This window comes from Pedobacter zeaxanthinifaciens (genome assembly GCF_003313335.1).
GTDB classification, from domain to species: domain Bacteria; phylum Bacteroidota; class Bacteroidia; order Sphingobacteriales; family Sphingobacteriaceae; genus Pedobacter; species Pedobacter zeaxanthinifaciens.
In genome coordinates this window covers 117,497-175,167 of sequence record NZ_QMHP01000004.1, presented here as the reverse complement: position 1 = coordinate 175,167, position 57,671 = coordinate 117,497, and the positions used below count along the sequence as shown (strand labels likewise).

Here is a 57,671-nt window from a genome sequence, read left to right as displayed (position 1 = left end):
TCTTTTTCCCTCACACTTAATTTAGTATTAAGGTATTCGTTAAACGAAATCACAACATCCCTAGCTTGCTTTCTTTTTTCTACCCCAAATGGCGTTAAAAACACCTTAACGGAACGTTTGTCGCCCTCCGAGGTTTCTCTATAAATCAACCCCGTTTCCTCCATATTGTTTAGCATCCGCGACAAACTCGTAGCCTTAACACCCAACAGTGCGGCCAGGGCCGAAACCGCCGTGCCATCAGCTTCAATATTGATTAGCACATAACCTATAGCTTGTGTAATACCAAAGCCTGACGCAATTTGATTGTAAGTGTTGGAAACATTTTGCCAAACCACTTTCAAAAAATAATCTACCGTTTCTTTTTGTTTCATTAATTACTATGCTTGCATAACAAATTTATACAATTGATTTTTACTATGCAAGCAGAATATTAATTTTTATTTGAGATTTTTTTACTGGCCACTATTTCTTTGTTGCTTACTAAATCAGCGCTTTAGTTTTTTTGAAAAGCAATAGTAGTGGAGCTATTAGCTGAAAGTCCGGCTGTACGTTACAAGTCCGCACTCGTTGCTCTCGCTTGCGGGCTTTTCACTACCATCCGGTTTAGTTGGCAGTTGAGGTAGTTCTTTTGTTTTTTTTACACCCTCTCTGCCCTAAAGGGCATCTCTCCCGGAGGGAGAGAGTAGCATGAGGCCTAAGTAACTTTATAAGTTCTCTCCCCACGGGAGAGATCCCGATTTATCGGGAGAGAGGGAACTAACTAAAGAAAAAATCATTCGAACAACCGACCACCCTCAATATCGAATCTTAAAGCCGTCTATACATCACGCTACTCTCTCCCTACGGGAGAGATCCCGATTTATCGGGAGAGAGGGTGTTAACCAACTAAAGAAAAAATCGTTCGAACAACCGACCACCCTCAATATCGCAGCTTAAAGTCGTCTATACATCTCGCTATTCTCTCCCCGCGGGAGAGATCCCGATTTATCGGAAGAGAGGGTATTAACCAACTAAAGAAAAAATCGTTCAAACAACCGACCACCCTCACTATCGAATCTTAAAACCGTCTATACATCTCGCTATTCTCCCCAACGGCAGAGATCTCGATTTATCGGGAGAGAGGGTATTAACCAACTAAAGAAAAAATCGTTCGAACAACCGACCACCCTCAATATCGAAGCTTAAAGTCGTCTATACATCTCGCTATTCTCTCCCCACGGGAGAGATCCCGATTTATCGGGAGAGAGGGTGCTAACCAACTAAAGAAAAAATCGTTCGAACAACTGACTACGCTCAATATCGAATCTTAGAGCCTTCTATACATCTCGCTATTCTCTCCCCACGGCAGAGATCCCGATTTATCGGGAGAGAGGGTAATGGCTCGTTACTTTACATCACCTGCAAACTTCCAGTTAGCACTGTAATTTTCAGTAAGTGTTTGGTTTAGTAGCAAAGCCCTTACCATTTCTACTGGCATGCAATTTTCCTTTAAAATACGGTCGTGGAAATTGATGTTCGACATTTTGCCACTTTGTACCAATTCTTTATGCAAGGCTCTAAATTGTAGTCCACCTAACATATAAGCAATTTGATACAACGGGCCATAACTGCCGGTAAATGATCTACGCACTTCAGCTTCGGCATTGGCACGCTCAAAACCTACCCGTTGCACCAAAAAGTCAATACATTGTTTAGGAGTCCATTCGCCCAAATGATACTTGGTAGAGAAAATAATACGGGCACAACGGTGCATGCGCCAAAACAACATGCCTATTTTATCTTCGGGTGTTTTAGCAAAATTATTGTCCCACAGCAGCATCTCCCAATATAACGACCATCCTTCAGACCAAAATGGCGTGCTGAACACTTTACGGTAAGGCTTGTATCTGTTCTGCATAAAAAATTGAAGGTTATGCCCCGGAATCAGCTCGTGAAAAACCACCGCTCGGGAGAAATGTCGGTTATTGCCCCTTAAGGTCATCATCTTCTCTTCATCACTCATGTCTTCGGTGGGGTAGGCAATCAATACGGATTCTCCTCCCAAAAAGAAAGGTGCAAAACGCTGCTCTTGTGGCGTTAACATCCGCATGCGCCAACCTTCTTTAGCCAATGCTGGAACTGCAATTAGTTTTTGTCGTTCTACAAAATCAATCGCTTCGTTAGCCAATTCATAAACCAATTCTGGTTGTTTCCCCAGTGGCGGATAAGCATTTTTAACCTTCTCCAAGGCAGCTTTCCAATCGTTACCGAACCCCATTTCCCGAGTAGCCTTCGCCATTTCTGCATCACACCAAGCAAATTCCTTTTGCGCAATTGCCGCAATTTGCTCAGGAGTGTAGGCAATCATTTCATCTTTCAAACTATTTATAAAAGCTGCTTTTCCAATTGGTTTGCCCACAATTCCACTCCCATCATCAGCTGGCGGTGCTTGTTTCAGTACCTTTTCCAAACTCAATTTATATTGCTTAACCGCATCTAGTACTTTAGGGTACATCGTTTTTGTAGCTTTGGTAAACTGCGGGTCATAGCCGTCATAAAATTTAAAGGACTCAGAAAAAGCCATCGCATACTGATCTATAGTTTCCTTGGCCCAAGTTGCCTGGGTAAAGCTTATTTTCAATTTCCCGTTATCTATCGCTTTGGAAGCAGCATTAATTTCTTCAATCAGTTTTTCAAAATTACTCGCTGCTAGTGCTCCGTCTTGCTGTTTTCCAACTCTTCTTTTTTGTTCAAAATCTATAATAACCGAGGTAAAGGGAAGCAAGTATTTATTTGCATCAAATTCCTTTTTTGAAATTTCCAAGTTTCGTTGATCAGCACTGATATCTCTTTTCAAAAGCAGGTAATCTACACGTTCATTTGTACTAAGTTTGGCAAAAGGAACTGCTTTAAGTTGTGCTAGCCAATCGGTATAAAATCGCTGCATTCTCAAAAAATACTCATCGGCGCTTTTAATGATGTACTTTCTGGCAAACATACTTTTATCTGCCTGATACCTGTTAATATACGGCTGTAGCAAGCTGGCTTCACTGCTTATTGTAGCCACTTGTGCTTTCAAAACCAAACCAAAGCCGCAAAAAAGCAATAGGAAAAATATCTTTCTCATAACAAAAAATTGGAATCACAATATAGCAATTTACATCATGCAAGTAAGTAAAAGTAGCTTTACACAACGGGGTTGCTCAGCATTTTTGCCTTTGCGGAAACCTTGTTGTGAGCTCTACAATTTTAATCTTCTCATTTAATTTTATTTACTTTGCAGATAATGAAAAAACTCGTTTTACTTATACTGGGAATCTGTTTGGTCAGCACTAGTTTTGCGCAACTCAAATTCATCAAAAGAATTTTTTCAAACGAAAAAGACACTACACGCAGGGCGAGTTTTATGCCTATTCCGGTTTTTGGTTACGCACAAGAAACTGGCTTCGAATTTGGGTTAGGAAGCATTTACTCTTTTTATGTAGACAAACACGATGTAACAAACCGGAGTTCCAATTTCTTCGGAGCCGCATCCTATTCTACCACAGGCACCTATAATGTTACACTTCGAGGTGATGCATGGACTAAAAAAAACGGACTTCATTTTATAGGAGAAGTTAGGTTTAAGGATATGCCTTTTAACTTTTACGGGATTGGTAATGGAACCATTGAGGCAGACAAAGACAAGTTAGTACAACAAATGACCAAGGTACTTTTTGATGCCGAAAAAGCTATCGCAAAGAATACATATACCGGTATTTCGGTAGGTTTTGAAAACCATCGCTTTACCGACAAAGAAACTGGTGGCATTTACAGCACCGACCCTTTGGTTTATGACAAGGACGGTGGCAGCGTTTTGTTTTTGGGCATATCGCAAAGCTATGACACCCGCAACTCCAACAACTACCCCACAAAAGGCTTTTTTGGAAGGATCAGTTACCAATATGCACCTGATTTTTTTGGCCGAGAGAACTTTACTGGCAGTCAGATTAAACTTAATGTACGTAATTTTTGGAGCCTCAATAAAAAGATTGTACTAGGTGTGCAAGGCATTTATTACACTGTACAAGGCAAGGGCAACACCTCATTTTACATGCTACCTCAATTGGGTAATGATGAAATCATGAGAGGCTATTACGGTGGGCGCTACCGCGATGAAAATTTAGTTGCAGCCCAAGCCGAAATCCGGTACCGATTTATGGAACGTTTGGGCTTAGTAGTATTTGGCGGCGGCGGAAAAGTTTTTGCTAACAGCAGCGCTAACTTAAAAAACCTAAAGCCCAATTATGGCATTGGTGGCCGATATTTCTTTGACCCTGAAAAAGGGTTGAGCATACGATTAGATTATGGAGTAGGAGAAAAAAGACCGAATGAAGAGCGTCAGAGTGGTTTTTATATCAGTTTTGCAGAAGCGTTCTAACCTACTTTCATCAGTAATTTGGTTACAACTTATAATGTTTTCAAATAGTCGATTGATGTTGTAGCTGGGTATAAAACCGCTATCTTTAATATGTGATTAGAAAATTCCTTGTTTTAGCTGTATTACTAGCTTGCCGAAGCTTATTGTTTGCCCAAGCAACTTCGTCGCTGCCTGCCGATAGCAATAAAATTGAGCATAAAAACGACGTATACCGTTTTAAACCAAAAAAGCTAATTGTGCCTGCCGTTTTATTGGGCTATGGCACTTTAAGTTTAACCTACGAACCTTTAAAGGAACTCAACAGTTCAACCAGATACGAAATTAACGAGCACCAGCCTGAAAATTTCACCTTAGATAATTTTACACAGTACGTACCGGCCGCCGCAGTTTATGGCTTAAATGCTTTCGGAATTAAAGGAAAACACAACTTTACCGATAGAACTATTATTTACGCCACCTCTACCCTATTAGCTGCTGCCGTGGTTGTACCGTTAAAAAGGAGCATCCATGAGGTAAGACCAGACAATTCTAACAACCAATCTTTTCCCTCTGGACATACCACCACTGCATTTGCTTCTGCGCAATTTATGTTTAGGGAATATCAGGAGGAGAATTTTTGGCTCAGTTTATCCGGTTACCCATTTGCCATTTTTACGGGAGTTTATCGCACACTTAATGACCGGCATTGGGTTGGTGATGTAGTTGCTGGCGCAGGTTTTGGCATCTTATCTACCGAAGCTGCGTATTGGCTATTTCCGCACATCAAAAAATTGCTAACTCGCCAAAATATCAATAATTTGCAGTTATATCCCAGCTACCAAAGTAAAATTTATGGTTTAAATCTCATCAAAACTTTTTAGGTTATGGCACAACAATTCGAAAAGCATTTTGTTAACCGCGTAGGGTGGCTTAGGGCATCTGTTTTAGGAGCAAACGACGGCATTTTATCTACCACCAGTATAGCCATTGGTGTTGCTGCAGCCAGTACGGATAGAAATACTATTTTGCTAGCTGCCTTGGCCGGTTTGGTTTCAGGCGCTCTGTCAATGGCCGCGGGCGAATATGTATCCGTGAGTTCGCAGGCAGACACCGAAAACCACGATTTAGAAAGAGAAAAGAAAGAGCTAGCCACTATGCCTGAAGAAGAATTGATTGAGCTGGCAAAAATTTATGAGACAAGAGGGCTTACCCCTGAACTGGCTTTAGAGGTTGCGAAACAGCTGACAGACCACAATGCACTGGAAGCACATGCCAGGGATGAATTGGGTATTAATGAAATCACTGCAGCTAAACCGTTTCAAGCTTCTATGGCCTCCTTTGCCTCTTTTGCTGCTGGTGCATTACTGCCTTTTTTAGTGGCTTTGCTTGCGCCAGTAAAACAGATGATTTATTTCCAATACGGATTTGCGATTATCTTTTTGACAATTCTTGGCGCTGTTGCTGCCCAAGCAGGAGGAGCAAAAATTTCAGTAGCTATTGCCCGGATATGCTTTTGGGGAACGGTAGCTATGGCCGTTACAGCCGCAGTAGGCCATTTGTTTGGCGTTAATGTTAGCTAATTTATTAATGAAGAAACTACTATTATTGCTATTACTACCCTTGCAATTGTTTGCGCAGCAGCCCAGTTCAAAGGAAATTGGCGATTGGGTAAAACAGGCGCAACGTATCGAAATTATTAGAGATAAATGGGGCATAGCTCACGTGTATGGACAAACCGATGCAGATGCCGTTTTTGGAATGTTGTACGCTCAATGTGAAGATGATTTTAAACGCATTGAGCTAAATTACATCGAAAAACTAGGGCGCCTCTCGGAAATTGACGGTGAAAAAAGCTTGTACAACGACCTGCAGATTAGGTTATTGATTGATAGCGTACAAGCAATTAACGACTATAAAAATGCGGATCCACAGTTCAAAAAGATATTAGACGCCTATGCAGATGGCATCAATTTTTATCTGTATAAAAATCCAAAAGTAAAGCCGCAGCTGCTTACTAAATTTAAACCTTGGTATCCGTTTTTGTGGACCGATGGAAGTATTGGCGCTATCAGCACTGCCGATTTAACTTTATCCGAACTTAAAAGTTTTTACGCCAATGAACATTTGCCAACAGGCTATATTCCGCCACTGAAAGACCAGTTTAGTGGTTCAAATGGATTTGCCTTTGCGCCAAAAATGAGTAAAAGCGGCAATGCAATGCTGTACATCAATCCACATACTACGTTTTATTTCCGGCCCGAAATACACATGCAAAGTAATGAAGGACTGAACACTTACGGTGCTGTTACCTGGGGACAGTTCTTTATTTATCAAGGTTTTAATGAATTTTGTGGATGGATGCATACCTCCAACAATGTAGATGTAGCCGATGCCTATGCGGAAAAAATCACCCGATTTAAAGACACCTATTACTACACTTACGACAAGAAACTTTATCCCATTGGTAAAAGGAAAATAGAGATTAAGTATTTGCAGAACGGCACTTTAAAGACTAAAGTTTTTGATACCTTTTATACGCATAACGGCCCGGTGATGGCCAATAGAGATGGCAAATGGATTAGTTTAAAGCATCAAAACCAAAATCCGAAAAGTTTACTTCAAAGTTGGATACGCACTAAATCTAAAAGTTTTGAAGATTACCAAAGCGCAATGGATTTGATGGCCAATGCGTCAAATAACACTATTTATGCTGATGCAAAAGGAAATATCGCCTACTGGCATGGTAACTTTATCCCAAAAAGAGACACTGCATATAACTGGAGTTTACCTGTAGATGCAACTACCTCGGCTACAGCTTGGCAAGGCTTACACATAGTGAGCGAAAGTATTCACATCTACAATCCTTCCAATGGTTGGCTACAAAACTGCAATTCGACCCCATTTACCGCAGCTGGTGCAAATAGTCCTAAAAAAAGTAGCTACCCAGCGTACATGGCTCCCGATGGTGAAAATTTTAGAGGCGTTGCTGCATTAAGATTACTCAACAGGCCAAACAAATACGACTTGGATGACGTGGTTACCTTAGGCTACGATACTTATTTGCCCGCTTTTGAAATTTTAGTTCCTGCTTTGGTTAAAGCTTATGATCAACTTCCGGCAGATAACGTGCTTAAAACTGAATTGAAAGCGCCAATAACTGAACTAAAACAGTGGAACTACCATGCGGCAACCAACTCCGTTGCCACTACTTTAGCAATGGAGTGGGCTCCCCGTTTAAGCAGAGCAATACAAACTGTTTATATTGATCAGGGACAAAAAGACCAGGTAACCCAAACTATTGAATTTGCTAAAACTGCTAAGGCTGAAACGCTACTACAACCGTTAAAAACAACCATTGATGATTTAACCAAACGCTTCGGCAAATGGCAAATGCCTTGGGGAGACATCAATAGGTTTCAACGCTTAACTGGCGCCATCAACGAAAAATATGACGATGCTTTGCCAAGCTTTCCTGTCCCTTATGGATCCGCACTTTGGGGACAGCTGCCATCTTTTAGGAGCAACCAGTTTGGCACCAACAAACGATATGGTTACAGTGGTAACAGCTTTGTTTGTGTTGTAGAATTTGGGCCGAAAATCAGAGCCAAATCAATTTTAGCTGGCGGAAATAGTGGCGACCCAAATTCTAAACATTTTAACGACCAAGCTGAAATGTACAGCAAAGGACAATTTAAAGATGTGCTATTTTATAAAGAAGATGTACTCAATAATGTGGAGCGAAAATACAAAGCTGGAGAGTTGTAGCTACTTTAAATAATTTTTGGTTTTGTAAGTCTTGTTTGCCAAATCTACCTCAATCACTTCAGCGTCGATTTTGAACTTATCTGCTTCCTTCAAAGTGCCGTAGTAAACAGTTACTAAATTATTAGTGTGGTCAAGAAATATTACTTTGCCTTGCATGTCATATTTTTCTAGCTTAATCTTAGCCTTGCCACTAAGTAACACGTTATTAAGTATTTTATTGACTTTCACGGAATCTAGAGCATAATATGGAATTTTATATGTCAGTATTTCTGGGCTAAGTTCCAATTTCCCCTCATGGCCGGGACCGCATATCGCACTTTCCAATTTTCTTTCTTTTGCCACTGCGTATTCGTAACCACTAAACGTGTTTTGGGAAGTATTATACATCAGCAGCCTATATTTTTTTGTATTGCCATCTGGCAGATATACAGCTGCATCCGTTGCACTAATTCCTCCCTCTTTAAACAACCTGATTGACTTTGCCTCCATTTTCACACCGTTAACCATAATTACTGCATCCTCCAAATCAGTAATGCCTCTTTTAGGGAACAATTTCTTTTTTGCAAAGGAAACGATGCGCACTTTCGAAGCTAATTGATCAATCTTAGGTTCAAAATCTTTACCATTTTCTTTTTGAAAACCTTCACTTGAATAAAAGCGACTGTATAAGTTCTTATTAATCAACTCATGATTTTTTGGAACACTGTACATCGCAATAAGTTTGCTGCTTAAATAGGTATGATTTGAAATCAGTTTTTCTCCAATAAATTTTACCTCAGCTTCATCGCCAATTTTAAAATTAGCCGCTTTAGTTTTTAGCTCGCTGATATTGAAGATAAGCGTGAAAGTACCGTCGTTTAAATAAATCTTGTTTACGTAGCCGCTACTATTTTTTTCTATTTTACTGATTTTACTAATTGCATATCGTGCTTTATTACCTTCATACAAAAACGCATGTTTTTCCACTTTAGGTCTCATAATTAATGAATCACCTTTGGCATTATACGCTTGCGACATGGTGTACATTGGCGTTTCAAAAATCAAGTTCTTATCATCCTTAAACTTAATTGTATTTCTTTTACCATTGATAACGATGATTAACTTATCCCCCCTATTGACTTTAATGAACGGAAACTTCTCGATAATGAAAGTTTGTCCATTAGCTTTAAAATGAATAAGCTCTGCAAACTTTGATTTCACAGTAATGCTATCAACCACACCTTCCAATTTTTGACCGATAACAGGATCATTATTATCTTTTGATACTGCAGGTATTTCAACCACATTAACTGTGAAGCCCAAAACTAACACCAAAACTACTGGAAGTACCAGCAAGTAAATTACTTTCTTCATATTATTTGATTTTAAATTGAATAGCATTTTAATACGATCTTTAATTGGGCTTTTAACGAAATTATGGACCAATGCAGATTGAGCCTTATTTTCTACCGCCAAGTGGAGTAATAGAGATGCATAAGAATGTGTGCCAAACGTACTCGAAGTTAACTCGTCTGCTTCGTACTCATGTACCTGTTCCATTGACCGTTCCCATAAGTATACCACTGGATTAAACCACAATACTGATTTTGCAAGCATCATCAATAATTTATCTAAAGAATGTAGCCTGTTAGCATGCACACTTTCATGCGTTAGTAATACCTCTAGTTCTGCTGGCTTCAAATTGATTTGATCAACAAAAACATAGTTAAAGAAAGAACAATTGGTGAAGCCATTATCTTTAGCAACTAACCTTAAACCATTTGCTAGTTTAATGCCATGTTTAGTGTAGCGAATCAGTTCAGTTAAACGCCATAGCGCCAAACTCAAGGTAAAAATGGCTAGGGTAAAGTAAATGTAAGGCAGCGCAGTTAACCAATTAAAGCTACTTTGTGCGGGAATTAACTGAACATTTGAATCTACGGGTGCGACTGCAATCTCTTGGGCAGCGGGCACAATAAACTCATCTTGCTGAAAAGCGGGCTGTTCCACAATTACGGTTCTCTCAACAGTGAAATTAAATGTCGGGATAAGAAAACTCAAGAGCAGCGTGAGCAACAAATACATCCTGTTAAACCTAAAAAAGGTAAGCTTCCGCAGAAACAAAATATAGAAAGCAAAGAAAAGCACTAAACCTGCGCTTACCTTAAGCAAGTACATTAACATATCCATTTTAAGTATTTTTGTTGATTAGCGCTTTGAGTTCTTCTATATCCGCTTCGCTAAGTTTTTCTTGTTTAACCATAAAAGACAGCAAGCTTTTTGGTGAATTATCGAAGTAACCAGCAAATAATTTTGAAAAGCTAGTTTTAGCATAGTCCTCTTTGCTAATCGCGGGAAAATACTCATAGGTTTTTCCATAAGCCCTATAACTCACATAACCTTTTTTTTCCAGCAATCTCACGATAGATGAAATTGTATTGTACGGAGGTTTGGGCTCATCATCCAGCGCATCAATGATATCTTTAACAAATGCACGCTTCAACTTCCATAAAACCTGCATGATACGTTCTTCTGCTTTAGTTAATTCTTCCATAACACTAAAGTTATAACGTATTTTTCAGTTTATCAACTTATTTTTCAGTTATAAAACTTAAAATGCAGTTTTAAAATACAAATCGTTGATTTTCAATAATATAAATTTAACCTAACAACCCAGCTATGGCGCTAATGGTAAGCGCTACAATGCAAGTATTAAAAATAAAGGAAATAATGGAATGACCCAGGGTAAGCTTTCGCATTGCTTTTGAAGTGATATTGATATCGGAAACTTGGAAAGTCATGCCTATTACCAACGAGTGGTACGCAAAATCGATGAAGTTGGGTTCTTCATCATTAGGGAACTGTAGGCCTTTTGCTAGATGTCCATTTTGGTTGTCGTAATACAAATGAGCGTAGCGAGAAGTGTAAATGGTATGTAGTAAAAACCAGCTTAGAAACATCCCTCCCATGCTCAGCGAAGCATCAATCCAACTACTATTTGTTTCGGCACCTTTAGCTTTGGCCAAGAGGATGAAAACGGCAAGCAAACCGCCAAAAGCCGATAGTAAAACAATTAAAAACATAATGGGCCTACCGCCATCTTCAATTGCTGCATGCTGTTTGGTTTGATGCACAGAAGCACCAGCAAAAGTGAACCAACTAATGCCCATTTGTACCAAGCAAAATACAATCCATGCCAACATTAATTGACTAATGAAGCCTTGTAGAAAACTTTGAGCAATGAAAAAGCAGCAAACGGCCACCAAAACGCTAATACTTAAATGCTGTAGGGCTTTTAGTTGCTGAAATTTGCTCAAATCTTTCGATGCCATCAGTATTTTAATTTGAAATGCTCTTTGGCTTGGCCTTTTTTGAAATACACCAAACCTATCCAAAATAAGTCTACAGTTACCGTAACTTTTGGATGATCTTTAATTTGCTCCCAAGCTTGTTTCATCCCTTCGCTCCAGTAAATATCATCAAAAATTAGCAAAGTGTTTTCGGTTATTTTTGGCAAACACCATTCAAAATAATTTAATGTAGCTTCTTTGGTATGGTTGCCATCAATGTAAACAAAATCCAATTGTTGGCGCTCGTCAATTGCCTTTGGCAGCACATCGTTAAAATTGCCTACTTGCAGTTCAATGTTATCGAGGCCTAGTTCGTTAAAGTTTTGGTAAGCTACTTCAGCAGTTTGCGGGCAGCCCTCAATGGTTAAAATGTTGGCTTGTGGTGCCGCCTTTGACAAGTAAGCGGTTGTAATGCCCAAGCAAGTACCCAATTCTATTAAATCGTTAGCGTTATGATTAGCCGCTAGGCGATAGATTAACTGTGCCAAACGTGGCGATTTTAGGGCGTTTTTAGCAATTTGCGCCACCTTTTTAGTTCTGTTTTTATTAAGATGTGAACCAGCTCCTAAATCAGTAACGGTGATTTGCCTTTGGTCAGCCAAAAGTTTTTTTCGCTGCGCCTCTATGGCTTTGTAGCTATTTTTTTCAGAAAAGTCGTAAATTACCTCATCGGCCAGTTTATAGACAAACGGCGAGTGGGTTCCATGACGTGTTTTAGCGGTAAATTGATGTTTGAGGTAATCGGCGAAAAATTGTAGAACCATGTTGTAAAAGTAGAAAGTTTAAAGTACAAAGTGAAACACAATGAAATTAGTTGGTGTAGGAAGAAACCTTAATTGCGTTGATTTGTTTTTTGCATTTACTTTGTTAAATAAACCCGATTGAAGTGTAAATACTTTTTGTTGTGCAACTCCTTAAATAAGCTGTTATGCTGAGCTTGTCGAAGCATTTGTTGCGATGAAATAGGTTTTGACGATTTTTAGGATGAAACGAGTTTAACAAAAAGATTGAAACTGAAAGCGGGGCTGCTGTAAGCGATGAAATAGCGGCTTTGATTTTCAAAAAATATAGAACACAATAATTGTTAGAAAGGTGTAGCGCATGAATAATGTTGCAGAAATAGATGCTTTAGTGAAACTTTTGGATGATCCGGATGAGGAGATTTTTTTGCATGTGCAGGAAAAACTCTTGGAGTATGGAAATGATGCCATCGGTTCATTGGAGTCGGCGTGGGAAAAATCGTTGGATACGATGCTGCATGAACGGATTGAAAATATCATCCATCGGATACAATTTACCAACGTAAAACAAGATTTGAATTTATGGTACCAAAGCGGTGCTTTTGACTTGCTGCAGGGAGCGCTTATTGTGAATCGTTACCAATATCCGGATTTGGATGAGCAGGCCATTATTAATCAAATTGAGGATATTAAACGGGATATATGGGTTGGCTTGCAGTATGAAATGAGCTCGATAGAAAAAATTAAGCTGATTAACCATGTATTTTACAACCAATACGGTTTTAGCGGTAACACTAAAAACCACCACGACCCACAAAATTCGTATTTAAACCAAGTGATGGACAGTAAAAAGGGCAACCAAATTTCCTTGGCCATCATTTACTCCACCATTGCACAAAAATTGGATATTCCTGTATACGGCGTTAATTTGCCACAGCATTTTATTTTGGGCTATATTGACGAGAGTAATCCTGACCGCGAGCAAGCGGTACTTTTCTATATCAATGCGTTTAACAAAGGAGCTATTTTTGGAAAACACGATGTTGATCAGTTTTTAAGGCAGCTGAATTTGGAACCTCAACCTGGTTTTTACTCGCCTTGCAGCAATGCGGAAATCGTAAGGCGCATTATCAGAAATTTGGTATCGGCCTATGAAAATTTAGGCGCCGCCGAAAAAGTAGAGGAGCTAAAAGAACTGCAGGAAATATTAACAGACTAAACTTAATGAAGCATAACGCTTTTACAACTAAAAGTGCCATTTGCTATGGCGAGGTTTTGTGGGATAATTTACCTACTGGACGCCTGGCGGGCGGCGCACCTATGAATGTTGCCTATCACTTACGTAAGCTTGGGATTGATGCTTCGCTAATTAGCAGCGTTGGAGCCGATGTAGCGGGCGAAGAACTGCTGTCATTCGTTTCATCAATAGGTATCCCCACGGCTAACATACAAACCGACGCGAAACACGCTACCAGCGAAGTAATAGCCGAGGAAAAAGCAAACAACGAAATGTTTTACACCATCAGCTATCCTGTGGCTTGGGACTTTATAACAAGCGATAAAAATATAAAGCCAGCAGCTGCCGATGCTTTTATATTCGGGAGCTTATCGGCCAGGAATGAGGTAAGCAAAAATACCTTGTTAGGATTGTTGGAGGAATCGAATTTTAACGTTTTCGATGTTAACCTGAGGAAGCCGCATTATAAACAAGCTATCATTGAGCAGTTACTTGATAAAGCCAATTTGCTAAAGTTGAACGAAAATGAAATTGTGATTTTAGGAGAGTGGTTCACAACTCATGGTACCGAAAAAGATATCGTACTTTCGTTGATGGAACAATTTGATATTGCCGAAATTTTGATTACCAAAGGCGCTGAAGGGGGAACTTACTACGACCATACGCAAATGCTCAACTATGATGCTGAAAAGGTAAAAGTAGTAGATACGGTTGGCAGTGGAGATAGTTTCTTGGCTGCTTTTTTAAGTAGGAAATTAATGGGCGAGGAATTGGAGCGTTCTCTTCATTTTGCCTCAAAATTGGCCGGCTTTGTAACTTCGCAAAAAGGTGCCTGCCCTCAATACGATATTGATGAGGTGTGGGCTAAATCGTAATTCTAAAATCTAAACTCACAAATTAACATGAGAGCTGTAATACAACGTGTAACAGAGGCTAGCTGCAAAGTTGAAGGGGAAATTACTGGCCAAATTACTAATGGCTTTTTGGTTTTATTAGGTATTGAAGATGCCGACAACCAAGAGGATTTGGAATGGCTGGCACAAAAAATTGCTAACATGCGTGTATTTGGAGATGAAAACGGATTGATGAATAAATCACTCGCTGATATTGACGGCAATATTTTGCTCATTAGTCAGTTTACCTTATTTGCAGCAACTAAAAAAGGTAACCGACCAGGTTTTACTAGAGCAGCCCGACCAGAAAAGGCTATTCCGCTTTACGAGGAGATGAAAAAGCAACTGAGCAACCTGATAGGCAAAGAAGTGCAATGCGGAATTTTTGGAGCAGATATGAAAATTAGCTTGCTAAATGACGGACCGGTAACTATTTTAATGGATACCAAGAATAAGGAGTAAACTATTTTAAACCGCTTTGCATAAATAATTGAGCAGGAATTGTATCATACCACTTAAGACACCTTAGAACAGCCGATGACGCTTCTTCATTCAATTATCTTATCATCTCATCAGCCAATTATTTCATCATTCACTCATTTCATCATTCAAAAATGACCATTACCGAAGCACAACAAATTATAGATCGTTGGATCAATACTACTGGAATTCGTTATTTCAATGAACTCACCAACACCGCTATCTTAATGGAGGAAGTTGGCGAAGTAGCCCGCGTCATGGCCCGTCAATACGGCGAACAATCTTTCAAAAAAAGTGACGAAGAAGTAAATTTAGCAGATGAAATGGCTGATGTACTTTTTGTATTGATGTGTTTAGCCAATCAAACAGGAATCAACCTAGAAGAGGCTTTGGCGAAGAATTTGGAAAAAAAATCCATCCGCGATGCGGAAAGACATAAGAATAACGAGAAGCTGAAGTAAAAAGTATTGAAAACCAGCAAACAAAAATTTCAAAAAATAGAATAATATTCCGTTTAACAAAATATTTTATATATTTGTTCAATCTATCTGACATGAGAATAGTAACATTTGCGAGGATAAGCGAATTTATAAAAGTGCACCCAGACGCTGATATAGCATTGAGAGATTGGTATAAAAAAACTGAAAAAAGTAACTGGACTTGTTTCGCTGACATGAAAAATACCTTTGGAAGTGTCGATGGCGTTGGGAATAGTCGATTTGTATTTAACATCAGAGGGAATGAATACAGACTGATTGCTATTATAATTTTCGCTTCAAGAAAAGTTTACATCAGATTTATTGGGACACATTCGCAATACGATAAAATAAAAGATTGTTCAATTATTTGAGATATGGGAAAAGGAATTCAAACAGAAAAGCAATATTCAGCTACTTGTCAAAGAATAGAAGAGCTATTAAAAGTAGTAGGTAATGACACTCCTGAGGATGATAAAAACTTCATTGAGCTTGACTTACTATCTGATTTGGTTTATGAATATGAGCAAATCCATCACGAAGTTAAGCAACCCACACTTGCTGAAGTAATTAACTTAAGAATGTTTGAAATGGGTTTAACGCAAGAAAAACTATCAAAGCTTTTGAATATAAGCCCTTCCAGAGTTAGTGAATATTTATCTGGCAAAAGTGAACCAACATTAAAGAAAGCCAGAGAGATAAGCAAAAAGCTAAATATTGACGCTAATATTGTGTTAGGAGTTTAAAGTTCCTTTTATTTTAGCAGCCACCTCCGCTAACTCTTCCTGGCTCAGTTTTAGCTTTGGATTAGCGAAGTTCATATCGTTCATCGTATTAATTGGAATCAGGTGTACATGAGCATGTGGAACCTCCAATCCAATTACAGCAACTCCTACTCTATCGCAAGGAAATGCTTTTTTAATTCCTTCGGCAACCTTTTTGGCAAACAACATTAAGCCTTGGTATAAATCATCATCCAAATCAAAAATGTAATCCACTTCTTTTTTAGGGATTACTAAAACATGTCCATAAACCAGCGGACTAATATCCAGAAAAGCTAAATAATCTGCTGTTTCAGCAACTTTGTGCGCAGGAATATCACCCGCTACTATTTTTGAGAAAATGCTTGCCATAAAATGGTTTTTAGTTTTAAGTAATACGTTATACGTAGACCATGCAAACGTAAAACGTATTACTTATTACATATAACGTAATTATCTAGAGATTTCCAGAATTTCGAACTCAATTTTGCCAGCCGGCACTTGAATTTCCGTTTTATCACCAACAGATTTACCCAACAAACCTTGAGCAATCGGTGATTTAACAGAGATTTTTCCTGACTTTAAATCAGCTTCACTTTCTGCTACCAACTGGTAAGTCATCGTAGCACCGTTTTTAACGTTTTTTATTTTAACAATCGAAAGTGCCAAAACCTTCGACAAGTCTAATTTCGATTCATCTAACAGTCTAGAATTAGCCAAAACTGTTTCCAATTTTGCAATTTTCGCTTCATGCAATCCTTGAGCTTCCTTAGCTGCATCATACTCTGCATTTTCCGATAAATCGCCCTTATCCCTGGCCTCAGCTATCGCTTTTGCAATTGCCGCCCTACCTTCAGTCTTTAACTGATGTAATTCTTCTTTAAGTTTATCTAACCCTTCTTTAGTGTAATAGGTAATTTCTGCCATAGCGCTATTTCTTTTCTTTAATCCTATAAAAAACAAACAAGACTACACGGGTTGTTAAACCTACATAGTCTTGCGCTGTTAAAAACGAAGATATAAGCCTTAAATCAAAAAAGCAAATAAAGCGGTTAAATTTTAGTTCTATTTAGAGGTATATCACCGAAACTTGAAATCATATTTTTTGGGAAAGCAAGCGCTGTGTTTATAGCTTCTCCAATTAAAAAATGTATTTGCTCCCAGTATAGCTTTGCGAACTTTGCGTAATTCTCGCTACCCTCTGCGGTTAATCTCACTTTTAACGCAAAGTTTTTTGAAGTATTCGCAAAGTACGCCAAGAAGTCACACTTTCTATATATGAAAATTAGAAAGGCCCAATTAGTGAAATTTGGATATTTGCGGGTTAAAATCCGCTGATAGGAATTCGCCATTTCAAATTGCGAAGAGCATATCGTTTTTAGCTTCTCCAATTAACAAATATATTTGATCCCAGTATAGCTTTGCGAACCTTGCGTAATTTTCGCTACCTCTGCGGTTAATCCTATTTTAACGCAAAGTTTTGTGAAGTATTCGCAAAGTACGCTAAGAAGTCACACTTTCTATACATGAAAAATTAGAAAGGCCCAATTAGTGAAATTTGGATATTTGCGGGTTAAAAATCCGCTGATAGGACTTCGCAATTTCAAATTGCGAAGAGCGTTAATAAGTCCATCAGGAGCTGACCGTTAACTTTCGCACTTAAACACGTACTGCGCTCCTCTCTCCACTCAGGGGGAGAGATGCCGAAGGCAGAGAGGGGGCTTTATCCACCAATAGCTGTACAAGTAACTTTATGCTTTACTGGAAAGTTCAACGAGCTTGCTATGAAACACATCCTGTTAGCTTCTTCATGAAGCGAGTTTGCCCATGATATATCTTCCGGTCTGGAAATTACCACCTCAGGACGCAATAAAATCTCTGTAAATTTACCACTGCCATCGGGATTTTCGGTCATGGTGCCTTTGGCCCTGTCTTTGTATTCAATTACTACGATGCCATTTTTAGAGCACAAGTGCAAATACCATAACATGTGGCAGGAAGATACCGAAGATAACATCAAGTCTTCAGGGTTATACATGGATTTGTCGCCTAAGAAAATAGAATCAGATGAACCGTGTATTGGCTTCTTACCATCAATCTCCACCACAAAATCTCTATCGTACGAACGGTAGTCCATCGTACCTGACCCTTTATTGCCAATCCAAGATAAATTGGTTTCGTAAATATGCTGCTTTGCCATAATAGATTTGCGTATTGAGATATGAGATTCGAAACGTCGTCCTCATCTATATCAAGCCTTAAATTGTTTTGTTTATAGCAGCAATTTAGAAAATTATCCGCTTATTTCAGCCAATTTCTCTGCTAAAACCTCAGAAATTTTGCGGTACGAATCGAAAGTCCAACCGGCAATGTGCGGCGTTAAAATCACTTTCTCATTGGTTTTCAGTGCTTCATACCAACCTTGTTCGGCCAAAGTTGGAAATTTTTCCTTCTCTAGCACATCTAATCCAGCACCTAAAATTTTGCCATTGCTAAGGTTATTCAGCACCGCCTGCGTATTTACAATTTCACCACGAGCCGTGTTAATGAAGAAAATGGGCTTTTTAAAATGGAAGAAATATTCATCATCAACCATTTGCTTAGTTTCATTGGTTAACGGAATATGCAAACTCAACACATCACTTTGTTTTACAATTTCCTCCATGCTTACCTCACGGGCAAACTCATCGCTAAAGCCTGTTTTGTATTTATCGTAAGCAATTATATTAACCCCAAAACCAGCTAGCTTACGGGCAAAACTTCGCCCCATAAAACCATAGCCAATAATGCCAACCGTTTTGCCTTTCAACTCATAACCGCGGTTACCTTCTCTATCCCAAACACCATTTCTAATTTCTAGATCGGCTTTGCGAAAGTTATTCATCAACGCCAACAATAAGCCAACTGCATGCTCACCAACAGCATCCATATTGCCTTCGTTAGCGGCTAAAAGAGCAATACCTTTTTGTTTAGCAATGTCAACATCGATGTTATCCAAACCGGCTCCTGCCCTGGCCACAAACTGTAGTTTTGGAGCAACATCAAAAAGTTCCTGATCTATTCTAAATTTAGTGCGTACCGCAATGCCATCATAATCCTTCACCACGGCTAAAGTTTCGGCTCTAGTAATTAAAGGCCTATCATCAACATGATAACCCAATGCTTCAGCTTTTTCCTTAAAAATTGGATGTAGATCATCTACTATTAAAATCTTTTTGCTCATTTATCAAACTTATTTTTGATGTAATCAATAGTTTGTTCAATCCAGTCGCCTTTAAATGCATCTAAATTTACGTCAGGATTTACCCCTTTGCTTTCGTATAAAAATTCACTTTCCACGCCTTTCATATCTGTAGGATAAAAAGCAAATCGGCCGCTTGGTAACATTATCTTTTTCCCATAATTGCTGCCAAAGGTGATCATTCCCCTGGTTTGTTCACCCAAGGTAGTTACATTCTTCCTAGCTTTTAAAGCCAAAATAAACTGCTCGGCATTACTTACCGTTGCCGAATTTTGGAGAATGAAAACATGTCCTTTATACTTTTTCAAAAGATCAATGAATTTGCCCGAAGTTTTATAGCCACCACCGCCGTTGTTCCTAACATCTACGATGAGGTATTTTTCTGGTAAATGATCTACAATGCTAGCATAAAATTCGGCTGATTTTTTAATGTTATCATTGCTAGAGCTAAAGCTACTCAAGCGTAGGTAACCGATTTCGTTATCGATGGTTTTTAGTTCAAAATGTTCTTTCCCCCTAATTAATGTAGCGTAGTTTTTATTTTTTTGTTTTGATATCGGCAAACCTGTTAATACACCGTTCACCAAACGCACATTTTTAATCAAGTTGAATGGCGCAATATTATTGGCGTACCAAATTAAATCACAACCACTGTAGCTCGTTTTAAAAAGTTCCGCCAGTAAATTGCCGTTAGCTAAACTTACTAAAAGGTAATTATTGGGCGAGCTGGCGTAAATTCCCAATTCGCTCTCGCCAGAGTAGTAAATACCTTCTAATGAGTCCACATCTTTAAGTAGCAACTCTTTTTTTAAAGAATCTATGTTACCGGAAACTTTGGAAAGGACATTTCTTCGGGATGAATCTGCTGTGCTGTAAAGTGCAAGGTGATTATCGTTAACCTCAATCAACAACTTGCTGAGGAGCTTAAAAGCCAGTTTATCATCAGCACTAGCAATTTCAGCGTTCAACTTCTCATATAAAGCTGCGTACGACTTATCGTTTTTCTTCAACTTTTTGTAAGATGGTGTTTGTTGCAACGCGGTGTAAAGTTGCTTTAAATCGGCTTGATTTAGGTTTTCCTGTGCAATTCCTTTTTGTGCAAGTAGCGTTATTCCGAGTAATAAAAGAAATGCAATAGTTGTTTTTCTCATATCAACAAAGACGCTTTAATAACGGTAATCGTTGCACTACCTTGTGGCAATAAAGTTAGTTAGGGTTACAAAATCCTGTACGCTAAGCGTTTCTGCTCTTTTTTCATAAAATGGATGCTCGCCCAGCCTATCCTTAGGTACAACAGCAGAAAGCGAATTTCGTAACGTTTTTCTGCGTTGGTTAAACCCGGCTTTTACCACTCTCCAAAACAGTTTTTCGTCACAATCAAGCGTTTCAACAGCGTTTCTAGTTAATCTAATTACTCCCGAGTTTACCTTAGGTGGTGGATTAAACGTACCTGGCTTAACCGTAAACAAATATTCGATATCGTAGTAAGCCTGAATTAAAACACTTAAAATGCCATACTCTTTGGTACCGGGTTTAGAAGCACAACGTTCTGCCACTTCTTTTTGGAACATGCCCACCATTTCAACCACATTTTGCCGGTTTTCTAAAATCTTGAATAAAATTTGAGATGAAATGTTGTAAGGAAAATTACCAATCACCGCAAACTTACCCGGAAAAATATCTGTAAAATTAAGCTTCAAAAAATCTCCATTAATTAATCGATCTCCAAGCTGGGGATATTTTTCCTGTAAAAAATGGAAAGATTCGGTGTCGATATCTATCAGAAAAGTCTGTAAATCTTCGCGTTTTAGTAAAATATCAGATAAAATGCCCATCCCCGGGCCAACCTCTAACACTTGGCTGTATTTATCCGTATGAATTAAACCATCTACAATTCGTTGTGCAATGTTTTTATCCGTTAGGAAATGTTGCCCTAAATGCTTTTTCGCTTTTACTAAACTCATGTAACAAAGGTACGTTTTTATGAATTACGATTTTAGATTTACGAATTACGATTGCCTAGATAAAAGCCCATTTTGTTTATCAATAAACACTTTGTGTCCTTTGCGCCTTTGCGGTTCAACTTAATAATCGCTATTTTGCGCTAAATTTAAACATTAGCATGAGTAACAAATTGAAGATAGGCATAAGTATAGGTGACATTAACGGTATTGGCTTAGAGGTAATTTTGAAAACCCTTGCCGAAAGCAAGATTTTGGATTATTGCACACCAATTGTTTACGGCCACACTAAAGTTGCCTCTTTTCATCGCAAAGCGTTGCACCTTAGCGATTTCATGTTTAATGTAATTCCAAATGCTGAGGCAGCTGCAGCGCACAAGCCTAACATGATTAACTGTTGGGACGAGGATGTAAAAATTGAATTAGGTACAGCCAACGAAACCGGCGGTAAATACGCTTTTCTTTCGCTGCAAAAAGCTACTGACGATTTAGTGCGTGGCGCCATTGATGCTTTAGTTACAGCACCTATCAACAAAAATAATATCCAATCGGCAGATTTTAATTTCCCCGGACATACCGAATACCTACAAGAACGAAGCGGCAGTAATGACGTACTGATGTTTTTAGTGAGCGATAGCTTGAGGGTAGGCGTAGTTACGGGCCATATTCCCGTAACAGAGGTAGCGCAAAGCATTACCAAAGAGAAAATAGTGAAGAAACTTCAGCTTATTAACGAGAGCTTGAAGAAAGATTTTTGGATTGAGAAACCGAAAATTGCTGTGTTAGGTTTAAATCCGCATGCTAGCGACAACGGCTTGTTAGGCACCGAGGAAGCAGCTATTATTTCACCTGCCATTCAAGAGGCTTTTGACAAAGGCATTATTAGCTTTGGCCCGTACCCTGCTGATGGCTTTTTTGGCAACGGTACCTACAAACAATTTGATGCGGTTTTAGCGATGTACCATGATCAAGGCTTGATTCCATTTAAAACCATTGCCTTCGAAACAGGCGTAAATTATACCGCCGGACTGAAATTTGTTCGTACTTCCCCGGACCACGGCACTGGTTATGGTATTGCAGGTAAAGGTCAGGCCGACCCAACTTCGTTTATGGAAGCTTTATTTGCGGCTATCCACATTGTGAAAAACCGAAGGGAGCAAGAGGCCATGTTGCGCAATCAGTTAAGAACTGGCGGAAAAATTATTGAAACCGCTGGTGATATTAAGGATGATGCAAATTAACTTATGGTTGCCATTTCACCTATCATCCAACCCGAAGAGCTACTTCGTTTAAAGCAAAGCAATGAAGGCTTCATTTTGATTGATGCAGATGGTGGTGGAAAAGAACGTTACCTCGCCAAACACCTCGATGGCGCACATTACTTGGATTTAGAGCAAGATTTATCTGCCGTGGAAAAAGACCCGGCAAATGGCGGCAGGCATCCCCTACCACCACCTAGCGTATTTGCAAAAACAATAAGTGAACTGGGTATCAACGCCGACAGTAAGGTTGTTATTTACGATGACAAGAATGGTGCTAATGCTGCTGCCAGGTTATGGTGGATGCTAAGAGCTATAGGTTATGAAAAGGTGCAAGTGCTGAACAAAGGTTTTAAAGGGGCTGAAGAAATTGGCTTTCCAACCAATGCAGAAATTCCAACTCCAATTCCAGTAGCAATAGATCCGTTTGTTAACGAATGGAAATGGCCAACTAAAGATATTTTAGCTGTAAAAGATGCCAGCCGTACAACACATCAAACCATTGTTGATGTAAGAGCCAAAGAAAGATTTGACGGTATTGTAGAGCCGCTTGACCTTATTGCTGGCCACATTCCAAACGCCATCAACATTCCCCTTACCGATAACCTTGATGGAACTGGCGGATTTAAAGATCCAAATTTGTTAAGGGAGAAATATGAAAATGCCTTTGAAAACTTCAATAGTGAAAATATCATTGTACACTGCGGCTCTGGTGTAACTGCCTGCCATACACTTTTGGCTTTTGATTATGCAGGCTTGCCGATGCCTAATTTGTATGTAGGATCTTGGAGCGAGTGGTCGAGAAGTGGCAATGAAATGGTTTTAAAGCAGTAACGACTGGCCCACCAATGAAATGCTGGCTATGTTAGTTAAACCTTATTGTAGCGAGCATCCCGATTTAAACATCTGTCTTTATGGTTTTGCGGCATACTTACCTGCGGCACAGGTTCATCGGGATAAAGCGTAAAGAAGGGCTGGTTAAGCCAAGAGTGATGCTTTTGTTTTTCAATTCATTTAAAAGTTCAGTATCTTAAACTAACCGTATGGCAGTACTACCGAACAACGATACAAATGGGCATCGGCACAATGTTTACACCGAAACCATGTGGCAGCAAAAAAGCACTTTTCATTTTTCGAAAAATATTTCACAATCAAAAAATATTTCATACCTTTGCAGGCTAAAATTTAGTTACAATTGAAGGTATAAAAGCGTTATGAGAGCGTTGAAACAATTTTCTATCCCCTTTACAGGCTTAAAATTGGGAAAGCACTCTTTCGATTTTGAAATCGATAAAAGCTTTTTTGATGAATTTGAACATTCATTAGTGAAAGATGGAACGCTTAAAGCCAAAGTTGAACTGGATAAACAGGAAACAATGTTAATTTTGACGTTCCATGTTAGCGGAACAATTAAATTAAACTGCGACAAATGTTTATCTGACTTTGACCAGCCAATTGAATTGAACGAAAGACAAATTGTGAAGTTTGCAGAAGAGGCAGAAGGTGAGGAAGAGGATTTAGAGATTATAATTTTGCCTAGAAAAGAAACTGCTATTGATGTTTCTGAATTGATTTACGAATTCATTACCGTAGCAGTACCTTTCATTAACAAATGCGAACAAGCCGGGCAAAACTGTGACGAGCAAATGCTTGCCACTTTAGACAAGCTAGCGGCAGGCAATACTAACGAAGCACAAGAAGAACAAAGTAGCGACCCACGCTGGGAAGCGTTAAAAAAATTAAAATAGTAATTAAACAACTGAGAAATGGCACATCCAAAGCGCAAAACTTCTAAACAAAGAAGAGACAAAAGAAGAACTCACTACAAAGCTGTAGCTCCTTCATTGACTACTTGCCAAACTACTGGTGCAGTACACGTACCTCACCAAGCTTATAACGTTGATGGTAACCTTTACTACAACGGTAAACTAGTTATAGAAAACACTTCGATAGGTTAATTTTCTGAAAAATTTTTGTGTTTTCCGTTGGTTTAAGGTTAACTTAGCCTAATGGAATTAAAAGCTAATAAAGGCTTTATCACAAAAGATTTTTTACTATGAAAATAGGTCTCGATATTATGGGTGGAGACTATGCTCCCAAAGCAATTGTTTTGGGAGCAATAGCAGCCCATCAATCCCTTGCTCCCAATGAACATTTAGTTCTTATTGGCGATACGGAGCAGATTAAACCGCTATTATCCGAACAAGGTTTCAACCCAGATCACTTCGAGTTTGTTCATACCGAAGAGGTGATTGGCATGGGTGAACACGCCACCAAGGCAATCCTACAAAAACCCAATTCAAGCATTTCTGTTGGCTTCCAACTTTTAAAGGAAGGCAAAATTGATTCATTCGCTAGCGCAGGAAATTCCGGAGCTATGCTGGTTGGCGCTGTTTTCAGTGTTAAACCAATAGCAGGCATTTCTAGGCCATGCTTATGTACCATTGTGCCCAAACTAAAAGGTGGCGCTGGACTTTTATTGGATGTTGGTGCTAATGCAGACTGCAAGCCCGATAACCTTTTAGAGTTTGGTGTATTAGGCAGTTTGTACGCTGAGCATATTATGCAAATTGATAGCCCAAAAGTGGCTTTAATGAATATTGGTGAAGAAGATGAAAAGGGCAACATGCTCACCTTGGCAAGCCATCGTTTGATGAAGGAAAAAGCATCTTTCAACTTTGTGGGCAATGTAGAAGGTAGAGATTTGTTCAACGATAAAGCAGATGTAATTGTTTGCGATGGTTTTACTGGAAATATCATGCTTAAGTTAGCGGAGTCTTTCTATGTGTTGACCATCAAAAAGGGATTGAAGGACGAATTTTTTGACCGTTTCAATTATGAAAATTATGGTGGCAGCCCGGTATTGGGTGTTAATGCACCAGTGTTAATTGGACACGGAATATCGAGCCCTGAAGCTGTGAAGAACATGATCTTCCAATCGAGGGATATGATAAATACTGGATTGGTAGGCAAAATACAAGCCGCATTCCGATAATTTAATACACAACAAAATGAGTAAAATTCACGCTGCTATTACCGCAGTTAATGGTTATGTTCCTGACTATGTGTTAACCAATAAGGAACTGGAAACAATCGTTGAAACTAACGACGAATGGATTACCACCAGAACCGGTATTAAAGAGCGAAGAATATTAAAAGGCGAAGGTTTAGGCACTTCGGATATGGCTGTGCCTGCCGTAAATGGCCTTTTAGAAAAAAGAGGAATTGATGCGAAAGAGATTGATTTAATTATTTTTTGCACTACTACCCCAGATTTCACTTTCCCTGCTACAGCAAACGTACTTGCCGATAAAATTGGGGCCGTAAATGCTTGGGGCTACGATCTACAAGCTGCTTGTTCGGGTTTTATTTTTGGTTTAACCACCGGAGCACAATTCATCGAATCAGGAAAACATAAAAAAGTTTTGGTTGTTGGTGGCGATAAAATGTCGTCAATTATCAACTATGAAGACCGTGCTACTTGTATCATTTTTGGTGATGGTTGTGGTTGTGCTTTGTTAGAACCAAACGAAGAAGGATTTGGCCTACAAGATTCGATTTTGAGAAGTGACGGTGCCGGCGGAAAATATTTAGGCATGAAAGCGGGTGGCTCTGTTAAACCTGCTAGCCACGAAACTATCGATGCAAAAGAGCATTTCGCTTATCAGGAAGGCCAAACGGTATTCAAATTTGCCGTAACCAATATGGCTGATGTAGCAGCTGAAATTATGGAAAGAAACCAGTTATCATCTGATGATGTGGCATGGTTAGTACCTCACCAAGCTAACAAACGTATTATTGACGCAACTGCATCAAGAATGGGTGTTGATAGTGATAAAGTAATGGTAAATATTGAACGCTACGGCAACACTACAAACGGCACTATTCCGCTTTGCTTATGGGAGTGGGAAAAACAGCTTAAAAAAGGTGATAACATTATTATCGCAGCATTTGGAGGCGGTTTTACATGGGGTTCAATTTATTTAAAGTGGGCTTATAACAGTTAGTTTTTCGTTAGTGGGCTGTTGGTTGCGTAGTATACCTGTTTAAAAGCGTGGTTCAAAAACTAAAAAACCAAACACCTAAAAAACTAAAAAACAAAATGTAACTTTGCGAACTCAAACAAGACATAACAATTATTTAACATAACAAAAAGAGAATGGATATTAAACAAATTCAGGAACTTATAAAATTTGTTTCTAGATCGGGAGTTAACGAAGTTTCTTTGGAACAAGAAAACTTCAAAATTACCATCAAAACTAACCAAAATCCAGTTTATGTAAATGCAGCAGTACCAGCGGCAGCGCCAGTTATGGCTGCTCCAGCGGCTCCAGTTGCAGCACCAACCCCTGCTACAGCACCTGCAGCAGCGGCAGCAACTCCTGCTACAGAAGACACATCTAAATACATCACGATAAAATCTCCAATGATTGGTACTTTCTATCGTTCTGCTAGTCCTGAAAAACCTTCGTTTGTTAACGTTGGTGATGAAATTGGCACTGGCAAAGTGGTTTGTATCATTGAAGCAATGAAGTTATTCAACGAAATCGAAAGTGAAGTTTCGGGCCGTATTGTTAAAATCTTGGTTGACAATGCGTCGCCAGTGGAGTACGACCAACCTTTATTTTTAGTTGAACCTATTTAATTAGCAAATTAATCAATTAGCTAATAAGCTAATTAAGGAGAAATTATGTTTAAAAAAATATTAATTGCCAACAGGGGCGAAATCGCTTTGCGTATTATCCGTACCTGTAAGGAAATGGGTATTAAAACGGTGGCCGTTTACTCTACAGCTGATAGAGAGAGCTTACATGTTCGCTTTGCTGATGAAGCGGTTTGTATTGGACCTCCACCAAGCAAAGATTCTTACCTAAGCATTCCGAATATCATTTCGGCTGCTGAATTAACCAATGCGGATGCGATCCATCCTGGCTACGGTTTCTTATCAGAAAACGCAAAATTTTCATCAGTTTGCCGTGATTACGGAATTAAATTCATTGGTGCTACACCTGAACAAATTAACGCCATGGGCGATAAATCTTCAGCGAAAGATACCATGAAACAAGCTGGTGTACCTACAATTCCAGGTTCAGATGGTTTGTTGGAAAGCTTCAGTCAAGGTATCAAATTGGCCAACGAAATGGGCTATCCGGTAATCATCAAAGCTACTGCTGGTGGCGGTGGCCGTGGTATGCGTGTAATTTGGAAAGATGAGGAATTCGAAAATGCTTGGGACAGTGCTCGTCAAGAGTCGGGTGCGGCTTTCGGTAACGATGGCCTTTATCTTGAGAAATACATCGAAGATCCTCGTCACATTGAAATCCAAATCATTGGCGACCAATATGGCAAAGCATGTCACTTATCAGAAAGAGATTGCTCTATCCAACGTCGTCACCAAAAATTAGTTGAAGAGGCTCCATCTCCTTTCATGACTGATGAGTTACGTCAGAAAATGGGTGAAGCTGCCATTAAAGGTGCTTTAGCAGTAAATTATGAAGGTGCTGGAACCATTGAATTTTTGGTAGATAAACACCGTAACTTCTACTTTATGGAAATGAATACTCGTATCCAAGTAGAGCATCCAGTTACTGAAGAGGTAATTAACTTCGACTTGATTAAAGAACAAATTAAAGTTGCTGCAGGAATCCCGATTTCTGGCAAAAACTATATGCCTGATATGCATGCGATTGAATGTCGTATCAACGCGGAAGATCCTTTCAATAATTTCCGTCCTTCGCCAGGCAAAATTACCAATTTCCACTCACCGGGCGGTCATGGTGTACGTGTAGACACTCACGTTTACGCAGGTTACCAAATCCCTCCTAACTACGATTCGATGATTGCAAAGTTGATTTGCGTGGCCCAAACCCGCGAAGAAGCCATTTGTACCATGGAACGTGCCTTAAGTGAGTTTGTGATTGAAGGTATTAAAACTACCATTCCTTTCCACTTGAAGTTAATGAAAGACCCTAACTTTAGAGCCGGTAATTTCACCACTAAGTTTATGGAAACTTTCGATTTTGCGGAATAAAAAATATCAAAATTTAGAAGATGCCTCGACAATTTGTTGGGGCATTTTTGTTTGCCCCCTCTCTGCCCTTTGGGCATCTCTCCCCGAAAGGGAGAGAAAAGCAGAATGTCTAAAAAAGTTAGTAGACTGCCGATAAAAGTGACGCCATCAAACTTTTCACTTTCAGTTTTCAACTTTCAACACTACCTTTACGCAAAATATGCAGGGATTAGTAATTAAATCGACCGGGAGCTGGTATCAAGTGTTTGCCGAAGATGGCAATACCTACTCCTGCCGAATTAAGGGCAAGTTTAGGATTAAAGGTATACAAACGACCAACCCTATTGCCGTGGGCGACAATGTTGATTTTGAACTGGAACCAAATGCCGACACAGGAGTAATCAACCATCTGCACAATCGGAAAAATTACATTATCCGTAAATCCATTAACCTCAGTAAGCAGTCGCAAATTATTGCCGCTAATTTAGATCAGGCTTTTCTCATTGTTACCTTGGCATCTCCGCGTACTTCATTAGGTTTTATAGATAGATTTTTAGTGGTTGCGGAAGCCTACGACATTCCTACTTCGCTTATTTTTAACAAATTGGATTTGTACAGCGATGAAGGCTTGGAAATACTGGCTGATTACAAGGCGATATACGAAAATATAGGCTATCCATGTTACGAAGTATCGGCATTGGAGGGCACAAATATTGAACAAATTGAGGCTTTGCTAAAGGATAAAGTGACGTTATTTTCTGGACACTCCGGTGTAGGAAAATCCAGCCTAATTAATGCCATTTTACCTGACTTTGATTTAAAAACAGGTGAAGTAAGCGAGTGGAGCGACAAAGGCCAGCATACTACTACTTTTGCAGAAATGCACCAGTTGCCCTTTGGAGGTTACTTAGTTGATACGCCTGGCATCAGAGAGTTGGGCATTGTAGACATCGAAAAAGAAGAGCTGAGCCACTTTTTTGTAGAGATGCGAGAAAGGCTTAACCAATGTAGGTTTAACAATTGCAGGCACATTAACGAACCCGGTTGCGCCATAATTAAAGCGGTAGAAGAAGGCGAAATTGAACCTACCCGTTACGATAGTTATCAGAGTATTTACTTTGGTAACGATACGAGAGCTTAAGCAGGAGTCAGGTATCAGTGGTCAGGAGTCAGTTTTCAGTAAACAGTTAAACAATTAAGCAAATCCACAATTAACCAAAAACTACAGTTTAATCTCAAATAAATTCAGCGTAATACCTTCATAATGTTTCGGCAAGCCACTATTAGGCTCAACTATTTTTTGTCCTACGTGTGTAAAACCACAGCTAGTGTAATAATGCAGTAACTTCTCATTATCAGCCCAGGTATCCATACGGATATAGTCTATCGGTGCGGCTTTAGCATACTCCCTAGCCCAGTTGATAATTACTTTCACAAAACTTTGTCCACGGAAATCCGGATGAGTTACGATACGATGGATATAAACTGCATCAACACTGTCACTATCCGCCCATATTTGAGGGTCACTGTAGGTAATAGCAAAAATTGCGGCAACTTGCCCGTCTACCAATATTTTGTACTGTCGGTATTCTTTAATTTCCTGTATTACTAAATCCTTACTAAAGCCTTTCCATTGCTGCGGCGAAACTTTTTTTTGGTGTGCAACAGCTAAATCATAAAATTTGAAAATCGTATTGATATCATTTGCTTCGCTGTTGACCACCAAGATGCTTTTTTCCATGCCGCTAAGTTAATAAAGATTTTTTGGAGCGATACTGTAGCACACTGATTTAGGGCTAGTCCTTCTTTACGCTATATTTCAAACTTCGCTGCGCTTGTTTGAAGATACCGCTACAATAAGGGCTATTTAACCTTTTGCTGTGCTATAAACCCGCAGTTGAGGTACTGCTTCTGTTAATGTTCATACCGTCTTTCCAGACTTCGTAAGTTTGTGAAATTTACGCTGTTTTATATAGATTCCTCCTAACGTCGGAATGACAAAGCTAGACTGTAATGTAAACTTTAGGGAGAAACTCCCGATTGTAGAACTGCCTTAAATATGCTATTCCAGATTTGAAATCTGGAATCCATTTCCGAGGATTTGCAATCCTATAAAAAGCTCAAACGCATATTCCCGCTTTACCCATTAACGACCCGATTTAAAATCCGTTGATAGTGCTTCGAGATTGCAAATCTCGAAGAGCAACAGTCGAATGACAAAACGCACCAGACTTTGTAAGTTTCAAAAACTTATTAAGCCTAACATTCGGTGAAATTTAAGCTGCTCGAAATAGATTCCTCCCAGCGGCGGAATGACAAAGCTAGACGGTAACGTGGACTTTAGGGTAAAACTCCCGATTGTAGAACTGCCTTAAATATGCTATTCCAGATTTGAAATCTGGAATCCATTTCCGAGGATTTGCAATCCTATAAAAAGCTCAAACTCGTATTCCCGCTTTACCCATTAACGACCGGATTTAAAATCCGTTGATAGTGCTTCGAGATTGCAAATCTCGAAGAGCAACAGTCGAATGACAAAACGTAACAGACTTCGCAAGTTTCCAAAACTTATTAAGCCTAACATTTTGTGAAATTTACGCCGCTCAAAATAGATTCCTCCTAGCGTCGGAATGACAAAACGTCCCCAGGCTTTGTAAGTTTCAAAAACTTACGAAGGCTAACATTTGATGAAATTTACGCTGCTCGAAATAGATTCCTCCTAGCGGCGGAATGACAAAATGCACCAGACTTTGTAAGTTTCAAAAACGTACGAAGGCTAACATTTGGTGAAATTTACGCTGCTCGAGTTAGATTCCTCCTAGCGTCGGAATGACAAAAACGCACTAGGCTTTGTGAATTAAACCTGATGGCAGCGAAAATCCTTTTTGTTTTATTGCACTCACCCTGAACGTTAGTGAAGGTTTTGAAATTTAAGCTGTTCTGAAATAGATACTTCCTAACGTAGGAATGGCAAAAGCTAAAAACAAAAAGATTGCAGCGTACAGCAGGACTACAGCTTCCGAAATGCAGTAGCTTTCATTTCCAAAATCGAATAAGAAATCTCTACGCAATTAAAGGAAATGCTGAACCCGGCCAAAAAATACTAAGCGCTTGCCCGACTATTTTTGTCGGAAATAAATTTGTATTGGTACGCCGGAAAAATCAAAGTTTTCACGCAGTTTATTTTCCAAGAAACGCTTGTAAGGTTCCTTAATGTACTGCGGCAAATTACAGAAGAATGCGAACATTGGTGCCACTCCATTAATTTGTGTAATGTACTTAATTTTAATGAACTTACCTTTAGTTGCCGGCGGCGGATAAGCCTCAATAATTGGCAACATTACATCATTTAGTTTTGATGTAGGTACTTTTTTAGCTCTATTTTGGTGCACTTCCAAGGCTGTTTCAATTGCCTTAAAAATACGTTGTTTGTTGAGCACGGAGATAAACAATACGGGAACATCGGTAAATGGCTGCAACTTTTGCTTAATTTGCTCTTCAAAAGCCTTCATGGTCTTGTCGTTTTTATCAATCAAATCCCATTTATTCACCAACACTACAATTCCCTTTTTATTTTTTTCGGCCAAGTGGAAGATATTAATATCCTGAGCTTCCAAACCTTCCTGGGCATCCAACATCAACATCACTACATCGGCTTCTTCTAGCGCCTTAATGGTACGCATTACCGAATAAAATTCGATGTTTTCCTTTACCTTGGTTTTTTTACGTAAACCTGCGGTATCTATAAACATAAACTCATGCCCATACTGGTTGTAGTGGATGTGTATAGAATCACGCGTAGTACCGGCAATTGGCGTTACAATGTTTCTATCTTTACCCATTAAGGCATTAATTAACGACGATTTACCTACGTTTGGCCTACCAATTACGGTAATTTTAGGCAAGGTACTTTCTTCTTCCTCTACGTCTTCAAAATTAGTAATCACGTGGTCAAGCAAATCACCTGTTCCAGAGCCTGTCATAGAGGAAATGGTATAAATTTCGCCCAAGCCAAAGCTATAAAACACCGCCGATTCTAACTCTAAATTTGTATTATCAACTTTGTTAACTACCACATAAACTGGCTTTTTACTTTTACGTAATAGGTTGGCAATTTCATCATCCAAATCGGTAATTCCGGTAGTAACGTCAACCATGAAAATAATTACGGTGGCCTCCTCAATGGCAATTACTACTTGCTCGCGAATTGCTGTTTCAAATAAATCTTCGGAGTTGGCCACGTAGCCGCCGGTATCAATTACGGTAAATTCCTTGTTGGTCCACTCGGCTTTGCCATAGTGCCTATCGCGGGTAACGCCACTAAAATCGTCAACTATGGCCTTACGGCTTTCGGTTAAGCGGTTAAAAAGGGTTGATTTGCCTACGTTCGGTCGGCCTACTATAGCAATAATATTACTCATTATGTTTACAATTTTTTGAATTACGATGTTAGATTTACGAAGATGTTTCCGTAAACCAAATCGTTAATAGTTACAAACTAGGTGTTTGAACTTGCAAAGGTACAGTTATTTTTCGAGTTATGGGTAAGGCAAGTATTTAAGCTACAAGATAAAGCGATTACAGTAGCATATTTGCGGCTAGCGTTCGTACCCGAAGCTGCGGAGGTAATTGTCTTTACTGCGCCAATTAGCGATTACTTTTACATGCGTTTCCAGGAACACCTTGCCATCAATAAATTTTTCGATGTCTTTACGTGCTTCCATGCCTATTTTTTTGATGCCAGCACCACCTTTTCCGATGATGATATTTTTTTGCGATTCGCGTTCTACAATAATTTCGGCACTGATGTGGGAAATGTTATCCTCTTCCTTAAAGGCGGTAATGATGACCTCTGTGCTGTATGGAATTTCTTTTTGATAGTTGTTAAAGATTTTTTCGCGGATAATTTCTGAAGCAAAGAAACGAAGGTTACGATCGGTCAAATCTTCTTTATCGTAATACGCTGGATGCTCGGGAATATAATCTAGCACTAACGGCAATAGCCCTTCCAAGTTATAGCCATGCAACGCAGATATCGCAAATATTTGAACTGGATTAAGCTTTTCTTGCCAATATTTGGTTTTTTCCATTACTTGCTCCTGCGTAGAATTGTCCACTTTGTTGATGAGTACTACCAGGGGTATGTTGGTGTTGGTTATTTTTTCCAGTACGTCCTCTTCATCGTGGCGCTCGTTGATATCGGTAACAAAAAGAATCAAATCAGCATCCTGCAAAGCACCGCCAACGGCAGTCATCATAGAGTCCTGCAAATTATACTTTGGTTTGATGATTCCCGGCGTATCAGAAAACACAATCTGAAAATCTTCCTCGTTTACAATACCCAATATACGGTGGCGGGTAGTTTGCGCTTTAGGGGTAATAATGGATAGCTTCTCTCCTACCAATGCATTCATCAAGGTAGATTTTCCTACGTTTGGCTTTCCAATAATACTAACGAAACCTGCTTTATGTGCCATAATATGTGGTATTGAATCTAAATAATTTGCAATAATACGGAAAATTGAGGGTTATTTACGTTTGAACCATTTTTATGGCGATAGCTCAGTTGTTTAAAACAATAAGTTTTGAAAATTAGCCGCTCTAAAAAAGGATGATTGAATAAAATTGATTTTATTTTTCAAAGTATAAACTTACTGGCTGCAGCAGTAAATTGCAGCTAAACAACTATCCAACAACGGATTAATTAGCGTTAAAATTATTAACCTATGAGCCGATATGGGAAGTATCGCAAACATTTTAGAAAATTTTGAAAAAATATTTGCGGTAAATGAAAATGAATTATATCTTTGCATTCCAATTCGGAAGCAAGCTGTGTAGGATTAGGCAGCAAAAATTGAATTGTTTATAGTGCGGGGTGGAGCAGTTGGTAGCTCGTCGGGCTCATAACCCGAAGGTCGCACGTTCGAGTCGTGTCCCCGCTACCAAGTAAATTGACGGTAGTAGATTTACGAATTTAGATTTGAAAATAATCGTAATTCTAAATCTTAAGTCCGAAATTGAAAATGGCCCGTTCGTCTAGGGGTTAGGACGCCAGATTTTCATTCTGGAAACAGGGGTTCGATTCCCCTACGGGCTACGAAAACATCAATCACTAAACAGGTTGATGTTTTTTTATGTAGATGAGCTATACTTTTTCATCTACATATTGAAATTTTGGTCCATTCGTCTAGGGGTGAGGACGCCAGATTTTCATTCTGGAAACAGGGGTTCGATTCCCCTATGGACTACCAAAAACAAAAACCAACAATTCTTAACGAGCTGTTGGTTTTTTCTTTTTACACCCACCGCCTTTTCACACTAGCCAAAACCCAATTTTATTTTTTTTAAATTTTCTAAAACCTTTTTAATATACGCTTGTTAGCTATACATAAATCATTAAATAGTTTGTTTGGTTAAGCCCACGGATGGATGTCAGTGGGCTATTTTCTTTTTAACGCTTTTTCATAACAGTTACCTCTAGCCATAAAACATTTAATCCAAAAGCCAAACAATTAGACAAGCCAAATCGTTATTAGCCAGATTTATTTGAAATTTTTACGCAATTGGCAACAGCATCAACTCCCAAATCTCGCTCTATTTTCAACCTGTCCAAGCTGTTATTGGTGTTTGGATTATCTTTGTTGCTGATTACCCAAGGCTACTTCGGCTACCAGCTACATCAATTATCGGAACGACAAGAACAATTGAAGCACGATTATTCGGAAATGAACAACATTATGCTTGGGCTTTTCTCGGTAGATCAATGGCAGGACAAAATCGAACTGATCATTAAAAAGCAAGTAAAGCAGCTTGATCTTAGTCCGCAGCAAAAAAAAGAATTGCAAAAGGAAATTGAAGCGGTAATTGTGGCACTTATAGACAAGGCTGAGGCAATGGTAACGCAGCCTAAGAAAAAATCGCTAAGAGGAAAATTAGTAAAATTTGCCGTTAAAAATTTTGTTAACGTTGATACCATTAAAAAGAAAGTACCCGGAATTGCCAGAACCATTTTGAAAAAAGTGGACAACCCTAGTACTAAACGAAAGCTGGGCGCAATGGCACTTGAAAAATTGGATGAGGTTGATGAAATTGCTTCTATCGATAGTACATTAACGGAAAACGCTCAAAAAGTAAATCAAATTTTCAAGCGTCACAACGTAAACACACCTGAGCAATTTAATAGCAAAGTTGATAAGGAGTTGCTTCAAATTAAAAAAACAACTTACACCTATTGTATTGCCATGCTTGCAGGTATTGTTGTATTTCTATTAGCTTGGTGGTTTTGCAGAGCCAAGAAGCATTTGCATGCGGCTTTATTTATCCTATCCCTAATTTTTGCTTTCATTTTGCTAGCGGTAGGTTTAACCGCCTCGATGATTGAAGTGGATGCCCGATTAAGCGCTATTAAATTTGTGCTGCTTGGCCAGGACATTGTATTTACAGACCAAGTACTGTTTTTCCAAAGCAAAAGCATTTTAGATGTGGTGATGATTTTGATCAGCGGCAGCGCCATAGATTCAATTTTAGTAGGTGTGCTGATTTTAATTTTCAGCATTCTATTTCCCGTAATGAAACTAAGCTCAACCGGGATTCATTTACTAGGCAGAAAAAAATTAGCAGAAAACAAGATAATCAAATACTTCGCTTTCCAATCTGGCAAGTGGAGCATGGCCGATGTGATTGTGATTGCCATACTAATGGCTTACATTGGGCTAAATGGCTTGCTAGAAACCCAACTTGCCAATCTGGATATCCCGGTGGATTCACTTACGCTTATTTCAACACATAACACCGCCTTACAACCTGGCTACATCATATTTATTGCTTTTGTACTTTTCGGATTGATTCTTTCGACCATCCTTAAGTTCATTAGCCCACATGATTCCCACGAATAACAGTTTAATTACATCACCCGCTAAAGCCCTAACACTTGACAACCGTTCAGCAACATCAAAAACAAAAGAAACACCTGATCCTACAAATTATTTTAATTGTGGGCTTAAGTGCTTTGTTAGCATTGGAAAGTTATTTCGGTTATCAGCTTTATGAACAATCCAAGCAGCAGGAGCAGCTAAAAGAAGATTATGCCATGATGAACAACATCACATTTGGCGTGTTTTCTGTGGATTTGTGGCGAGATAAAATAGCGACCATCGTAACCCAAAAAATTAAAGGCTACAAGGTAAGCAAGAAACAAAAACAAGAAATGCGTGAAGAAGTGGAACAGCAGCTACACGCTATGATTAACGAGGTGGTGAACGAGTTCGAGAAACCTCAAAAAGGATTGGGCAACAAGCTAAAAAAGTTTGCTTTTAAACAATTTGTAGACCCAAAGGAGCTGCATGAACAAGTCCCTTCTTTTGCGGCAACTATTATGCAACGCATTAACAGTCCACGTACTATTAAAAAACTTAAGGGCATTGCTACTACCGAGTTTAAGGAGCTTGCCGACCAAACTTATGACAGTACGATTAATGCTAAGATTAAAATGACCAGCCATCAGTTTAAAAAGTATTACGTAAGCAGTACGCCGGCATTTAACAAAAACCTCGAAACCAGATTTGAAAATATCCGTAAGGTTACCTACAACTATGCTTACGCTATGCTAGGATGTGTTGCAGCGGCATTATGTTTATGGCTTCCACTACGTAAAAAAGTATATCTTCATACGCCGCTGTTCATCATGTCGCTACTGTTTGCCTTAGCGCTTTTAATTGTGGGTGTAACAGTTTCTATTATTGAAGTTGATGCCCGACTTAATTCTCTGGAATTTATGCTAATGGGCGAAAAAGTCGCGTTCCAAAACCAAGTGTTATTTTTCCAAAGTAAAAGTATTTTAGGCATAGCCGAAGTTTTAATGCAGCAACCTAAACCCGATGCAGTGACTGTTGGCGTACTGATTATCCTATTTGTGATTATACTTCCCATTTTAAGATTTGCCGCTGGAGGAATTCACTTACTGTGCAAACCGCCAATTGCGGAGAACAAAGTAACCCGATATTTAGCATTTGAGGCTGGAAAATGGGACATGGCAGATGTAATGGTTGTAGGTATTTTGATGACTTACATTGGTTTAAACGGCATTTTGAAAAGTCAGCTTACCGATTTAAATATCAAGAGCGAAATGCTCAACACCTCCACCATCAACTACACCGCACTGCAGCCGGGATACATCATATTTGTGGGCTATGTAGCGTTTGCAATTATACTTTCTATACTGCTAAAAAGAATTTATTGCTATAGACATCCAGAGGAGTTTAAACAGGAGGATTTATCTACCAAAGCGCCAGAAAATGCGTAACTTGCAGGCATAGCCTTTTCTCCAAGGGCAGCCAATGATGTTGGCATAGTTATATTGCTGATATGCCATAACATTGGCATTCTAAAAAAATGGAACATGAAACATCAACACAAGCAAATACAAGCAGATACCGATTGTTGTAACACATCGCACCGTAATCCTACCAATGTAAAGCATAACGAACACCCTCACAACCACGAAGACGACGACGGACACAATCACGATCATGATGCCTCCGACAAGAGCAAGCTTCAACTATTTTTACCTGCAATAGTTTCTTTCTCGCTATTGGTTGTAGGGCTTGTGTTGGATCACCTCATCCACCCTACTTGGTTTCAAGGCTGGGTTCGTTTGGCATTGTATCTCGCAGCTTATCTTCCAGTAGGTATTCCAGTACTTAAAGATGCCTTGTATAGTATCAGCAAGGGAGATATTTTTTCGGAGTTTTTTTTGATGGGCATTGCTACACTTGGCGCCTTTGCCATTAAAGAATATCCAGAAGGTGTTGCCGTAATGCTATTTTATGCCGTGGGCGAAGTTTTTCAAACCTTAGCTGTAACTAAAGCAAAAGGAAACATCAAAGCTTTGCTTGACCAGCGACCGGATGAAGTGACGGTATTGGTAAATGGGATGCCGCAGTTGGCAAAAGCGAAAACGGTAGCCGTGGGCAGCATTATTCAATTAAAACCTGGCGAAAAACTAGCTTTAGATGGCGAATTAATTTCGGAAAGTGCAGCCTTTAACACCGCTGCCCTCACTGGCGAAAGCAAACCAGACACCAAGAAAAAAGGGAACTTGGTTTTGGCAGGAATGATTAACCTTAACACGCCTAGTCAACTCAAAGTAACTGCCGCTTATGAAGATAGTAAGCTGAGCAAAATATTGGAACTGGTTCAAAATGCAACCACACAAAAATCTACCACAGAACTTTTTATTAGAAGGTTTGCCAAAGTGTACACTCCAATTGTGGTTTTTCTGGCTCTTAGTATATGTTTGCTTCCTTATTTTTTTGTGGCCAACTACGTTTTTGTAGACTGGCTTTATAAGGCGTTGATTTTCTTAGTGATTTCCTGTCCGTGTGCTTTGGTAATTTCCATCCCCTTGGGTTATTTTGGCGGAATTGGAGCAGCAAGTAGAAATGGCATCTTGTTCAAAGGCGGCAATTTCATCGATATTTTAGCCAATATCAAGCAAGTAGTGATGGATAAAACCGGTACCCTAACCGCTGGCGTGTTCAAAGTGCAACAGGCTACCATTTTAGATGGTTTTGACAGAACTGAATTATTGAAATGGGTGAACGCCTTAGAAAGCAATAGCACCCATCCAGTAGCTACCGCAATTAGGAATTTTGTTGGCGAGGTTGACCATAGCGTAACTTTACATGAGGTGGAAGAAATAGCCGGACATGGGCTAAAAGCTAGCATAAATGGCAAGCCTTTTTTGGTCGGGAATTTTAGGTTGATGGACAAATTTAATATCAGTTATAACAAAGCGTTGAGCGATGTAATTTATACCGTTATCGCCATTGCTTATGATGGAAAATTTGCTGGCTATTTAACCATTGCCGATAACATTAAGCCTGATGCACCAAGGGCGATTAAACTGCTTCAACAATTGGGTATTAACGTTACCATGCTTAGTGGAGATAAAACTAGCGTGGTAAACGACGTAGCAAAGCAGTTAGGCATTAAGCAGGCTTTTGGTGATTTACTGCCTGAAGATAAGGTAGAGAAGGTGAAGGAACTAAAAAATCGTGGACTGGGAGTTGCCTTTGTTGGCGATGGGGTAAATGATGCACCGGTAGTTGCTTTAAGCGATGTGGGTATTGCAATGGGTGGCTTAGGCAGCGATGCTACGGTGGAAGCTGCAGATGTGGTTGTACAGGATGATATGCCTAGCAGAATCCCTGTTGCGATACAAATCAGCAAGCAGACAAAAAGAATTGTTTGGCAAAATATTGCTTTGGCATTTGGGGTGAAAGCCATTGTGCTTATTTTAGGCGCTGGAGGTTTAGCCACCATGTGGGAAGCTGTTTTTGCAGATGTTGGCGTAGCACTAGCAGCCATTTTAAATGCTGTTAGGATACAGCGAATGGAATTTTAAACTAGCAGAACAGCAATCTTCCACACTTTTGAAGCAAAAAAAATCCCGTCAGTTGCCTAACGGGATTTCCATTTCTTTTACGATGTTTATTTCGTTTTCAAAGTGCCATCTTCGTTTTTATTAACTACTGGGCGTTTTGGCACATTAGCCAATTCCCAAGCAGTAAAATAAACCAACTGCGCACGTTTAGCCAACATTGGGAAATCAATTTTGCTAACCTCGTCTCCTGGTTGGTGATAATCTTTATGTACTCCGTTAAAATAGAAGATTACCGGAATGCCATGTTTTGCGAAATTGTAGTGGTCAGAACGATAGTAAAAACGGTTAGGGTCAGTACGATTGTTGTACTTCTCATCTAAAACAATATTTACATAATCAGCGTTCGCTTTTTTACCAAGTTTATCCAAATCATCACTTAGCATATTTGATCCAATGATGTAAACAAAATTGTTATCGCCTGGGCGGCTATCATCACCACGACCAATCATATCAATATTTAAGTTAGTTATGGTATTTGCCAAAGGAAATACAGGATGTTCTGAATACCACTCAGAACCCCAAAGACCTTTCTCCTCACCACAAACTGTCATGAACAAAATACTACGTTTTGGTCCGTTACCAGCTTTTTTAGCTTTTGAAAAAGCTTCTGCCAACATTAAAACACCAGTAGTTCCAGAGCCATCATCATCAGCGCCATTGTTTACTTTGTCTGTTGCGTTAGCATCTTCATTTAAACCAATGTGATCGTAGTGACCAGTTACTACTAAAACTTCATCCTTCAATTTAGGATCCGAACCTTCTAAAAATCCTAAAACGTTATCTGCTTTGATATCTTCTTCTACCAATTTACCTGAAAAAGAAACAGGCACATTAAGTACCGTAGTAGCAGGCTTTAAAGTTTCTGCAATTTTTTTCCTTACCTCTGCCAAGTTGGTATTTGCAGCAGCCAATAATTGATTTGCTACTGCTGTACCTACAGTTACCACAGGCAAAGTGTTGGTGTTAGCTTTAGCATCGGTACGTTTTAAATCAGCGCTACCTGCAGTAAGAAATCCCTTAGTAACATCATTTAGGTTATCAACTCTTTCGTTAATTACTAAAACCCCTGCTGCTTTATTATCAATTAGGTATTTAATTTTAGCTTGTTGGCTACCTGCGCTGCTTTGTGTTCTGCGGTTAGTGCCAGCTTCTGGCGCTTTAGCCGTAGGATCACCCGTTGCAAAAATTAACACTACCTTTCCAGCAACATCAATCCCTGCATATTCGTTAAAATCTTCTTTACTTAAACCATAACCGGCAAAAATTACCGAAGAAGCCTTAACATTGAAACCTTTTGCAGGACTGCTTTGTGCTAAAACGTAGTAATCTTTCAAGTTTTCTTTGGTTTGCGAACCAACTACCAAAGATAAATCTGCCAGTTTTTTTGACGAGATGCCTACAGGCTGTAGGTAAGGATCTTTGCTGCCTTTAACCGGACCAACTAATCCAAAGCTTTGAAATTGTTTTTTGATATAATCTGCAGCCATCCAAGCACCTTTTTTTCCAGTCTCACGACCTTCATATTCATCGGATGCCAGAACAGAAAGATGTTGGTACGCCCTGTCTTTGTTGACAGTTGTACTGAATTTGATGGCATTTTTGTCTTGCGCCATCGCACCAAAACATAGCGCTAAGGCTAGTGAGGTGATTGCAAACTTTTTATTCATTTTTATTAGTTAAGGTTTGTTGGATGATGTTTTTAACAGGAAATTTTATTGACCCTATTGGCATGTCGGCCACCTTCAAAAGGTGTAGCTAGGAAAGTTTCAACCATTTCCTTTGCCAAATCAGCTGATACAAAACGAGCCGGGATACAAATAACGTTAGCGTTGTTATGTTGCCTAGAAAGCTTAGCAATTTCAGTTAGCCAGCTCACCGCAGCCCTTATGCCTTGATGTTTGTTGGCCGTAATAGCCACACCTTGTGCACTGCCGCAAACCAATACGCCAAAATCTGCTTCCCCTTTTTCAACCGCATTAGCCACTGGATGCGCAAAATCTGGATAATCAACTGAATCAAGCGAGTGCGTACCGAAATCCACTACTTCGTAGTTTGATAGGAACTCTTTTAAGATTTCCTTGTATTCAAAGCCGGCGTGATCAGCACCTATAGCTATTTTAAGTTGATTTGCTGTTGACATAGTTCAAAATTATATAGAATTACAGAGATTATTGCGTAAATATTTTGTTGTTTTTAGCAAGTTACTTCTTATCATAAAACGCTAACTCAGCCTTTTTCTTCTTTTTCTCAATATTTGCAGAAATCAAAATACTTAATTCATACAATAAGAACAATGGGAAAGCCACGATAAGCATGGTATACGGATCGGCGGTTGGTGTTACCACAGCTGCAATGATCAAAATTAAAACTGCTGCATACCTACGTGTAGAGCGCATGAATTTTGGTGTCATGATACCCAATTTCGACAAGATGTAGATAATTACAGGTAACTGGAAAATGATACCCGAGCCTAAAGTTAACGTAAGTACGGTGGATAGGTAAGATGAAATGGTAAACGTATTTTCGATGCTAGCATCAACAGTGTAGTTAATTAAAAAGTTGATAGATAACGGACAAATGATGTAGTAACCGAATAACAAACCTAAGGCAAACAACACCGATGCAAACGCCACAAAACCACTTGCCGATTTACGCTCGTTTTCCAACAAAGCAGGCTTAATGAAAAGCCAAAGTTCAAAAAGCAGGTAAGGTACGCCCAAAATTATACCTGCCATTACACAGGAATTCATTTGTAAGGTGAACTGCCCAGACATTTCGGTATTAATGATTTTTGCCTTAATGCTGGTAATACAAAATTCATTTCCTATGGACGGGAAAGCATCCACTAATTTGCACATCATGCGATAGGTCCAAAAATCAGCGTTTTTGGGTGCCATAATCACGTCATGCCAAATAAAATCGGTGAAGTAAAAAGCTACGCAAATTAAAACAACAATTACTGCTAAAGCTCTTAATAAATGTTTGCGTAATACATCTAAATGGTCAAAAAAGGACATTTCTGCCTCTAAGTTCTTGCCTTTATTTTTTATCGAATCGATTAAATCTTTTGCCTTATTGTCGCTCATTTTTTTGATTTAAAAACAAAAATACCATTCTATTTGATTAGAATGGTATTTACGATTAATTTCTGATAAAAGATTTACCTACTCCACAAAAAAGCTCTTGCTGAGTGGGCCAATTTTCACTTTAAATTCTCCCGGTTCAATTACCGAACGACCCTCCAAATTGGTAAAAGCGTAATCGGCTTTACTCAATTTAAAAGTTACCGTTTGTTTTTCGCCTGGCTTTAAATTGATTTTTTCGAAACCACGCAATCTTCTCGAATCTGGAGTTAAAGAAGCGTACAAATCGCTCAAGTAAATCTCCACCACTTCTTTTCCTTCTCTATTTCCGGTGTTGGTTACCTCTACCGACACGGTAATTTCTTGAGTCGCTTTAATTTTCTCGGCACTAATTTTAATGTTATCGTATTTAAAGCTGGTATAGCTTAAACCAAATCCAAATTCATATTGAGGGTTGTACTCCGCATCGTAATTATAAACCCCTTCCATTACCGTTCTATTTTCAGATGGCTTATGATTATAGCCCACTAACGAGTTAGGGAATTTAGGATAGTTGTAAGGCAATTTCCCGGACGGATTCACATCACCAAATAAGATATCAGCCAAAGCATCACCACCAAAATTACCTGGCAAATACGTTTGCAGTATCCCCGCCATTTTAGGTTCAAATTTACTGATGAGCCTTGGACGACCTTCGTTAAGCACTAAAATAATGGGTTTTCCCGTAGCTGCAAGTTTCAAAGCCAGTTGTGTCTGTAAATCGGACATGTACAAATCGCTCAAATTACCCGGGCTTTCGGTGTAAGAGTTTTCGCCTAAGCAAAGTACAATTGCATCTACATTTTGTGCAGCTTTTACCGCTTCTTCCGTTCCTTTATCAAACTCTTCGTAGTATTTACCATCCATTTTATAGCTTACTCCATCTACGAAAGTGATATTTTCTTTCCCAGCTTTATTACTCAAAGCTTCTAAAATGGTATTATATTTTCCTGCAAACTCCTCCACTTTTTCGCCTTGCCAAGAGTAAGTCCAGCCGCCATTTAAGGTACGCATAGAATTAGCATTTGGACCAGTTACCAAAAGTTTGGTGCCTTTTTTTAATGGCAAAAGATCATTGGTATTTTTTAACAGCGTGATAGATTCCGCTGCACTTTGATAAGCAACCTGCTCAAATTCTTTGCTGCCAAATTTTGGATATTGCTTGCTATCGTAAATTGCTTTTTCAAATAAACCTAGCTGATATTTCAATGTAAGAATGTGCGTTACAGCATCATCAATTCTGGTTTGCTTTACTTTCCCTTCCTTTACCAAAGCAATGAGGTTGTCACAAAATCTTTCGTAATCATAAGCAATCATCGACATATCAATTCCTGCATTAATGGCTAACATGATTGCCTCTTTGTGGTCTTTCGCCACACGGTCTCTTGTGTAAAGGTTTTCAATATCTCCCCAATCGGTTACGATTAGTCCTTTGAAACCTAACTCGTTCCTTAGTAGTTTAGTAAGCAGGTTATAATTGGCGTGAACTGGCACACCATTGATAATCCCCGAATTGATCATGATGCTATGTGCACCGGCTTCAATTGCTGCTTTGAACGGCGGCAAATGCATATCTCTCAACACGTGATCCGGAATGTAGGCTGGTGTACGATCTTTTCCAGAAGAAGCGACTTGGTAACCCAAAAAGTGTTTCAAACAGGAAGCCACTTTGTAAGGATCAGCAATGTTGTTACCCTCCATGCCTTTTACCATTTGCAGGCCAAGCTCTTTGATCAAGTAAGGATCTTCACCAAAAGTTTCCCACTGACGAGGGAAGCGAGGATCAGGAGCCACATCCAATACCGGAGAAAAATTCCAAGGAATGCCGCTTGCTCTTGTTTCATAGGCTGTAATTTCGGCACCTTTATACACCAAAGCACGGTTGCGTGTTGCTGCCTGTCCAATTTGCTGTGGGAACATGGTAGCGCCAGCAGTGTAAGTAGTACCATGTACGGCATCAATACCGTAAAGCACTGGAATGTTAAGACGTCCTTTACCTGTTTCCTGTATTTTATTAATGAGTTGATGCCAAACCTCAACACTACGTGCCCTGTTATTGGCGGTATTTAAAATGGAACCAACTTTGTACTTTACCAAGGCATGTTGCAGCTGCTGCTCATTTAAACTCACGGGTTCATAGCTGCTGAACCTATCTTTCCCGTTAGTAACTACATCAAGCGTAATTTGTGCCATTTGACCTACTTTTTCCTCCAAGGTCATTTTAGCTAGTAAAGCTTTTACCTTTTGGTCAATAGCAGGATCCGTTTTTTGCTGCGCTATCGAAAAAAGAGATAGCGTTAACATAGGCAGGGTTAAAAGAATTTTTCTCATTCCTAGTTCAGTTTTATTCAATTAAGGTTTTTTGTGCTTTTGATTTACGCTTAGGCAAATTAACGAACGGCGCTTGGGCCCTTCGTTGACATTTTAGGGACGGTATGAAGATCTCAAAAAATGCGTTGTATAACTTTATTGGAATACACGTACGTAATCCACAATATACTTTTGAGGGAAAACCGTACTGGCATTAGGGCTGCCTGGCCAATTACCTCCAACAGCAAGGTTAATTAACAGAAAAAATGGTTTTTTAAATTCATCGGTAGCCGCTGAACTAGAATCAAAAGTGTAATACTCTTGGTTATCGATATACCATTTCAAAGAAGTTTCGGTCCAAACCAAAGAAAAAACATGGAATTTGTCGTAAAAATCGCCACTTGGCAAAGTGTATGATTTACCGATGTACTTATGGCCTCCATCTTCGTAATGCACCGTACCGTGAACGGTATTATCCTTCCCGGCACCTCCGCCAACCATTTCCATGATATCAATTTCACCACATAAAGGCCAATTAACCGTGGTAATATTAGCTCCTAGCGCCCAAAATGCGGGCCAAATGCCTTGCCCTTTAGGTAGCTTCGCCCTAAAATCAACCCGACCGTAAAGGAAGGTTTTTTTATCTTGAGTTTTGATCCGTGATGAAGTATACTCACGGCCACTGAAGTTTTCTTTCCTAGCGGTAATGGTTAAATAACCGCCACTTACTTTGGTATTTTCTTCTCTGTAAAACTGAAGTTCGTTATTGCCCCAACCATTGGCACCATTGCCTTGTTCGAAAGTCCAGTATCTACTGTCTAATGCAGTACCATTGAACTCATCTTGCCAAACCAAGGTCATTCCTGGGTAGGTTTCTGGAGAGATGTAGCCCGTATTATCAATGGCGTCATTTTTATCCACCGTAATCTGCTTACTAAGGGTAATAGATTTATCGCTAGTAGAATAAGCAGTTACTTTAACGGTATAGGTGCCGCCCTCGGCATAAACCGTTGAAGCATTTCCATCACTAGATCGAATGCTTTCGTTACTTCCTTGCCCAAAGGTGAAAAAGTAGCGATCGGCATTATCTGCTTTAGCAACAAAATCAACTCTTCCCGAACCATCAGTACTTACGTTCGCCGTAAGTTGTAGGTTGCTAGGTTCCACAGCGCTAGCCTGTTTTTTACAGCTTAAATTAACTGTAATTAATATCAGGGCTACCAAATAATTTTTGATCAAGAAACTTCTTTTCATATTGCTGAATTGAAAGTGTAAACGGTTGGATTATTTTACAAAGAACGGAATGTTTGCCGTAGCAACTTTATTTTTTCCATCCTGAACATATATAAATAAACGATATGCTCCAGTTTTTGCCGGAGAAACGATTTTAATTTTTCCTTTTCCTAAATCGGTATAAGCTAATTTGAGGGCTTCAGGTTTATCTTCATGATCGCCACCCTCACCTACTTTGGTAGCCTCAGGTAACAATTCCCAACGATAATTCAAGGTGTCACCATTTGGATGCATTGCCATTACCTCAGCCTCATAACTAGAGTTAGGCTGCAAATAAATACTATGTTGTGCCTGCTGCTTGTTTAAAACGAAACCGTATACATGTGGTGCTTTGTTTTTAGGGAAAGTGCCTGTCCATAAATACTGCATGGCGTCAATTACTTCACTTTCTTGGCCTTTGGCAGTAAATAAACCGTACCAAGTTGGCGTACGTTCTTGCTTTTGTCCCCATAAAAACACATAGGAACCTAAACAATTTGCTTTATCACGTTCAACACCGTAATGATACCTACTTTTATAAACCGCAGCTTTTTCACTGCTAGTTTCTTCAACTGGGGCGTTCCAATCAGTTTGCAAACCTTCCCAGTGACCTGTTGGACCCCATTCGGTAACCAGATAAGCACCTGCCCATCCAGCGGCTTTCACTTTTGCAGGTAATTCTGCCAAGCCGCCATACGTATTGATAGATAGCAAATCAATAGCTGGTGTTTTTGCTTTGATATGCTCAATTTCTTTTTTGTTGATGCCTGCTAGTACTGTAGTTGCCAAATGATTAGGATCTACCTCGTGAATCATTTGAGCAATGTCATTTACTGCATCCCAAACTTTAGGGTTTTTATAGGATAGATTTAGTTCGTTGCCTATGCCCCAACATAGCAACGCAGGATGATCTTTGTATTTCAATACTTCTGCTTTTACCCTATCAAACTGCTTTTTTACTGCCACTGAATCGTTGTAGTCAAAGCCATGTCTTTCAGGGGTAACGGGTAGGCCCATCATTACGGTCAAACCGTTTTTTTGAGCTGAATCTAAAATATTTTTTGCATCGTTTGTACTCCAAGTACGAACAGAGTTACCACCATATTGCGCCACTTTGTAATAATAAGAAGTACCGCCAGCACCTTTCACGTAGTATGGTTTACCGCCACGAAGCAGCTCATAGCCAGTTGCCGTTTTTTTAAGTTCTACTTTTATTGCTTGAGTGGGTTCTATTTTATGGTTTGAGGCCTTTGCATTTCCACCAAAACTTAAACATAAAATTAAAACACTGTAGATTATTCGTTGCATGCGATCTGTATATGAGCTTAAAATGATTTTCTTCCCTGGCGCTTAGCTACTATGCTAAACACCGGGAAGAAAATCTGATTGATTAAATTTGCTATGGATTAGGCGTTAATTTCCTATTTCTTTCGATCTCAATTTGAGGAATTGGGAATAGGTTATAACTTTCTTTATAAACCCTGTTTTCAAGCAAGGCACGTCTGTTATAAGTTAATGTTCCATCAGCATTTTTGATGATGTTCATTCTATAAATTGGGCCATTAAAATAGGTCATACCTAATTTCCAACGACGAACATCGTAAACGCGGTGCTCTTCAAAACAAAGCTCTACCCTACGCTCATTGCGAATTTTATCTCTTAAAGTGGCTTGAGTAAATGTTCTAGGTAGCGCCGGTTGTCCTGCTCTAGCCCTTACTGCATCTAGTGCGTCATAAACAGTTCCATCAGGCCCGCTGAATTCGTTTCTAGCTTCAGCATAATTTAAAAGCACCTCAGCATAACGCATGTAAATCCAGTCGTTATCACCACCTTGGTAAACAGCATCACTGGTTAAGTACCTGTCGTCAATAAATTTACGCAAGCCGTAACCGGTTTTGGTTCTATCACCATTGGTACGCTCAGCTGCATTTCCATCGGGGAAAACCGATAAATCAGCACTTTGGAAAGTTTCAACGGTAAAGCCTTTGAACTGTGATCCGTTGAAAAGCATCGATCTGTCCAACCTGCTATCTCTGTTAGCGTAAGGATTTTGCTCATCATAACCAGAACCTGGTTGATCAGGCAACAATCCATTTTTCATTTCATAACTATCTACCAAGTTTTGAGTAGCGTGGAAAGCACCCCAAGCACCCCAAGGATTTGGACGAATACTCATGTGCAACATCCAAGCGGTTTGGTGTGTACGACCCGGACGAGCGAATTTCTTTGCAAAAATCACTTCTTTATTGCCGGTTTTGGTCATAAACAACTGGTAGTAATCAGGATATAAGCTATAAGTTGCAGGAGCTAAAGCCATTACTTGTTGTGCTGCCTTAGCTGCATCATCCCAACGGCTTAAAGTGTTTCCTGGATTATTCAAAGGACTGGCATAAAACAATAATGTGCGAGCTTTCAATGCCAATGCAGCACCTTTAGTTGCTCTGCCTAAATCAGCAGCATCTGGATAGCTAGGAGCTAAAACTGCAGCTGCTTCATCACATTCCTTTACAATAAAGGCAACACATTCTGCATACGTATTTCTAGGCACTTCTAAATCATCATTAACGCCTTGCTCCACCGTAATTAATGGCACACCACCGAAAGCTTTTATCAGCTCGGCATAAGCAAATGCCCTTAAAAACTTCGTTTCAGCTTTTAAACGAGCTTTAAGCGCTGTATTTGTAGTTGGAACACCATCAATACGAGCAATTAAGGTATTTGCTTTTCTAATTAAAGCATAGTTAGCAGCCCACATTTGGGTACCTTCAGAAAATTGAGAGTTCAAATCACCTGCTTGCACTTTATTCAGTGGCAAATCGTTGTGGCCTTCAATGTCATCGGTCATCATATCCAACAACGAAAACCCTGACGCCCAACCTTCGGTCCAACCAAAATCACGACGCTCAAAACCACTCAACAGCGATCCGTAAATATCGTTTACAAATTGATTGGTAAGTGTAATATCTTGAAAAACCGCTACGTCAGACACGAAATCTATCGGTTTGATATCTAGTAGATCTTTTTTACAAGAGAAAGTTGCTGTCGCAAGCATTAGTGCGCCAATCAACCATTTATGTTTTTTATTAATCATTTCTTTTCTATTTAATTGATTAAATCAAATCCCCTTAAAACTGAATGTTTACACCAAAAGTGTAGGTTTTTTGTTGTGGATAATACCTACCGATGCCGTTGGTGTTTTCAGGGTCGAGGTTAAGTAAATCAGTAATGGTGAACAAGTTTTGTCCCTGTGCGTAAATCCTTAAGTTTTTTGCACCAATTTTAGTTAACACTTTGTTTTTTAAGGTGTAAGCAAACTCTACGTTTTTCAAACGGATATAGCTAGAGTTTTGTAGCCAGAAGCTGCTTACTAAATAGTTGTTACCATTGGTGTTAAGGGTTAAACGAGGCAGTGGAGCATCCGGGCGTGCTGGAGTCCAACGATCTAGCCACTCGGCATTTACACGGCCGCCATTATGGAAAGCCCAGGCTGCATTTTGCGTTAACAATTGTTGCGATTGTGCTGCACCTTGTAATAAGAAATTTAATTCAAACCCCTTGAAGTTTACACCTCCGTTAATGCCATATAAAATTTGTGGCAATGTACCGTTACCTAAATATGTGATATCGAAATCATCAATTACACCGTCTGGGATACCATTTGGACCGCTGATATCTTCATATTTAATATCACCAGGGCCAGTAGAGTTCAAGAAAGCAGTTGGCTTAGGCGAAGCTGCGTAATCTGCTGCATCTCTGAAAATTCCAACGGCTTTGTAACCATAGTACCCACCGTTTGGACGGCCAGTGATACGCTTTCCTTCTGGGATATTTGACGCTTCTGCTGCTTCAATAATTTTATTTTTTGCGTAAGTGAAGTTACCACCAATAAAATATGACCAATCAGCCGACAATTGTTTGTTGTGATTTAATACCAATTCCAAACCTTTGTTTTCTACGATACCGATATTTTCGCTAGGCAAAGCAGCACCAAAACTTAATGGTACCGATAGTGATCTGGTAGCCAAGATATCTTTACGGCGCTCTTTAAATAAAGTGAAATCAACACTTAACTGGTTTTTAAACAATTTAGCTTCAATACCAGCATCCATTTTAATGGAAGTTTCCCAAGTTAAGTTTTCATTGGCAATGGCACCCGGTGTTAAACCTGTATTTGGCACACCTCCAAATGGATAAGCATTTGGCACCAAGTTGTAGCGATTGTAGTAACCAAAACGACTAGGGATACGATCACTACCCAAAGTACCGTAAGAAGCTTTAAGTTTTAAGAAATCCACAAACTTCACATTTTGCATGAAGCTTTCTCTGGTGATTAACCAACCAGCAGAAAATGCTGGAAAGTAACCTACTCTTTCTTTTGGAGCAAAGTTCTCCGACTCATCTCTTCTTAAACTTGCTTGGAATAGGTATTTGCCATCGAAATCATAGTTTAAACGGAATGCGGCACTTCTTAACGCAGTTTTACTTTCGCCATCACTTAAAACTTCATTTAAAGCTGGACCAAAATTCAAGATTTGTAATGCCGAGCTTTCGTATGAATTTCTTGCACCGTAAATACCAGTACCTTGATTTTCTTTTTGCAATACCAAGGCTAACGCAGAAATACCGTGTTTACCAAAGCGTCTGTCATAGTTGATGTGACCTTGTAACTCCAAACCTTGACCTTCACCATATCCTTTAGATAAAGATGATTTAGATTGTGCGCTAACGGTGTACGTACCATCAGCATTGCGGATGTACAATGGCACCCATTGGTTCCAAATTTTATTATAGTTGAAGTTTCTATCGAAAGCTAAAACACCTTTGATCGAAAGCCCTTCCACACCTGGAATTTGTTGAACAACTTGGAAATTACTTAAAAAATAATTGGATGAGTTTCTATTGTATCCACTTTCTTCGCTAATTAAAGCCAATGGATTTGGATAAACACCTGGAGCAGCCAATAAACCATTTGAAAACCTTGCCGGGAAAATCGGCGGGTTACGCATAGTGTGCTCAAATATGTTGTCGATACTTGCTGGTGGAGATTGTTTGTTTTCCATCCTAGCAGATAAATCAACTGATATTTTAGTGGTAGAAGTAGCCTGAATATCCAAGTTGGTTCTAACGTTATAACGACGATAGTTCAACGAGCTGTACAAACCATCTTCATCTAAATAACCAAATGAAGTGAAGTATTTGGTTTTTTCTGAACCTCCAGATAAAGAAAGGTTGTGTTGCATTCTTGGTGCAGTACCCCCTAAAACTAAATCCATCCAATTGGTATTTGGATTTACGTCAGGATCGTTTCCGTTTCTAAAAGACTCTAACCTGTCCAAAGAAAACTCTGGCGTAGCGTTAGGGTTATCATTTAATTTCGCTTCGTTATACAAAACAGCATACTCATACGAACCTAAGGCATCTGGCAACCTGGTTACTTGAGAAAAACCGTAGTTAAATGAATAGTTAGCACTTAACTGACCAGCTTTACCTCTTTTGGTAGTCACTAAAACAACACCGTTAGCACCTTTTACCCCAAAAATTGCAGCAGAAGAAGCATCTTTCAGTATACTTACACTTTCAATTTCGTTAGGATCCATTTGACCGAAATCACGCCCTGAGCGTACAATTCCATCAATTACAAATAAAGGCTCCATGGTACCGCCACCAAAAGTAGAGTTACCTCTGATATAGATTTGAGTTGCATCAGCACCAGGCTCGCCCGATGGCTGTTTGGTAATTACACCTGGTGTACGGCCCGCCAAAGCGTTACTTAAATCGCCCACTGGTGTTTGCACCAACTGCTTGCTGTTAACCGTAGCTACCGAACCGGTAACGTTACTTCTCTTTTGGCTACCGAAACCTACAATTACCACATCATTTAACGAATTTGCAGCCTCATCAAGCGTTACATTAATTGTTTCTGATTTAGTGATTAAAAACTCCTGGGTGGTCATTCCGATAAAAGAGAACACCAAAGTAGTTCCGGCTTTCGGCACCGTAATGGCATATTTACCATCAGTACCTGTAGAAACCCCATTGGTTGTACCCTTAATTACTACGGACACCCCGGGAATCTCTTTTCCTAGCTTATCTTTCACCGTACCCGATACACTAATGCTCTGCGCAAAAGCTTCCGGCAAGGCCAAAGAAAAAACCAGTAATACGATCAATAGTCGAAATCTTTTCATATTTATATTTGGCTTTAATTAATAATAATGCGGCTATTTTTTAACGAATCTCATTTGGTGCACTACCTCATTTGATTTGCCTGAACGTAAAATCATTTCGTTGGCCGAAATAGAAATGATACGGTAATTATTGGATGATACATCAGTTACGCCAATGAACCTATCAGGAGGGTTGCCCGGGATAGTAATGGTAGCAATACCTGCCCCTTGCACTGTAGTGCTAAAAGTAAAAGCCACATCGTATGACCTATCCGTACCGCAATTGTAGTTAGGCGCTACGTTACCGCCATTAAAAGTTTGCCCGTTTGCTTTGTAGCTCAATTTGAAAGCATTGTTAGCGAAAGAGAAAGTGTAATCATCATCTACTTGACAACCAGCCAATGCACCACCACCAAAATATTCAGCAGGGTTGTTTTCCGTTCCTACAGTAATGGGCGCAGCAGAATTTGGGTCTAATTTCCAAGCATGTGCCGTAAGCAATTGATAGGTTGCATTGTTGAGCGTTGGTGTAAAATCGTCTTGATCAACAACAATTGGCTGTGTTGCGATGTCGTAGCCACCTTCACCGTAAGCATACAATTTAACATTGTAAGTACCTTTTGAAATAAAATAAGCTTCGGTTGAAGCACCTGCCGATTTTGCACCATCGTTCAACCCGAAATCCCATTGGTAGCGGTAGGCGTTTTGAGAAGTGCTCTCTAACAAGTAAGTGTTTACTTTTCCCTGCACTTTGGTTACCTTGAAAGATGCCTTGGCAGGAGTTCCTAGTTTGCTGGCATAGTCTTCATCTTTACAGCCCCAGCTGAAAAAACAGAACAGTGCAACCAGCGTCAGACATTGATGTCTTACAAATGACTTCTTATTCATACAATTTAATTTTGGTTAATTGATACCTAGAATTATTTCCGCTCGTTTTGTTAATAGCAAACGGTGTTTTTCCAGCTATTCGTTTCACAAATATTGGATTAAAATAAAGCTACACCCAAAAAAAGCACCTGCACAAAACCACAACAAACGTCAAAAAAATTAAAGCCAATTACACACAAGCAACTGAAAAACAAAACATTAATTACCTATACACGGGGTACTACAAAAATCATTATCTAGTAATTGTTCAATTATTTGTTGAAGGAGTTCATTAAAAGATAAAATGTATCTAATTTAGTTGTATAAATAGGTAAAATACTGTTCGGTTTAAATTGCCTATTTATGGCATAACATTATATAACCAATCCAAACTCTCAGAAATAGTTGTTGCTATGAAATCCTTTTTTGCAGTTATATTTGTTTTGCTGTTCTTCAGTACAAAGGGACAAAATCCAATTGGTATTCCGCAAATTAATGTTTACACCAGCTTAGATTACAAAGGTGGTTCGCAAAACTGGGATATAGACCAAGACAAAAACGGACTAATTTATTTTGCCAATAATGAAGGACTTTTAGTGTTTGATGGACGCAATTGGAAGCTATATGCACTACCTCACAAAACAGTAGTTAGATCTATAAAAATTGCAAACGACGGTAAAATTTATGTAGGCGCACAGGATGAGTTAGGGTACTTTTTTCCAGATGATCATGGGAAACTCATTTACCACGCTATTCGAAATTACCTGCCTAAAAACGAACGCAACCTATCAGATGTATGGGATATTTCGGCCATAGGCGATGATATCTTTTTCCGCTCTACGGGTAAGATACTGCATTGGCGCAAGGGCAAATTCACCATATACAAACCTAAATGGTTATGGGAATTTATGGGCGATTGCGACGGAAAAATCTACGCACAGGATATTGGCCGAGGACTAATGGTTTTTGAACAAAACCAATGGAAGTCAATAGCCAATCCACAGCAATTACAAAATGATTTCGTTACCTCTGTAGTTAAATACAATACCAATACAGTGCTAATTACCACGTTAAGAAATGGCGCCTATTTGTACAGTAATGGACAGCTGAAAAAATTCGAAATAGAAAATGAGCAGCAACTTAAGCAAAGTAAAATGTACAAGGCTGTGGCCATTAACAATGATTGGCTAGCGATAGCAACATCTTCAAACGGCTGCTACATTTTGGATAAACAGGGGAAACAGATTCAACATTTCTCTTCACAAGAGGGCCTCTATAAAAATAATATCCGCAGTATTTTCATGGATAAAAATGGCAACTTTTGGTTGGGTTTAGATGATGGCATCAATTTCATCGCATTTAACAACGCCATTAAATACATCTATCCTGATAAAGAAAAACAAACCAGTAGCTATGCTGCCGTGATACACCAAAACAAGTTGTATATCGGAAGCTCAAACGGTGTGTACACTACGCAATTGCAACCCCACCTCAGCGATTTAAGCTACACTAAAAACCAATTTACCGAAATACCCAACACCAGCGGACAAGTTTGGGAACTTTCTGTACAGAACAATAAAATTTTAGTAGGCCATGAAGAAGGTGCCATGGTAGTAGACGGTACCAACGCAAAAAGGCTATACAGTTCATTAGGCACTTGGCTGTTTGTAAAACCTTGGATAAACAGCTCAACCATCATTGCCGGAACTTACTTTGGCCTACATCAAATAGATGAAAAAAATGGAACTTTCAGTAATGGTGGCGATATTGAAGGAATTAATGAATCGTTAAGGTTTTTAGTGCCGTATAAAAACATGATTTGGGCTTCACATCCTTATCGTGGCATTTTCCGTTTAAAGCTATCTGCAGATAGAAGTAAGGTGGAAGAAACTAAATTTTACACCGAAAAAAATGGACTTCCATCAATACTTGGCAATGCCGTAGCAAAAATTAGAGGAAAAGTGGTTGTGGCCACAAAAACTGGAATTTTTGAGTACGATGAAAAGAACGATCGTTTCATTCCATCACCATTTTTGAAGCCCATCTTGAAAAATAATGTTTATCACTACTTAAAAGAGGACACTAAAGGGAATATTTGGTTCATCAGCCATAAAAAGGTTGGGTTAGTTGACTTTCATGGAAACCCCAATGGTGGCAAATACAGTATTGTGCACCTTCCGGAACTTAACTCGCTAGTGGTTGCAGGCTTCGAGCATATCAATCCGTACAACGATCAAAACGTTTTCATTGGTGCAAAAAAAGGGCTTATACACATCAATTACAGTGAGTACAGCAAAAACATTAAACCGGTTAATGTTCGTTTATCTTTGGTAAAAACCATTGGAGAAAAACCGAGTGTAGTGTTTGGAGGATATTTTTTAACTGACGGAAAAATTTCCGCTACCCAAAATGATGACCAGGAAGTAAAGCTTGACAAGAAAAATAACTCTTTACATTTCGAGTTTTCTTCGACACTTTATGAGCAACAGAACAATATTGAGTTCAGTTATCAACTGGAAGGTATCGATAAAGATTGGTCGGCATGGACCGCTAAAAACGAAAAAGACTACACCAATTTGCCTTATGGAAACTACGTATTTAAAGTAAAGGCCCGTAATAATTTAGGTAGCGAATCAAGCGTAGCAACCTATGCTTTTTACATTAAGCCAGCCTGGTACGAAACCATTTGGGTGTATTTACTTTATTTAGTAGCCTTAATTGCACTTATACGGGCTTTAATAGAGCGACAAAAGAAAATACACAGGAAAGAACAGGACAATTTAAAGCATTTACACCAGCTGGAAATTGACAGTAACGAAAAACAAATTGTTGAGCTACAGAACGAAAAACTTGAAACTGAAGTAAATTTCAAGAACAAAGAGCTTGCCGCCATGGGCATGAACTTGCTGCAAAAAAACAAGTTAATATCGAAAATTAAGGATGAAATTGTAAATATTGGCAAAACTGCACCTAGCGATGGCGACTACAATAGTTATATCCGCAAGGTAACGAGGTTGCTAAATGAGGCCGAAAACGGCGATGCTGACTGGGAACAATTTGCCATGCACTTTGATCATGTACACTCTAACTTCCTCACCAAACTCAAACAACGTTTCCCCAACCTGGGTGCCAATGACCTTAAATTATGTGCTTATTTGAAGATGAATTTATCATCCAAAGAAATTGCACAGCTAATGGGGATTAGTGCTAGGGCTATTGAAGTAAGCAGGTATAGGTTAAGAAAGAAAATACATGTGCCTACGGAGCAAAGCTTGTTCGACTACCTTATTGAAGCTACTTCTAATTAATCTGCCCCCAAAGGCAGCGTAAACCAAAAAGTTGCACCTTCACCCAAGTTACTTTCCACACCAATTTGTCCGCCGTGAGCCCTGATAATTTCGGCACAAATGAACAAGCCTAATCCTAAACCACTATAATTATGTCCAGAGTGATCTGCACGCCAATACCGCTCAAAAAGATGCGGCTGCTGCTCCAGCGGTATGCCAGGCCCGGTATCTTTCACCCTAATTTTGGCAAAGTCGCCTTCAATTTCGGCTGAAAGATAAATTTCCCTGCCACTTGAAGCGTACTTAACTGCGTTATTTACAAAATTGGTGATAACCTGATCTATTCGATTTTTATCTGCTAAAAGCTGAATATCTTCCCCAGCAACTATCAAATCATGCTTGCCGTCCATTTTAACGTTCGAACAGCAATTCTCCAATAATTCGCGTAGCGATACCACACTCTTATCCAAGCTCATTTGCCCTTGGGTAAGCCTATTGATATTAAGCAGATTATCAATCATTGCAGTAAAACGTTCCATGTTTTGCAGAGAAGTTTCAATTAACTTTTCTGCCATAGGACTAGCCAACTTTTCTTTGATACGCCCCAGCATTTGCAGCGAAGCCCTTAAGGTAGTTACCGGCGTTTTCAGTTCGTGACTGGCAATGCTCAAGA

At 39.3% G+C, this 57,671-nt stretch carries 48 protein-coding genes and 3 tRNA genes (2 of these 51 running past the window's edge); 26 read left to right on the top strand and 25 right to left on the bottom strand.

Annotated elements, in window-relative coordinates:
* Together DUT68_RS07860 and DUT68_RS07855 are read right to left on the bottom strand one after the other, a co-directional pair.
* Nucleotides 1-371, bottom strand: the 5' portion of a protein-coding gene (locus tag DUT68_RS07860) for a MarR family winged helix-turn-helix transcriptional regulator (RefSeq protein ID WP_113637272.1). The gene continues 67 nt to the left of window position 1, outside the view; 371 of the gene's 438 nt are visible here — the first part of the coding sequence; the start codon lies at nt 369-371; its stop codon lies off the left edge, out of view.
* A gap of 1,013 nt (nt 372-1,384) precedes the next feature.
* The gene (locus tag DUT68_RS07855) at nt 1,385-3,106 is read right to left on the bottom strand and encodes a DUF885 family protein (RefSeq protein WP_198659552.1); all 1,722 of its coding nucleotides are present in this window, start codon (nt 3,104-3,106) and stop codon (nt 1,385-1,387) included.
* Between the two features lie 159 nt (nt 3,107-3,265).
* Between DUT68_RS07855 and DUT68_RS07850 the strand changes: the two genes are divergently transcribed.
* From DUT68_RS07850 to DUT68_RS07835, 4 genes are all read left to right on the top strand, one after another.
* Complete coding sequence (locus tag DUT68_RS07850; RefSeq protein WP_113637270.1) at nt 3,266-4,399, top strand: BamA/TamA family outer membrane protein; 1,134 nt, start codon at nt 3,266-3,268, stop codon at nt 4,397-4,399.
* A gap of 92 nt (nt 4,400-4,491) precedes the next feature.
* A complete protein-coding gene (locus DUT68_RS07845; RefSeq protein ID WP_237088289.1) occupies nt 4,492-5,259 on the top strand; it encodes a phosphatase PAP2 family protein in 768 nt (255 codons plus the stop codon).
* Nucleotides 5,260-5,262: 3 nt separating this feature from the next.
* Complete coding sequence (locus tag DUT68_RS07840; RefSeq protein ID WP_113637268.1) at nt 5,263-5,958, top strand: VIT1/CCC1 transporter family protein; 696 nt, start codon at nt 5,263-5,265, stop codon at nt 5,956-5,958.
* 7 nt (nt 5,959-5,965) lie between these two features.
* Nucleotides 5,966-8,143 carry a penicillin acylase family protein gene (locus DUT68_RS07835; RefSeq protein ID WP_113637586.1) on the top strand — a complete coding sequence of 726 codons (2,178 nt, stop codon included), beginning with the start codon at nt 5,966-5,968 and terminating at the stop codon, nt 8,141-8,143.
* Here the strand turns inward: DUT68_RS07835 and DUT68_RS07830 are convergent, their stop codons facing one another.
* The 4 genes from DUT68_RS07830 to DUT68_RS07815 form a co-directional block, all read right to left on the bottom strand.
* Nucleotides 8,144-10,312: a M56 family metallopeptidase gene (locus tag DUT68_RS07830; protein WP_113637266.1), complete on the bottom strand. Its 2,169-nt coding sequence runs from the start codon at nt 10,310-10,312 to the stop codon at nt 8,144-8,146.
* Nucleotide 10,313: 1 nt separating this feature from the next.
* Entirely contained in the window at nt 10,314-10,676 is a 363-nt protein-coding gene (locus tag DUT68_RS07825) for a BlaI/MecI/CopY family transcriptional regulator (protein WP_113637265.1), read from the bottom strand.
* Nucleotides 10,677-10,782: 106 nt separating this feature from the next.
* On the bottom strand, nt 10,783-11,454 hold the full coding sequence (locus tag DUT68_RS07820) for a DUF1345 domain-containing protein (protein WP_113637264.1): 672 nt from the start codon (nt 11,452-11,454) through the stop codon (nt 10,783-10,785).
* Entirely contained in the window at nt 11,454-12,236 is a 783-nt protein-coding gene (locus tag DUT68_RS07815; RefSeq protein ID WP_113637262.1) for an O-methyltransferase, read from the bottom strand. The genes DUT68_RS07820 and DUT68_RS07815 overlap by 1 nt, the downstream gene beginning before the upstream one ends.
* 337 nt (nt 12,237-12,573) lie before the next feature.
* Here DUT68_RS07815 and DUT68_RS07810 point away from each other — a divergent pair, with 337 nt between their 5' ends.
* From DUT68_RS07810 to DUT68_RS07785, 6 genes are all read left to right on the top strand, one after another.
* On the top strand, nt 12,574-13,431 hold the full coding sequence (locus tag DUT68_RS07810; RefSeq protein WP_113637261.1) for a transglutaminase-like domain-containing protein: 858 nt from the start codon (nt 12,574-12,576) through the stop codon (nt 13,429-13,431).
* 5 nt (nt 13,432-13,436) lie between these two features.
* On the top strand, nt 13,437-14,324 hold the full coding sequence (locus DUT68_RS07805) for a carbohydrate kinase family protein (RefSeq protein WP_113637259.1): 888 nt from the start codon (nt 13,437-13,439) through the stop codon (nt 14,322-14,324).
* Between the two features lie 27 nt (nt 14,325-14,351).
* Nucleotides 14,352-14,804 carry a D-aminoacyl-tRNA deacylase gene (gene dtd / locus DUT68_RS07800; protein ID WP_113637258.1) on the top strand — a complete coding sequence of 151 codons (453 nt, stop codon included), beginning with the start codon at nt 14,352-14,354 and terminating at the stop codon, nt 14,802-14,804.
* Nucleotides 14,805-14,956: 152 nt separating this feature from the next.
* The gene (locus tag DUT68_RS07795; protein ID WP_113637256.1) at nt 14,957-15,283 is read left to right on the top strand and encodes a nucleotide pyrophosphohydrolase; all 327 of its coding nucleotides are present in this window, start codon (nt 14,957-14,959) and stop codon (nt 15,281-15,283) included.
* 92 nt (nt 15,284-15,375) lie between these two features.
* Nucleotides 15,376-15,672 carry a type II toxin-antitoxin system HigB family toxin gene (locus tag DUT68_RS07790; protein WP_113637254.1) on the top strand — a complete coding sequence of 99 codons (297 nt, stop codon included), beginning with the start codon at nt 15,376-15,378 and terminating at the stop codon, nt 15,670-15,672.
* Nucleotides 15,673-15,675: 3 nt separating this feature from the next.
* Nucleotides 15,676-16,044: a helix-turn-helix domain-containing protein gene (locus DUT68_RS07785; protein WP_113637252.1), complete on the top strand. Its 369-nt coding sequence runs from the start codon at nt 15,676-15,678 to the stop codon at nt 16,042-16,044.
* Here the strand turns inward: DUT68_RS07785 and DUT68_RS07780 are convergent.
* The 6 genes from DUT68_RS07780 to rsmA form a co-directional block, all read right to left on the bottom strand.
* The gene (locus DUT68_RS07780; protein ID WP_113637251.1) at nt 16,033-16,431 is read right to left on the bottom strand and encodes an HIT family protein; all 399 of its coding nucleotides are present in this window, start codon (nt 16,429-16,431) and stop codon (nt 16,033-16,035) included. The two genes, DUT68_RS07785 and DUT68_RS07780, sit on opposite strands and share 12 nt — an antisense overlap.
* An 81-nt stretch (nt 16,432-16,512) precedes the next feature.
* Nucleotides 16,513-16,986 (bottom strand): transcription elongation factor GreA, encoded by a 474-nt coding sequence (greA, locus tag DUT68_RS07775; RefSeq protein WP_113637249.1) that lies wholly within the window; start codon nt 16,984-16,986, stop codon nt 16,513-16,515.
* Nucleotides 16,987-17,782: 796 nt separating this feature from the next.
* A complete protein-coding gene (locus DUT68_RS07765; protein ID WP_113637246.1) occupies nt 17,783-18,259 on the bottom strand; it encodes an OsmC family protein in 477 nt (158 codons plus the stop codon).
* Nucleotides 18,260-18,352: 93 nt separating this feature from the next.
* Entirely contained in the window at nt 18,353-19,282 is a 930-nt protein-coding gene (locus DUT68_RS07760) for a 2-hydroxyacid dehydrogenase (RefSeq protein WP_113637244.1), read from the bottom strand.
* Nucleotides 19,279-20,451, bottom strand: coding sequence for a S41 family peptidase (locus DUT68_RS07755; RefSeq protein ID WP_113637242.1), 1,173 nt, complete (start codon nt 20,449-20,451; stop codon nt 19,279-19,281). Before DUT68_RS07755 ends, DUT68_RS07760 begins: the two co-directional genes overlap by 4 nt.
* Nucleotides 20,452-20,487: 36 nt before the next feature.
* Nucleotides 20,488-21,264: a 16S rRNA (adenine(1518)-N(6)/adenine(1519)-N(6))-dimethyltransferase RsmA gene (gene rsmA, locus DUT68_RS07750; protein ID WP_113637240.1), complete on the bottom strand. Its 777-nt coding sequence runs from the start codon at nt 21,262-21,264 to the stop codon at nt 20,488-20,490.
* Between the two features lie 158 nt (nt 21,265-21,422).
* Here rsmA and pdxA point away from each other — a divergent pair, with 158 nt between their 5' ends.
* From pdxA to rsgA, 9 genes are all read left to right on the top strand, one after another.
* Nucleotides 21,423-22,502, top strand: coding sequence for a 4-hydroxythreonine-4-phosphate dehydrogenase PdxA (gene pdxA / locus DUT68_RS07745; RefSeq protein ID WP_113637238.1), 1,080 nt, complete (start codon nt 21,423-21,425; stop codon nt 22,500-22,502).
* Between the two features lie 3 nt (nt 22,503-22,505).
* Nucleotides 22,506-23,354, top strand: coding sequence for a sulfurtransferase (locus DUT68_RS07740; RefSeq protein WP_113637237.1), 849 nt, complete (start codon nt 22,506-22,508; stop codon nt 23,352-23,354).
* A 380-nt stretch (nt 23,355-23,734) separates the two neighbouring features.
* Nucleotides 23,735-24,268, top strand: coding sequence for a YceD family protein (locus DUT68_RS07735; RefSeq protein ID WP_113637235.1), 534 nt, complete (start codon nt 23,735-23,737; stop codon nt 24,266-24,268).
* Between the two features lie 18 nt (nt 24,269-24,286).
* Nucleotides 24,287-24,478 (top strand): 50S ribosomal protein L32, encoded by a 192-nt coding sequence (gene rpmF / locus DUT68_RS07730; RefSeq protein ID WP_113637233.1) that lies wholly within the window; start codon nt 24,287-24,289, stop codon nt 24,476-24,478.
* Nucleotides 24,479-24,576: 98 nt separating this feature from the next.
* Nucleotides 24,577-25,515 carry a phosphate acyltransferase PlsX gene (plsX, locus tag DUT68_RS07725; RefSeq protein WP_113637232.1) on the top strand — a complete coding sequence of 313 codons (939 nt, stop codon included), beginning with the start codon at nt 24,577-24,579 and terminating at the stop codon, nt 25,513-25,515.
* Nucleotides 25,516-25,531: 16 nt separating this feature from the next.
* Nucleotides 25,532-26,527 carry a beta-ketoacyl-ACP synthase III gene (locus DUT68_RS07720; protein WP_113637230.1) on the top strand — a complete coding sequence of 332 codons (996 nt, stop codon included), beginning with the start codon at nt 25,532-25,534 and terminating at the stop codon, nt 26,525-26,527.
* 152 nt (nt 26,528-26,679) lie between these two features.
* Nucleotides 26,680-27,165 (top strand): acetyl-CoA carboxylase biotin carboxyl carrier protein, encoded by a 486-nt coding sequence (accB, locus tag DUT68_RS07715; RefSeq protein ID WP_113637229.1) that lies wholly within the window; start codon nt 26,680-26,682, stop codon nt 27,163-27,165.
* Nucleotides 27,166-27,210: 45 nt separating this feature from the next.
* Nucleotides 27,211-28,551, top strand: a complete 1,341-nt coding sequence (gene accC / locus DUT68_RS07710; RefSeq protein ID WP_113637227.1) for an acetyl-CoA carboxylase biotin carboxylase subunit — start codon at nt 27,211-27,213, stop codon at nt 28,549-28,551.
* Nucleotides 28,552-28,750: 199 nt separating this feature from the next.
* Nucleotides 28,751-29,671: a ribosome small subunit-dependent GTPase A gene (gene rsgA / locus DUT68_RS07705; protein ID WP_113637226.1), complete on the top strand. Its 921-nt coding sequence runs from the start codon at nt 28,751-28,753 to the stop codon at nt 29,669-29,671.
* 81 nt (nt 29,672-29,752) lie between these two features.
* Here rsgA and DUT68_RS07700 read toward each other — a convergent pair whose 3' ends face one another.
* From DUT68_RS07700 to era, 3 genes are all read right to left on the bottom strand, one after another.
* Entirely contained in the window at nt 29,753-30,271 is a 519-nt protein-coding gene (locus DUT68_RS07700) for a GNAT family N-acetyltransferase (RefSeq protein ID WP_198659551.1), read from the bottom strand.
* Between the two features lie 1,378 nt (nt 30,272-31,649).
* A complete protein-coding gene (der, locus tag DUT68_RS07695) occupies nt 31,650-32,951 on the bottom strand; it encodes a ribosome biogenesis GTPase Der (protein WP_113637224.1) in 1,302 nt (433 codons plus the stop codon).
* A gap of 177 nt (nt 32,952-33,128) precedes the next feature.
* Nucleotides 33,129-34,007, bottom strand: a complete 879-nt coding sequence (era, locus tag DUT68_RS07690; protein ID WP_113637223.1) for a GTPase Era — start codon at nt 34,005-34,007, stop codon at nt 33,129-33,131.
* Nucleotides 34,008-34,399: 392 nt separating this feature from the next.
* Here era and DUT68_RS07685 point away from each other — a divergent pair.
* The 6 genes from DUT68_RS07685 to DUT68_RS07660 all read left to right on the top strand — a co-directional run bounded on the left by DUT68_RS07685 (nt 34,400) and on the right by DUT68_RS07660 (nt 39,934).
* Nucleotides 34,400-34,475 (top strand) — tRNA-Met (locus DUT68_RS07685).
* 80 nt (nt 34,476-34,555) lie between these two features.
* Nucleotides 34,556-34,627, top strand: a tRNA-Glu gene (locus DUT68_RS07680).
* Between the two features lie 79 nt (nt 34,628-34,706).
* Nucleotides 34,707-34,781 (top strand) — tRNA-Glu (locus tag DUT68_RS07675).
* 312 nt (nt 34,782-35,093) lie between these two features.
* The gene (locus tag DUT68_RS07670) at nt 35,094-36,425 is read left to right on the top strand and encodes a paraquat-inducible protein A (protein ID WP_113637221.1); all 1,332 of its coding nucleotides are present in this window, start codon (nt 35,094-35,096) and stop codon (nt 36,423-36,425) included.
* Between the two features lie 35 nt (nt 36,426-36,460).
* The gene (locus tag DUT68_RS07665; protein ID WP_113637220.1) at nt 36,461-37,831 is read left to right on the top strand and encodes a paraquat-inducible protein A; all 1,371 of its coding nucleotides are present in this window, start codon (nt 36,461-36,463) and stop codon (nt 37,829-37,831) included.
* 96 nt (nt 37,832-37,927) lie between these two features.
* Complete coding sequence (locus DUT68_RS07660) at nt 37,928-39,934, top strand: heavy metal translocating P-type ATPase (protein WP_113637218.1); 2,007 nt, start codon at nt 37,928-37,930, stop codon at nt 39,932-39,934.
* Nucleotides 39,935-40,020: 86 nt separating this feature from the next.
* On the opposite strand, the gene DUT68_RS07655 is transcribed toward DUT68_RS07660, so the two are convergent.
* The 9 genes from DUT68_RS07655 to DUT68_RS07615 all read right to left on the bottom strand — a co-directional run bounded on the left by DUT68_RS07655 (nt 40,021) and on the right by DUT68_RS07615 (nt 53,732).
* Nucleotides 40,021-41,640, bottom strand: a complete 1,620-nt coding sequence (locus DUT68_RS07655; protein ID WP_113637217.1) for a M28 family peptidase — start codon at nt 41,638-41,640, stop codon at nt 40,021-40,023.
* Between the two features lie 32 nt (nt 41,641-41,672).
* Nucleotides 41,673-42,113 carry a ribose 5-phosphate isomerase B gene (rpiB, locus tag DUT68_RS07650; protein ID WP_113637214.1) on the bottom strand — a complete coding sequence of 147 codons (441 nt, stop codon included), beginning with the start codon at nt 42,111-42,113 and terminating at the stop codon, nt 41,673-41,675.
* Between the two features lie 61 nt (nt 42,114-42,174).
* On the bottom strand, nt 42,175-43,059 hold the full coding sequence (gene tatC, locus DUT68_RS07645) for a twin-arginine translocase subunit TatC (protein WP_113637212.1): 885 nt from the start codon (nt 43,057-43,059) through the stop codon (nt 42,175-42,177).
* A 78-nt stretch (nt 43,060-43,137) separates the two neighbouring features.
* On the bottom strand, nt 43,138-45,426 hold the full coding sequence (locus tag DUT68_RS07640) for a glycoside hydrolase family 3 N-terminal domain-containing protein (RefSeq protein ID WP_113637582.1): 2,289 nt from the start codon (nt 45,424-45,426) through the stop codon (nt 43,138-43,140).
* A gap of 135 nt (nt 45,427-45,561) precedes the next feature.
* Complete coding sequence (locus DUT68_RS07635; protein ID WP_113637210.1) at nt 45,562-46,659, bottom strand: family 16 glycosylhydrolase; 1,098 nt, start codon at nt 46,657-46,659, stop codon at nt 45,562-45,564.
* Between the two features lie 30 nt (nt 46,660-46,689).
* Entirely contained in the window at nt 46,690-47,985 is a 1,296-nt protein-coding gene (locus tag DUT68_RS18315; protein WP_157960797.1) for a glycoside hydrolase 5 family protein, read from the bottom strand.
* 91 nt (nt 47,986-48,076) lie between these two features.
* Entirely contained in the window at nt 48,077-49,768 is a 1,692-nt protein-coding gene (locus DUT68_RS07625; RefSeq protein WP_113637209.1) for a RagB/SusD family nutrient uptake outer membrane protein, read from the bottom strand.
* A gap of 34 nt (nt 49,769-49,802) precedes the next feature.
* Nucleotides 49,803-52,865 (bottom strand): SusC/RagA family TonB-linked outer membrane protein, encoded by a 3,063-nt coding sequence (locus DUT68_RS07620; protein ID WP_113637208.1) that lies wholly within the window; start codon nt 52,863-52,865, stop codon nt 49,803-49,805.
* A gap of 33 nt (nt 52,866-52,898) precedes the next feature.
* Nucleotides 52,899-53,732 (bottom strand): PKD domain-containing protein, encoded by an 834-nt coding sequence (locus DUT68_RS07615; protein WP_113637206.1) that lies wholly within the window; start codon nt 53,730-53,732, stop codon nt 52,899-52,901.
* A 392-nt stretch (nt 53,733-54,124) separates the two neighbouring features.
* Here DUT68_RS07615 and DUT68_RS07610 point away from each other — a divergent pair, with 392 nt between their 5' ends.
* On the top strand, nt 54,125-57,019 hold the full coding sequence (locus DUT68_RS07610) for a triple tyrosine motif-containing protein (protein WP_113637205.1): 2,895 nt from the start codon (nt 54,125-54,127) through the stop codon (nt 57,017-57,019).
* Here DUT68_RS07610 and DUT68_RS07605 read toward each other — a convergent pair.
* Nucleotides 57,016-57,671, bottom strand: partial view of a PAS domain-containing protein gene (locus DUT68_RS07605; protein ID WP_113637203.1) — the final stretch only. 1,858 nt of this gene lie beyond the right edge of the window; the window shows 656 of its 2,514 coding nt (coding positions 1,859-2,514); its start codon lies off the right edge, out of view; it ends in the stop codon at nt 57,016-57,018. The two genes, DUT68_RS07610 and DUT68_RS07605, sit on opposite strands and share 4 nt — an antisense overlap.

What these genes read in the sequence shown, in the direction of transcription:
- DUT68_RS07855 (WP_198659552.1), bottom strand. Translation starts at nt 3,106, where the DNA reads ATGAGAAAGATATTTTTCCTATTGCTTTTTTGCGGCTTTGGTTTGGTT.
- DUT68_RS07850 (WP_113637270.1), top strand. Translation starts at nt 3,266, where the DNA reads ATGAAAAAACTCGTTTTACTTATACTGGGAATCTGTTTGGTCAGCACT.
- DUT68_RS07840 (WP_113637268.1), top strand. Translation starts at nt 5,263, where the DNA reads ATGGCACAACAATTCGAAAAGCATTTTGTTAACCGCGTAGGGTGGCTT.
- DUT68_RS07835 (WP_113637586.1), top strand. Translation starts at nt 5,966, where the DNA reads ATGAAGAAACTACTATTATTGCTATTACTACCCTTGCAATTGTTTGCG.
- DUT68_RS07830 (WP_113637266.1), bottom strand. Translation starts at nt 10,312, where the DNA reads ATGGATATGTTAATGTACTTGCTTAAGGTAAGCGCAGGTTTAGTGCTT.
- DUT68_RS07825 (WP_113637265.1), bottom strand. Translation starts at nt 10,676, where the DNA reads ATGGAAGAATTAACTAAAGCAGAAGAACGTATCATGCAGGTTTTATGG.
- DUT68_RS07820 (WP_113637264.1), bottom strand. Translation starts at nt 11,454, where the DNA reads ATGGCATCGAAAGATTTGAGCAAATTTCAGCAACTAAAAGCCCTACAG.
- DUT68_RS07815 (WP_113637262.1), bottom strand. Translation starts at nt 12,236, where the DNA reads ATGGTTCTACAATTTTTCGCCGATTACCTCAAACATCAATTTACCGCT.
- DUT68_RS07810 (WP_113637261.1), top strand. Translation starts at nt 12,574, where the DNA reads ATGAATAATGTTGCAGAAATAGATGCTTTAGTGAAACTTTTGGATGAT.
- DUT68_RS07805 (WP_113637259.1), top strand. Translation starts at nt 13,437, where the DNA reads ATGAAGCATAACGCTTTTACAACTAAAAGTGCCATTTGCTATGGCGAG.
- dtd (WP_113637258.1), top strand. Translation starts at nt 14,352, where the DNA reads ATGAGAGCTGTAATACAACGTGTAACAGAGGCTAGCTGCAAAGTTGAA.
- DUT68_RS07795 (WP_113637256.1), top strand. Translation starts at nt 14,957, where the DNA reads ATGACCATTACCGAAGCACAACAAATTATAGATCGTTGGATCAATACT.
- DUT68_RS07790 (WP_113637254.1), top strand. Translation starts at nt 15,376, where the DNA reads ATGAGAATAGTAACATTTGCGAGGATAAGCGAATTTATAAAAGTGCAC.
- DUT68_RS07785 (WP_113637252.1), top strand. Translation starts at nt 15,676, where the DNA reads ATGGGAAAAGGAATTCAAACAGAAAAGCAATATTCAGCTACTTGTCAA.
- DUT68_RS07780 (WP_113637251.1), bottom strand. Translation starts at nt 16,431, where the DNA reads ATGGCAAGCATTTTCTCAAAAATAGTAGCGGGTGATATTCCTGCGCAC.
- greA (WP_113637249.1), bottom strand. Translation starts at nt 16,986, where the DNA reads ATGGCAGAAATTACCTATTACACTAAAGAAGGGTTAGATAAACTTAAA.
- DUT68_RS07765 (WP_113637246.1), bottom strand. Translation starts at nt 18,259, where the DNA reads ATGGCAAAGCAGCATATTTACGAAACCAATTTATCTTGGATTGGCAAT.
- DUT68_RS07760 (WP_113637244.1), bottom strand. Translation starts at nt 19,282, where the DNA reads ATGAGCAAAAAGATTTTAATAGTAGATGATCTACATCCAATTTTTAAG.
- DUT68_RS07755 (WP_113637242.1), bottom strand. Translation starts at nt 20,451, where the DNA reads ATGAGAAAAACAACTATTGCATTTCTTTTATTACTCGGAATAACGCTA.
- rsmA (WP_113637240.1), bottom strand. Translation starts at nt 21,264, where the DNA reads ATGAGTTTAGTAAAAGCGAAAAAGCATTTAGGGCAACATTTCCTAACG.
- pdxA (WP_113637238.1), top strand. Translation starts at nt 21,423, where the DNA reads ATGAGTAACAAATTGAAGATAGGCATAAGTATAGGTGACATTAACGGT.
- DUT68_RS07740 (WP_113637237.1), top strand. Translation starts at nt 22,506, where the DNA reads ATGGTTGCCATTTCACCTATCATCCAACCCGAAGAGCTACTTCGTTTA.
- DUT68_RS07735 (WP_113637235.1), top strand. Translation starts at nt 23,735, where the DNA reads ATGAGAGCGTTGAAACAATTTTCTATCCCCTTTACAGGCTTAAAATTG.
- rpmF (WP_113637233.1), top strand. Translation starts at nt 24,287, where the DNA reads ATGGCACATCCAAAGCGCAAAACTTCTAAACAAAGAAGAGACAAAAGA.
- plsX (WP_113637232.1), top strand. Translation starts at nt 24,577, where the DNA reads ATGAAAATAGGTCTCGATATTATGGGTGGAGACTATGCTCCCAAAGCA.
- DUT68_RS07720 (WP_113637230.1), top strand. Translation starts at nt 25,532, where the DNA reads ATGAGTAAAATTCACGCTGCTATTACCGCAGTTAATGGTTATGTTCCT.
- accB (WP_113637229.1), top strand. Translation starts at nt 26,680, where the DNA reads ATGGATATTAAACAAATTCAGGAACTTATAAAATTTGTTTCTAGATCG.
- accC (WP_113637227.1), top strand. Translation starts at nt 27,211, where the DNA reads ATGTTTAAAAAAATATTAATTGCCAACAGGGGCGAAATCGCTTTGCGT.
- rsgA (WP_113637226.1), top strand. Translation starts at nt 28,751, where the DNA reads ATGCAGGGATTAGTAATTAAATCGACCGGGAGCTGGTATCAAGTGTTT.
- DUT68_RS07700 (WP_198659551.1), bottom strand. Translation starts at nt 30,271, where the DNA reads ATGGAAAAAAGCATCTTGGTGGTCAACAGCGAAGCAAATGATATCAAT.
- der (WP_113637224.1), bottom strand. Translation starts at nt 32,951, where the DNA reads ATGAGTAATATTATTGCTATAGTAGGCCGACCGAACGTAGGCAAATCA.
- era (WP_113637223.1), bottom strand. Translation starts at nt 34,007, where the DNA reads ATGGCACATAAAGCAGGTTTCGTTAGTATTATTGGAAAGCCAAACGTA.
- DUT68_RS07660 (WP_113637218.1), top strand. Translation starts at nt 37,928, where the DNA reads ATGAAACATCAACACAAGCAAATACAAGCAGATACCGATTGTTGTAAC.
- DUT68_RS07655 (WP_113637217.1), bottom strand. Translation starts at nt 41,640, where the DNA reads ATGAATAAAAAGTTTGCAATCACCTCACTAGCCTTAGCGCTATGTTTT.
- rpiB (WP_113637214.1), bottom strand. Translation starts at nt 42,113, where the DNA reads ATGTCAACAGCAAATCAACTTAAAATAGCTATAGGTGCTGATCACGCC.
- tatC (WP_113637212.1), bottom strand. Translation starts at nt 43,059, where the DNA reads ATGAGCGACAATAAGGCAAAAGATTTAATCGATTCGATAAAAAATAAA.
- DUT68_RS07640 (WP_113637582.1), bottom strand. Translation starts at nt 45,426, where the DNA reads ATGAGAAAAATTCTTTTAACCCTGCCTATGTTAACGCTATCTCTTTTT.
- DUT68_RS07635 (WP_113637210.1), bottom strand. Translation starts at nt 46,659, where the DNA reads ATGAAAAGAAGTTTCTTGATCAAAAATTATTTGGTAGCCCTGATATTA.
- DUT68_RS18315 (WP_157960797.1), bottom strand. Translation starts at nt 47,985, where the DNA reads ATGCAACGAATAATCTACAGTGTTTTAATTTTATGTTTAAGTTTTGGT.
- DUT68_RS07625 (WP_113637209.1), bottom strand. Translation starts at nt 49,768, where the DNA reads ATGATTAATAAAAAACATAAATGGTTGATTGGCGCACTAATGCTTGCG.
- DUT68_RS07620 (WP_113637208.1), bottom strand. Translation starts at nt 52,865, where the DNA reads ATGAAAAGATTTCGACTATTGATCGTATTACTGGTTTTTTCTTTGGCC.
- DUT68_RS07615 (WP_113637206.1), bottom strand. Translation starts at nt 53,732, where the DNA reads ATGAATAAGAAGTCATTTGTAAGACATCAATGTCTGACGCTGGTTGCA.
- DUT68_RS07610 (WP_113637205.1), top strand. Translation starts at nt 54,125, where the DNA reads ATGAAATCCTTTTTTGCAGTTATATTTGTTTTGCTGTTCTTCAGTACA.